We start from the raw sequence: 55559 nt of genomic DNA on the forward strand, positions 1-55559 counted from the left end.
CACCTCGCCCGCGGGCCGGTACTCCAGCCCGTACCGCGCGCGCTGGTGCTCGGCGACCGCCTCGCGCAGCGCCGGGAAGCCGGCCGCGGGCGGGTACTGGTTGCTGCCCGCGAGGACCGCCGCCGCGACGTCCTTCAGCAGGACGGCCGGGCTGTCCAGCTCGGGGACGCCCTGGCCGAGGTTGACCGCGCCCGTGGCCCGCGCCAGCTCGGTCATCTCCGTGAAGACCGACGTGCCCATGTCCCGCACCCGCGCCGCCGGGTTCCAGTCCGTATTCATGCGTTCCCGCTTTCCCGAGTCCGTCGATGGTCGTCCGAGGAGGCCGTCGTGCCGTCTGTTCCGTTGTGGCACCGCCCAGTTGGAGCCCGGGTGCCCGTGCCCGGGTGGTGCGGGGCTCACGATAGGCGGGGGCCCCGCGGGGCGCACCGGCGCCCAGCACAGGTCCCCTCCCGGCGCCGCGCCGACACGCAGCCGTGCCGCCGAGCGGGTGGAAGGCACACCGCGTACGGGCGTTCCGTCTCGCGCGCGCGAGACGCGAGCCGCATGGTCGGTATGCCGAGGCGCTTGCCGTCCGGCATGCTCACCCCCGCCGCGCCCGCACCGGAGGTGCCCCCGTGTCCGCCGACACCGCCGTGCCCGTACGCGGCCAGCAGCCGCGCCCCGCCGCCCGCGACAGCCGCACCCGCCTGCTGGAGCGGGTGCGGGCCGCGCTGCGCCGGGCGGCACCCGCGCTCGCGCTCTACACCGCCGCCCGGCTGACCGGGATGTCGGTGATGGCCGGCTGGGCCTGGTGGACGGGGCGGCATCCGCGGGGGCTGCTCGGCCACTCCTGGGACGGCATCTGGTACGCCGGCATCGCCCGCAACGGCTACGGCCTGTCCGTCCCCTCCTCCCACAGCCCCGGGGTGGTCTTCAACGACCTGGCGTTCTTCCCGCTCTTCCCCGGTCTCGTCCGGCTGGTGGCGGACCTGCTGCCGGTCGGGGTCGTCAGCGCCGGGCTGATCGTCGCCTGGGCCGCGGCCGGGTTCGCGGCCTGGGGCATCTACGCGGTCGGGGAGCGGCTGCACGGACAGCGGGTGGGCACGCTGCTCGTCCTGCTGTGGGGGCTGCTGCCGCACGCGATCGTGCAGTCGATGGCGTACACCGAGACGCTGATGACCGCGTTCGCCGCGTGGGCGCTGTTCGCGGCGATCACCGACCGGCCGCTGTGGGCCGGGGCACTCGCCCTGCTGGCCGGGCTGTCGCGGCCCAACGCCATCGCGGTGGCCGCCGCCGTCGCCCTGGCGGCGGTGCTCGCGGTGTGCCGGGACCCGCGGGCCCGTGCGGACTGGCGGGTGTGGGCGGGCGCGGGGCTCGCCCCGCTGGGCTGGTGCGGCTATGTCGCCTGGGCCGGGGCGCGCTTCGGGGGCGGGCCGTTCGGCTACTTCGAGGTGCAGCGGCTGTGGGGGTCGCGCTTCGACTTCGGGGCGGACGCGTGGCGGTTCACCCGGCACCTGTTCGTCGCCCGGGACTACATGGCGTACTACGTGACCGTGGCGGTCCTCGCGGTGGCCCTGATCGCGTTGGTCCTGCTCGCCCTGGACCGCCCGCCGACGGCGGTGCTCGTCTACGCGCTGGTGCTCGTCGTCATCGCGGTCGGCGGCTCCAGTTACTTCGCCTCCAAGCCGCGTTTCCTGCTGCCCGCGTTCCCGCTGCTGCTCCCGGCGGCGGTGGCGATGGCGAGAGCCCGGCCGCGCACCGTCGTCGTGACGGTCGGCGCGCTGGCCGGGCTCTCGTTCTTCTACGGGACGTATCTGCTGACGGTCGCCCGCATCCCCATGTGACGCGCGCCGGAGCCTCGAAGAGCGCGGCGCGCGCCGGGGTCAACGGTCGGGCTCAGGCCTCTTCGTCGCCCGGCTTCTCGTCACCGGACTCCGCGTCGGCCTCCAGGCCGAGCGCCTCGATGAGCCACTTGTCGAACTCGATCGAGGCCCGCACCCAGCTGACCGTGCTGGAGACGAAGTGCTCCAGCGACACACCGACGCCGATCAGCATCTGCGCCTCGCCGATGAGGCGGACGCCGCCGTCGTCGTTGGTGTGCGTGTACACCTTCGGCCACAGGGTGCGGCGGTTCCAGTCGTCGATGGCCTCGAGGAGCTGGTGCTTCTCCTCGATGCCGTGCGGCCGGTCGTAGAAGGTCCGGACCGAGAAGACCTGCTGCTCCTCCTCGCCGCGGAACATGAAGTACGTGCGGAACTGCTCCCACGGCGCGGCGAGGTCGCCCTCGTCGTCGACGACGTACTTCAGCTCCATCTGCTCGAGGAGCTGCTTGACCAGGTCCTGGTCGGGGATGACGGGGCCAGTCGGGCCCGCCTCCTGCGGTTCGGGCTGGCCCCCGAAATTCGGAATCGAGGACGGGTCGATGCTCACCGTGAATTTCCCTTCGTACGGTTCTTGCCATCCTCCCCCACACCCGCCCCGTCACCGCAACCCCGTCAGCCCCCCGATCCTGTCGTGGCGGCCGAGGTGACGGTGAGCGCGGAGCCGTCCGGGGCGAGGTCGACACGGACGGTGTCGCCGTCGCGGACGTCCCCGGCGAGGATCGCCCGGGCGAGCCGGTCACCGATGGCGGTCTGGATCAGGCGCCGCAGCGGGCGGGCGCCGTAGCTCGGATCGGGCGCGGCGGCGTCCGGCGCGGCCGGGTCGTGCCCGAGGGCGGCGAGCCAGCGCAGCGCGGCGTCGGTCACGTCCAGGGTAAGTCGCCGGTCGGTGAGACGGCGCTGGAGACGGTCGATCTGGAGTCCTGCGATCCGCTCCAGCTCGTCCGTCCCCAGGGTGTGGAAGACCACCAGGTCGTCGAGGCGGTTCAGGAACTCCGGCCGGAAGGAGGACCGGACCGTCTCCAGGACCTTCGTCTTCTTCTGGTCGTCCTTGAGCAGCGGGTCCACCAGATAGGAGGAACCGAGGTTGGAGGTCAGGATCAGGATGGTGTTCCGGAAGTCGACCGTCCGGCCCTGTCCGTCGGTGAGCCGCCCGTCGTCGAGGACCTGGAGCAGGACGTCGAAGACCTCGTGGTGGGCCTTCTCCACCTCGTCCAGGAGCACGACCGTGTACGGGCGCCGGCGCACCGCCTCGGTGAGCTGGCCGCCTTCCTCGTAGCCCACGTAGCCGGGCGGCGCGCCGACCAGCCGGGCGACGGAGTGCTTCTCGCCGTACTCGCTCATGTCGATGCGGGTGATGGCCCGCTCGTCGTCGAAGAGGAAGTCCGCGAGCGCCTTGGCCAGCTCGGTCTTGCCGACGCCGGTCGGGCCGAGGAAGAGGAACGAGCCGGTCGGCCGGTCGGGGTCGGCGATGCCGGCCCGCGCGCGGCGCACGGCGTCCGAGACGGCCCGTACGGCCTCGCTCTGGCCGATCAGCCGACGGCCGAGCTCCTCCTCCATGCGCAGCAGCTTCTGTGTCTCGCCCTCCAGCAGGCGGCCGGCCGGAATGCCGGTCCAGGAGGCGACGACGTCGGCGATGTCGTCCGGGCCGACCTCCTCCTTGACCATGAGGTCCTTGGCGGCGGCTTCCTGTTCGGCCTCGGCTTCGGCCTCGGCGGCCGCCTCCAGCTCGCGCTCCACGGCCGGGATCTCGCCGTACAGCAGCTTGGACGCGGCGTCGAAGTCGCCGTCGCGCTGGGCGCGCTCGGCCTGGCCGCGCAGATCGTCGAGGCGCTCCTTGAGCTCACCGACGCGGTTGAGGGACTGCTTCTCCTTCTCCCAGCGCGCGGTGAGGCCGCGCAGCTCCTCCTCCTTGTCGGCGAGGTCGCGGCGCAGCTTCTCCAGCCGCTGCAGGGAGCCGGGGTCGGTCTCGTTGTCGATCGCCAGCTCCTCCATCTTCAGCCGGTCGACCGCGCGCTGCAGCTCGTCGATCTCGACGGGCGAGGAGTCGATCTCCATGCGCAGCCGGGACGCGGCCTCGTCGACGAGGTCGATGGCCTTGTCGGGCAGGAAGCGGGAGGTGATGTAGCGGTCGGAGAGGGTGGCCGCGGCGACCAGGGCGGAGTCCGCGATCTGCACCTTGTGGTGCGCCTCGTACCGGCCCTTGAGCCCGCGCAGGATCGCGATGGAGTCCTCGACGGACGGCTCGGCGACCAGCACCTGCTGGAAGCGGCGCTCCAGCGCCGCGTCCTTCTCGATGCGCTCGCGGTACTCGTCGAGCGTCGTCGCGCCGACCATCCGCAGCTCGCCGCGGGCCAGCATGGGCTTGAGCATGTTGCCCGCGTCCATGGCGGAGTCCCCGCCGGCGCCCGCGCCGACGACGGTGTGCAGCTCGTCGATGAAGGTGATGATCTGGCCGTCGCTGGACTTGATCTCGGCGAGGACGGTCTTCAGCCGCTCCTCGAACTCGCCGCGGTACTTCGCGCCCGCGACCATCGCGCCGAGGTCGAGCGAGACGAGCCGCTTGTTCTTCAGCGACTCGGGCACGTCGCCCTTCACTATCCGCTGCGCGAGGCCCTCCACGACGGCGGTCTTGCCGACGCCGGGCTCGCCGATGAGCACCGGGTTGTTCTTCGTCCGGCGCGAGAGCACCTGGACCACGCGGCGGATCTCCTGGTCCCGGCCGATGACCGGGTCGAGCTTGCCCTCGCGCGCGGCCGCCGTGAAGTCCGTACCGAACTTCTCCAGTGCCTTGTACGTGCCCTCCGGATCCGGAGTCGTCACTCGCTGCCCGCCCCTCGCGGTCTCGAACGCGTCCAGCAGCCTCTTGGCCGTGGCGCCCTGCTGTTCCAGCAGCTCACCGGTCCGGCCGCCCTTGGCGGCGAGCCCGATGAGCAGGTGTTCGGTGGAGATGAAGGCGTCGCCCAGCTCGCGGGCGCGCTGCGAGGCGTCCGCGATCGCGGCCATCAGCTCCCGGTCGGGCTGCGGCGGCGCCACGGTGGACCCCTGCACGCTCGGCAGTGCGCCGAGCTGCCGCTCCGCCCCGGAGCGCAGCGCCGCGGCGTCGGCCTCGACGGCGACGAGCAGGTCCATGATGTTCTCGTTGTCCTCGCCCGCGAGCAGCGCGAGCAGCAGGTGCGCGGGCGTCATGTCCGCGTGGCCGGCGGTCACGGCCCGCTCATGGGCGCGGCTGAGCGCCTCCTGGCTCCTGTTGGTCAGCTCGGCATCCACGACTCGGGCTCCTCCTCTGGCTCGCCGACAATCCTTGCTGAGATCAACATGCGATAAGTTGAGTCTATTCCACTCAACCTTGTTCTGCCAGCGAGCCCCTCGAAAAGGGCCGCCCCAAAATCGGGGTTCCACGCCGGGGGCCGGTGATGCAGGATCTTGCACAGGCGTTCCCCCCACTCCTTGCGCCACCGCCTGACTGCGAGGACTTTTCCCATGCTCCGACCCCTGGGGGCGGCCGGCCCCTTCAGCCGCGTGACCACCGGCGCGGCCTTACTGACGATCGCCACGGCGGTGGCTCTGTCACTGCCGACGGCATCGGCAGCGCCCGGCCCCGCCCCCTGCGGCCCGACGGCCGGACCCACGTCCGTGCCGACGACGGCCCCGAGACCGACCCCGACGACCGGCCCGACATCGCGGGCGACACCACGACCGACGTTCATGGCCGTATCGGCGACGTCATGGCCGGACCCGACGGTGGCGCCTACAACCCGCCCGACGCCACGCCCCACAACCGGCCCGACAGTGGCACCCACGGTCCGTCCGACGCCCGGCCCCACCACCGGCCCGACGGTGGCACCCACGACCCGCCCGACGTCCGTACCGACCGCAGTACCTACGGTCGCGCCCACAGCCGTACCGACGTGCCGGCCGACGGGCGGCCCGGTACCGAGCAGCGTCCCGACCCCGTCACCGACGAAGGCCCCGACGCCCTCGCCGACGAAGGCTCCGACGACAAGGCCGACGCCGGGCCCGACCCCCACCGGAACGCTCCCGTCCGGGGCCCCTACGGCCACGCCCGAAGCACCGTCGGGGAACTGACGAACCTCGCACGCCCTTCTGAGTGAACCCTCCCCGGCCCGCCACCCGCCCACGCGGCGGCGGGCCGCACTGGCCTCCGACCGCAAAGGGGGTGCAGCATGACGGCTATGGCACACGAGCCGACGCCCACGCAGGAAGAGCTCCTCCTGGAGAGCTTTCTGGCCCTGGAGACCCCTGAAGGCTTCAAGGCCGAGCTCATCGAGGGGGAGATCATCGTGTCACCAGCTCCGGACGGAGATCACGAGGATGTGATCGAACTGATCGTGGCGCAGATGTACGACCATTCGAAGGTCCGCATGCAGTACTCGGGCAACAAGGGTTTACGCCTGCCCAGCGGCGGCCGCTGTCCCAGGAACCACGTCGTGCCCGATGGCACGTTCGCCCCCCGTGAGCTGCGGCTCTTCCGGGGCGCCCCCTCCTGGATGACGCCCGACGGTATCGCCCTCGTCATCGAGGTAACGAGCACCGGGCCGGACGGTGATCGCGTCGCCAAGCGCCACTGCTATGCCCGCGCGGGCATTCCGCTCTACCTCCTCGTGGACCGCAGCCGTGGCATGGTCACCCTGCACAGCGACCGGGTGGGCGAGGATTACGGCGACGCCCACAGCACCGCCTTCGGCAAGGAGGTACCCCTCCCCGCCCCCTTCTCCTTCGTTCTGGAGACGGCCGACTTCACCTGAGGTCCACGAACTACGCTTCCCGCATGGCCCACGACCTCCGCAACCTCGCCCCCGCCTACCTCGACTTCTGGCGCGAGTACCACCTCTGCACCCTCACCACCCACCGCACGGACGGCACCCCGCACGTCGTCCCGGTCGGCGTCACGTACGACCCCGAGGCCGGCGTGGCCCGTGTCATCACCCGCAAGACCAGCACCAAGGTCGCCAACGTCCAGGCCTGCGGCCCCGACGGCGCGTACGTCGCGGTCTGCCAGCTGGACCGGGGGCGCTGGGCGACGCTGGAGGGACGCGCGGTGGTGCGGACCGAGGCCGAGGTCGTCGCCGACGCCGTCGCCCGCTACGCCGAGCGCTACGGCCGCACGCCGAGCCCGAACCCCGACCGCGTCGTCATCGAGATCACGGTCACCCGGGCGATGGGCCGGGCCTGACCCCGCGGTCGCACCGGAAATGGCGGTCGCACCGGATATGCGCGAGGGCCGACGGAACAGATCGTTCCGTCGGCCCTCGCGCGTATTCGCCCGGTGTCCCGGGGATGCCGCTAGTCCGAGCCCTGCCGCCGCGGCCGCCAGACGACCAGCGCGCTGGTCTGCTGCACGTCCTGGTACGGGACCAGGTCACGGCGGTAGGAGGCGTGCACCGCGGCCTCGCGCTGCTGCATGGCCGTGGCCGCGCCCTCGACCATCGCCTGGAGCTCGGCGGCGCGCGCCTTGAGCGCGGCCACCTGGTTCTCCAGCTCGATGATGCGCTTGATGCCGGCCAGGTTGATGCCCTCGTCCTGGCTGAGCTGCTGCACCTGGCGCAGCAGCTCGATGTCGCGCGCCGAATAGCGCCGGCCGCGCCCGGCCGTGCGGTCCGGGGAGACCAGGCCGAGGCGGTCGTACTGGCGCAGCGTCTGCGGATGGAGGCCCGAGAGCTGAGCCGCGACGGAGATGACGTAGACCGGCGACTCGTCGGTCAGCTGATACGGCTGTGCTGGTTCGAAACGTCGTCGTCGGCCGTCCATCTCAAGCTCCCTTCGCGGCCTGGAACAGCTCCGCCCGAGGGTCCTCGTCCGCCGTCGCGTCGCGGTAGGCCTCGAGGGCCTCCCGCGCCTTGTCGTCGAGGTCCTTGGGCACGGCGACCTCGACGGTGACCAGCAGGTCGCCGCGGGTGCCGTCCTTGCGCACCGCGCCCTTGCCACGGGCGCGCATCGTCCGGCCGTTGGGTGTGCCGGCCGGCAGCTTGAGGGTGACCGGAGGGCCGCCGAGGGTGGGGACCTTCACCTCGCCGCCGAGCGTCGCCTCCACGTAGGAGATCGGCACGGTGACGGTGAGGTTGTCGTCCTTGCGCCCGAAGACCGGGTGCGTGCCGACGTGCACCACGACGTACAGATCGCCGCCCGGTCCGCCGCGCTCGCCCGGGGCGCCCTTGCCGCGCAGCCGGATCCGCTGCCCGTCGGAGACCCCCGACGGGATGCGGACCTGCATCGTGCGGGAGGACGTGGCCCGCCCGCTGCCCTTGCACACGTCGCAGGGGTTCTCGGGGATCAGCCCGCGGCCCTTGCAGTCGGGGCAGGGGTCGGTCAGTGAGAAGCCGCCGCCCGCGCCGTGGGAGACCTGCCCGGTGCCGACGCAGGTCGGGCAGACCCGCGGCGTACCGTTCTTGTCGCCCGTGCCGGAGCACGCCTTGCACGCAGCCGAGGAGGACATCCGCAGCGGGACCGTGGCCCCGTCCACCGCCTCGGTGAAGCTGAGCGTCACCTCGGACTCGATGTCCTGACCGCGCCGCGGCTGGGTACGGGTGCCCGTACCGCCGCGGTTGAAGAGGCCGCCGAAGACGTCCCCGAGACCACCGCCGCCGCCGAAGCCGCCGGCGCCCGCTCCGCCCTGGGCGCCCCCGAAGAGGTCGCCCAGGTCGAAGTTGAAGGAGCCGCCGCCCGCGCCGCCCGGACCCGGGCGGTAGCCGCCGTTGCCGAACAGGGCGCGGGCCTCGTCGTACTCCTTGCGGCGCTTGGGGTCGGCGAGGACGTCGTTCGCCTCGGAGATCTCCTTGAAGCGCTCCTCGGCCTTGGCGTCGCCCTTGTTGGCGTCCGGGTGGTACTCGCGGGCGAGCTTCCGGTACGCCTTCTTGATCTCGGCCTCGGTGGCGTCCTTGGGCACGCCGAGGACCTTGTAGTAGTCCTTCTCGACGAAGTCCTTCGTGCTCATCCTCGGCGTCCCTCCTTCCGGTCCCCGCTGTCCGTCGTCACGTCAGGCACGTCAGCCCTTGTCAGGGCCACCGCTCTCCTCGGCCGAATCCTCGTCGCCCTCGCCCTTCTGGGCGCCGGGCTGCGGCTCGGCCACGGCGACCCGCGCGGGGCGGATCGTCCGCTCGCCGATCCGATACCCCGGCTGCAGGATCTGCACGCACGTGGTCTCGGTGACGTCCGGCGCGTAGCTGTGCATCAGGGCCTCGTGCACCAGCGGGTCGAAGGGCTCGCCCTCCTTGCCGAACTGCTGCAGGCCCATCTTGGCGACGACCGTCTCCAGCGATTCGGCGACGGACTTGAAGCCGCCGACCAGCTCGCCGTGGTCACGGGCGCGGCCGATGTCGTCGAGCGTGGGAAGGAGCTCGGACAGGAGGTTCGCGACGGCGATCTCCTTGACCGTGACCCGGTCCCGCTCCACCCGGCGACGGTAGTTCTGGTACTCGGCCTGGAGCCGCTGGAGGTCCGCGGTGCGCTCGGCGAGCGCGGAACGGGCCTGGTCCAGCTGAGCCGTCAGCGCTGCGGCCGCGCCCTCCTGGGCGGCCTGAGCATCCGGTCCTTCGGTCGGTGCGTCCCCAGCCGGGGCCTCCGGGCCCGCCTTGTCGGCGGACCCGGCGGCCTGTGCCGCATCGTCGGGGGCTGCGGCGTCGGAGGGGACGTCGGGCTTCTCCTCGAAGCCCGGGGTCTCCTCCGTCACGCGGCACCGTCCTTCTTGGGCTTCTCGTCGTCCACGATCTCGGCGTCGACGACGTCGTCCTCGGCCTTGGGCTGACCGGCGCCCGCGGCACCCTCGGCGCCACCCGCGGCCTGGGCGTCGGCGTACATGGCCTGGCCCAGCTTCTGGCTGACCGCGGCGACCTTCTCGGTCGCGGTGCGGATCTCGGCCGTGTCCTCGCCCTTGAGCTTCTCCTTCAGCTCGCCGACGGCGGTCTCGACCTCGGTCTTGACCTCGGCCGGGACCTTCTCCTCGTTGTCCTTGAGGAACTTCTCGGTCTGGTAGACGAGCTGCTCGGCCTGGTTGCGGGTCTCGGCGGCCTCGCGGCGGCGGTGGTCCTCCTCCGCGTACTGCTCGGCCTCCTGGCGCATCCGGTCGACCTCGTCCTTGGCGAGCGAGGAGCCGCCGGTGACGGTCATCTTCTGCTCCTTGCCCGTGCCCAGGTCCTTCGCGGTCACGTGCATGATGCCGTTGGCGTCGATGTCGAAGGTGACCTCGATCTGCGGGACGCCACGCGGGGCCGGCGGCAGGCCGGTGAGCTCGAACATGCCGAGCTTCTTGTTGTACGCCGCGATCTCGCGCTCGCCCTGGTAGACCTGGATCTGCACGGACGGCTGGTTGTCCTCGGCCGTCGTGAAGATCTCGGAGCGCTTGGTCGGGATCGTGGTGTTGCGCTCGATGAGCTTCGTCATGATGCCGCCCTTGGTCTCGATACCAAGCGACAGCGGGGTGACGTCGAGCAGCAGGACGTCCTTGACCTCGCCCTTGAGGACACCGGCCTGGAGGGCCGCGCCGATGGCGACGACCTCGTCCGGGTTGACGCCCTTGTTGGCGTCCTGACCGCCGGTCAGCTCCTTGACGAGCTCGGCGACGGCCGGCATACGGGTCGAGCCACCGACGAGGACCACGTGGTCGATCTCGGACAGCGCGATGCCGGCGTCCTTGATGACGTTGTGGAACGGGGTCTTGCAGCGGTCGAGCAGGTCCGCGGTCAGCTGCTGGAACTGGGCGCGGGTGAGCTTCTCGTCCAGGTGCAGCGGGCCCTCGGCGGACGCCGTGATGTAGGGCAGGTTGATCGAGGTCTCGGTGGACGAGGAGAGCTCGATCTTCGCCTTCTCAGCGGCCTCGCGGAGGCGCTGGAGGGCCATCTTGTCCTTGGACAGGTCGACGCCGTGGCCGTTGGCGAACTGCTTGACCAGGTAGTCGACGACGCGCTGGTCCCAGTCGTCACCACCGAGGTGGTTGTCACCGTTGGTGGCCTTCACCTCGACGACGCCGTCGCCGATCTCGAGCAGCGAGACGTCGAAGGTGCCGCCACCGAGGTCGAAGACCAGAATGGTCTGGTCGTCCTTGTCGAGGCCGTAGGCCAGGGCGGCGGCGGTCGGCTCGTTGACGATGCGCAGGACGTTGAGGCCCGCGATCTCACCGGCCTCCTTGGTCGCCTGACGCTCGGAGTCGTTGAAGTACGCCGGGACGGTGATGACCGCGTCGACGACCTTCTCACCCAGGTAAGCCTCGGCGTCACGCTTCAGCTTCTGCAGGATGAAGGCGCTCATCTGCTGCGGGTTGAAGTCCTTGCCGTCGATGTTGATCTTCCAGTCGGTGCCCATGTGGCGCTTGACCGACCGGATGGTCCTGTCGACGTTGGTGACGGCCTGGCGCTTGGCGACCTCGCCGACCAGCACCTCACCGTTCTTCGCGAAGGCGACGACGGACGGCGTGGTCCTGGCGCCCTCGGCGTTGGTGATGACGGTGGGCTCACCGCCTTCGAGAACACTGACGACGGAGTTCGTCGTACCCAGGTCGATGCCGACCGCACGTGCCATGTCATTCCTCCAGCTGACTTGAGTGGAACAGACTCAAGAGTGCAACACGACGGCAAACCTGTCAACGGACCTGAGTCGAGCCCGCTCAACTTTTATGTCAGCCTTACCGTCACTCGCGGGCGGCGGAGAGACGCGGCGGGGCGGGAAAGGGTTGCCTGCGCGATACAGATCACCGGCAGGTCGGGTTCATGGGCCCGGGAATCCTGGGTAATCTCGGCGGAGACTGAATAAGTTACTGCTTAGTAGTCCGCTCGCTTCAGCAGATTCGTCCGCTTCAGCAGATTCGTCCGCTTCGCTAGTTCGTTCGCTCTCGCAGGTTCGAGGAGCCCCACCATGCAACTCGCCGCGATCATCGTGTCGCTGGTCCTCACGGCAGTCGGCGTGGCGCTCGTCGGCCGCGCCGCCGCCCAGTTCGTCCGGTTCTTCAGGCTCGGGGCACCCGTCCCGGCCGGTACCCGTACGGACGATCCCACAACGCGCACGGTCACCCTGGGCAAGGAGTTCGTCGGCCATACGCGCATGAACAAGTGGGGCGTCGTCGGCGTCGCCCACTGGTTCGTCGCGGTCGGCTTCCTGACCCTCGGGCTGACGATCGTCACCGCCTACGGCCAGCTGTTCAAGGCCGACTGGGTACTGCCGATCATCGGCGAATGGCTGCCGTACGAGCTCTACACCGAGTTCATCGGCACGGCCACGACCGTGGGCATCCTCGTCCTGATCGGGATCCGGCTGGCGAACCTGCCCTCACGGGCCGGCCGCAAGTCGCGCTTCGCCGGCTCGACCGCCTGGCAGGCGTACTTCGTCGAGTACGTCATCCTCGTCATCGGCCTCGCCATCATGACGCTGCGCGGCCTCGAGGGCGCCCTGCACGGCGTGGACGGCTACACGGCCTCGTACTTCGCCTCGTACCCGCTGGTCGCCGCCTTCAAGGGCCTCAGCGTCGGCACGCTCCAGAACCTCGTCTACCTCGCCGCGATGATCAAGCTCGGCGTGACCATGACCTGGGCGATCACGGTCGGTCTCAACACCGACATGAGCGTGGCCTGGCACCGCTTCCTCGCCTTCCCCAACATCTGGTTCAAGCGCGAGGCGAGCGGCGACGTCGCCCTCGGCGCGCTCCTGCCGATGGTCAGCGACGGCAAGCCGATCGACTTCGAGGACCCGGGCGAGGACGACCAGTTCGGCGTCTCCCAGATCGAGCACTTCTCCTGGAAGGGCCTCCTCGACTTCTCCACCTGCACCGAGTGCGGCCGCTGCCAGTCGCAGTGCCCCGCCTGGAACACCGGCAAGCCGCTGTCGCCGAAGCTGCTGATCATGGCGCTGCGCGACCACTCGCACGCCAAGGCGCCGTACCTGCTCGCGGGCGGCGGCAAGACCGCCGAGGGCGAGGAGAAGGCCACCGAGGAGCAGCTGAAGGACGTCCCGGCCGCCGCGCTGGCGGAGGCCGAGCGCCCGCTGATCGGGACGCTGGAGGAGAACGGCGTCATCGACCCGGACGTCCTGTGGTCCTGCACCACCTGCGGCGCCTGTGTCGAGCAGTGCCCGGTCGACATCGAGCACGTCGACCACATCGTCGACATGCGCCGCTACCAGGTGATGATCGAGAGCTCCTTCCCGTCCGAGGCGGGCACGATGCTCAAGAACCTGGAGAAGAAGGGCAACCCCTGGGGCCTGGCCAAGAAGCAGCGACTGGCCTGGACGAAGGAGGTCGACTTCGAGGTCCCGGTCGTCGGCAAGGACATCGAGGACCTCACCGAGGTCGACTACCTCTACTGGGTCGGCTGCGCCGGCGCCCTGGAGGACCGCGCCAAGAAGACCACCAAGGCCTTCGCGGAGCTGCTGCACATCGCGGGCGTGAAGTTCGCGATCATGGGCGGCGACGAGGCGTGCACCGGTGACTCGGCCCGCCGCCTGGGCAACGAGTTCCTCTTCCAGCAGCTCGGCCAGCAGAACGTCGAGATGCTGAACATGGCGTTCGGCGAGGACGGCGACGACGAGTCGACGAAGAAGCCGAAGTCCAAGAAGCGGATCGTCGCGACCTGCCCGCACTGCTTCAACACGATCGCGAACGAGTACCCCCAGCTGGGCGGCGAGTTCGAGGTCATCCACCACACGCAGCTGCTCCAGCACCTCATCGACGAGGGCAAGCTCGTCCCGGTCACCCCGGTCGAGGGTCTGATCACCTACCACGACCCCTGCTACCTGGGCCGGCACAACAAGGTCTACACACCGCCGCGCGAGATCATCGCGAAGGTGCCGGGCCTGCGCAACGAGGAGATGCACCGCCACAAGGAGCGCGGCTTCTGCTGTGGCGCCGGTGGTGCGCGCATGTGGATGGAAGAGCGCATCGGCAAGCGCATCAACAACGAGCGCGTCGACGAGGCGCTGTCCCTCAACCCGGACATCGTCTCCACCGCCTGCCCCTTCTGCCTCGTCATGCTGACCGACTCGGTCAACGGCAAGAAGAACGACGGCAAGGCGAAGGAGTCGATCCAGGTCGTCGACGTCGCCCAGCTGCTGCTGGAGTCGGTGAAGACCCCGGAGGAGCCGGCCGACGACGGCGAGCCGGTCTCCGAGCCGGAGCCGGAACCGGCGAAGTAGCCGCCCGGTCCTTGTGCGAACGGCCGGTCCCCCGCGAGGTGTGCGGGGGACCGGCCGTTGCCGCGTACAGCTCCTGACGCCCCGTCCGACCCCCGCCCGGCCAGCGTCCGACCGCCGTACACGCAGCCCTCGAAGTCCTCGCGACGTAGGCCACAAGTACCGCGCCGGGCACCGAAACCCTCCCGCCGTCCCGCCCGCCCCTAAGCTTTCCCCTAAGGGATGTCACAGCTCGGCCGCAAAGACCGCCCTGTTCACCCGGGCCCGGCTCCGCGAGCTCTCCGGAGCGGGTACGTTCGAAGCGTGGCTGGATTCAGGATGGGACGCGGACGGGACGCGCACGGCACCCGCCCCGCGCAGCAAGGACAGCGCCCCGGGCAGCAGGCCCCGTACGGCGCCCCCGGCGGCATGCCCGGGGGCAGCGCGGGCGCGCCCGGCGGGCAGCAGTGGCAGCAGCACGGCGGGCACGGTGAGCCGGAGTACTTCGGGGGCGGTGGTGGACAGCCGGGCGGCCCGTACGGTCAGTACGACCCGTACGGCCAGGCTCCCCAGGACCCGTACTACGGGCAGCACGCCCCCCAGCCGGGCCCGACGGCCGACAATCCGGGCCACACCCAGCAGTTCAGCCTCGGCGAGGCGGACGCGTACGGCCGTCAGGCCCCGTACAGCCCGTACGGCGACGACGGCTACGGCAGCGGCTCGTACGACGACGGCTCCTACGACGACGGCGCGACCTACCGCGCCGGTCAGGCGCCCGCCCCGCCCGTCGGCCCGCGGCTGCACTGGAAGGAGCTGCTGACGGGCATAGTCCTGCGCCCGTCCGCCACCTTCTGGCAGATGCGCGACCACGCCATGTGGGCCCCGGCCCTGATCGTCACGTTCGTCTACGGCCTGCTCGCGGTCTTCGGCTTCGACAAGGCCCGCGCGGACGTGTTGAACGCCACACTCTCCAACAGCATCCCGTGGGTCCTGGTCACCGGCGTCGTCGTGGTGGTCTCCGGCCTGATCCTCGGCGCGGTCACCCACACCCTGGCCCGCCAGCTCGGCGGCGACGGCGAGTGGCAGCCGACGATCGGCCTGTCGATGCTGCTCATGTCGGTCACGGACGCGCCGCGGCTGCTCTTCGCGATGTTCCTCGGCGGCGACAGCCCCTTCGTCCAGGTGGTCGGCTGGGCGACCTGGCTGGTGGCGGGCGCGCTGTTCACCTCGATGGTGAGCAAGTCCCACGACCTGCCGTGGCCGAAGGCGCTGGGCGCGTCGGCGATCCAGCTGATCGCACTGCTTTCGATCATCAAGCTGGGCACGCTGTAGCCCGGCCGCGTAACCGCGTACGACAAAGGGCCCCGGCCGCGCTCGAAGCGCGGCCGGGGCCCTTGCCGTAGCTGTGTCTCCGCGTCCTCGCCGCTTACGCGTCGAGGACCTGGCCCTCACGGCGGACCACCGGGGGCTCGACGCTCCACGGGAAGTTGATCCACTCGTCGGTGCGCTTCCACACGTACTCGCACTTCACCAGCGAGTGCGCCTTCTCGTAGATCACGGCGCTGCGGACCTCGGCGACGTGGTCGAGGCAGAAGTCGTGCACCAGCTTCAGCGTCTTGCCGGTGTCGGCGACGTCGTCCGCGATCAGGACCTTCTTGTTGGAGAAGTCGATCGCGTTGGGCACCGGGGCGAGCATGACCGGCATCTCGAGCGTGGCACCCACACCGGTGTAGAACTCGACGTTCACCAGGTGGATGTTCTTGCAGTCCAGCGCGTACGCCAGCCCACCCGCGACGAAGACGCCGCCGCGCGCGATGGAGAGGATTATGTCCGGCTCGTAGCCGTCGTCCGCGATGGTCTGCGCCAGCTCACGGATGGCCTCCCCGAAGATCGGGTAGGTCAGGTTCTCGCGGATGTCACTCACTGTTTGCTCTTCGCCTTGTTCTGCGTCAGACCTGGGTGCGATGGAAGTTCTGGAAGGACCGCGAGGGCGTCGGCCCGCGCTGGCCCTGGTAGCGGGAGCCGTGCTTGGCGGACCCGTACGGGTGCTCCACGGGTGAGGTCAGCCGGAACATGCACAGCTGCCCGATCTTCATCCCCGGCCACAGCTTGATCGGCAGTGTGGCCATGTTCGACAGCTCCAGCGTCACGTGCCCGGAGAAACCGGGGTCGATGAAGCCGGCCGTGGAGTGCGTCAGCAGGCCGAGCCGGCCGAGGCTGGACTTGCCCTCCAGCCGCGAGGCCACGTCGTCGGGGAGCGTGATGACCTCGTACGTCGAGGCGAGCACGAACTCACCCGGGTGCAGGATGAAGGCCTCGTCGCCCTCCGGCACCACTTCGCGCGTGAGGTCCGCCTGCTCGACGGCGGGGTCGATGTGCGGGTACCGGTGGTTCTCGAACACCCGGAAGTAGCGGTCCAGACGCACGTCGATGCTCGACGGCTGCACCATCGATTCGTCGAATGGGTCGATCCGCACCCGGCCAGCGTCGATCTCGGTCCGGATGTCCTTGTCTGAGAGAAGCACGGGTCGAGGATACGCGGAGAAGCCGGGCAACGCGGGCCCGGTCCGATCCGGACCGGGCCCGCGCGCCGCCTCACCCCTTCTGGACTCCCACCGGTACGGAATGCCGGAGCCGGGCACAGCGCGGGCAGCGCAGCAGCCGCGCGGGGCCGAGCCGGCCGGGACCGAGGTTCTGCATCGGGAACGAAGCGGTGCTGAACACGTGCCCTTCGGCACAACGAACGACGGTGCGCTCCATCGAGCTCCCTTTCCCCATTGGCGGCACTGACTGCGTGCCCCCGCCACAACACGAAAGACAAAAGCCACATTAGGGGATCTAAGGTGCGGGCTCGTACGCGGCACTCCCGTACCCGCGCCACGTCTTCCGGCGCCCCCACGGTACGCCCCAACTCCCGTCCCCCGCGCCCGCATCCCCACCCTCGACGGCCGGCGCCACCGGGGACCCGCCCACAGCGAGAAGACCCCACGGTCTATGCACCGGGGGGTCTCGATGGGGTAGAGTGTGCGACGATGCGACGCCCTGAAACGGGCGCCCTCGCGGGTGTAGTTTAATGGTAGAACATGAGCTTCCCAAGCTCAGAGCGCGAGTTCGATTCTCGTCACCCGCTCCATCGATAAGCCCCAGGCCACCGGCCCGGGGCTTCTTTGTTGTCCGGGCCTCTCAGAGCCTGCGTGCCATTCGCGTGCCATAAGTGCCCTCACCACACCTCGGATTGGGGCCTGAGGCGCCATCCACCGTGACAAGGCACCGGGAGGTCCCCCACCGGTGCCTCGCCCCGGTCGGCGCGCCGGCGGGGCGCGCGAAGGGTCAGCGGGTGGCCCGGGTGATCCAGTCCAGGTACTCGGCGCGGCCGGCGTCGATCGTGATCGCTATGGCCTCCGGGGAGTCGTAGGGGTGGTTGTCCACCAGGTGCTTCTCCAGGGCCTCGCGCCGGTCGCCGGTCGTGCGGAACGTCACCTGGTATTCGATGCCCTCGGAGACCTCGCCGAGGTGCCGGTACGTCGTCTCGACGGGGCCGGTCACCTGCCCGGAGGCGGCCAGGTTCGCCTCCACCGCCGAGCGCGACAGCTTTCGCGCGGCGTTCTGGTTGTCCACGGTCGTCATTACGATCAAGAAGTCAGCCATGGAGGCAACGTATCCGGCCCGAGGCGGGCTATGGCTCTGTGGAGCGGGGCTGGGCCGTCGGGATCCGTGAGGTGAAGAACATCGCGAGAAGGGCGGCGAGGGCGAGGACGGCGAGTGCGGCGCGCAGGCCGTCGAGCCTGGCGGCGGCGTTCGCGTCCAGCGCGTCCTGGGACACCTCGCTGCTGGTGCCGGCTTCGTCGAGGGCCGTCTCGAGTTGGGCGTCCGACAGGAAGGGCGCACCGCTCTGGAGCTGGACGGTCGCCTGGCTCTTGACTCCGGCCGGGACCTCCGGATTCTGCTCCACGCTGGCCAGGAACGAGGAGGTGAGCGCGGCGATCATGATCGACCCGGCGAGTGCCGTGCCGATCGAGGCGCCCAGGTTGGTGACCGCGTTCTGGACGCCGCCGACTTCCGCGCTCTGTGCCTCCGGCACCGCGGACACGGTGACCGCCCCGAGCTGGGACGCCAGCGCGCCCATGCCGAGCCCGATCAACAGGAGGGGGATCGTGACGATTTCCGCACCGGCGTCCGCGTCGAGGGCGGCCATCAGGACCACCGCGCCCGCGAGAAGGGCGAGGATCCCGAGCCGTACCACCCGCCGCGGCGAGACGTCCGGGAGGAAACGGGGGATCAGGACGGCGGCTGCCAGCAGCGTCACCGACAGCGGCAGAAGGCGGGCGCCGGTCGCCAGCGCCGACAGGCCCAGGGCGACCGACAGATAGAGCGGTACGACGAAGAACACGCCCATCTGCACGAGGTACTGGAAGAAGAACATGGTCAGCCCGCCGGTGAGCTGCTTGTTCTGCAGCATGGCCGGGTCGACGAGCGGGTCCCGGCGCTGCTCCACAAGGCGGGCCTCCCAGTGGAGGAAGAGCCGGATCAGCAGCAGGCCCACCAGCATCAGCCACACCACCAGCGAGACCCCGAGCCACGAAGGAGCGTCGGGCTTCGGCTGGAACCAGCCCCATTCGTCCGAGCGGAGTACCCCGTAGACGAAGATCCCGAGCCCGAGCGCGGACAGCACGGCGCCGACGAGATCGATGCGCCGGCGTTCGCCGGTCGGGGCGTCGGCGATGCGGCGGGCCAGGACCAGGATGCCGAGCACCACCAGCACCTCACCGGCGAACACCCACCGCCAGGAGAAGTACGTCGTCGCGACACCCCCGATGAGCGGACCGAGGGCGATCGCCACGGCCCCTGCCGCCGCGACGAGTCCGTAGGCGGCGGGACGGCGTTCAGCGGCGAAGTTTCCGGCCACCAGGGCCACGATCGCGGGCAGGATGAGCGCCGCCCCGAGGCCTTCGAGGAGCGCCCAGCCGAGCAGAAGGACCGGCAGATTCGGTGCGAGCGCCGTGGTCAGGGAGCCGCAGCCGTAGATGCAGCACCCGATCATGAACGCGCGTTTGCGCCCGATCAGCGCCCCGACCTTGCCGCCCGGAATCATGAACATCGCCATCACGAGGGTGTAGGCCGTGATGGCGCCTTGGATCCCCGTCACCGTCGTGCCGACGTCCTCGGCCACCGTCGCGATCGAGACGTTCATGACCGAGCTGTCGAGCGCCATCAGGAACTGACCGGCCGAGAGCGTCAGCAAGACGACGCGCGCTGTTGCCGAACTCTCGGCGGTGTCTGTCCTCGGTGCCATGGGCGGGATCGTCCCAGCAGCCCCGGAGAGCGGATCCGCGACCCGCCACGCAGATCGACCGATGGGCGGACTGCGCTACTCCATGCACCGCGTCCGTGGTCAGGTGAGTGCGTCCGCGGCCGTGGCCAGCCAGTACGTGACGCGCAGCGAGTCGTCCACGTGCACGCCCTTGGCCTGGAGGGCGGCCTCGGCCATCTTGTCGCTGCCCTGGAAGCCGATCTCCAGGCTTTGCGCCGTGCGTCCCTCGCCGCCGCTGCCGTCACCGGCGGACAGGATCACGGCCGCGTAGCCCTTCTTGCCCGGCGCGAGCGAGGTGACCGCCTGCGGCTTGCTCGCCTCGATGACCGGCGGGACGGACTGGGCGCCCTCGAACTTCACGATCGGGTAGCCCTTCAGATCACACATCTTGGAACCCGTGTTGGTGATGGTGAGCAGCATGTGGTTGAGCGGGCGGGAGACCGGCGTGGCGACGACCTCGGTGTTGTCGGCGGTGCAGGGCACGCGGTTCGCCGGGGCGTTCGGGTCGGCGTCCGCGGCCGGCGCCGACGCGCGGCCCCCTCCCTTGCCGGTGCTCGTACCGCTCGTACCGCTCGTCCCCTTCTCACCGGGGGCCTTGGGGCCGGCCGTCCCGTCGGGCTTCGGGGCCGGCGAACCCGGGGCCGTCGGCTGCGAGGGCTCCGAAGGCTGCGCGGGCTGGGAGGCGGCGCCCTCCTCGCGGACTCCTCCTCCGTTCTCGCACGCCGTCAGGGCGAGCGCGGCGATCGCGACGGAGACGGCGGCGAGCAGACGGGGTCGGCGGACGGAGGCGCGCATGGCGGATCTCTTTCTTCACGGGAGGGCAGCGGAGCGCCGCTCGACCGGATCCGGGAGCGGCGTGCTTGGATGACGAAAGCTTGTGCGACGCCGCGTCCCGGGCGCCAGCACAACTGGCCACTTAGGGATGCTGGAACGCTCGCACCAGCCCTGACCTGGGGGAATGGATGTTCTCTGGAACGAGGACATGGGACGGAGGAGTGGCGTGGGGGCAAGCGGTCTCGCGGAGTTGCTGCGATCGCTGAAGGAGCGGTCGGGCCTGAGTTACGGCGTGCTGGCCAAGAGACTGCACGTCAGTACGTCGACCTTGCACCGGTACTGCAACGGGTCCACGGTGCCGACGGAGTTCGCTCCGGTGGAGCGGCTGGCCCGCCTGTGCAAGGCCACTCCGGAAGAGCTGATGCAGGTCCACCGGCAGTGGATCATCGCGGACGCGGCGCGCGGCCGTAAGGCGCAGGAGCCCGGGGCATCACCCGACGCCACTGAGCCGGACACCACGGCTCCGGCAGAGGTCACGGCTCCGGCAGAGGTGGCGACGACGACACCGGCACCCGATGACGCGCCCGCCCCTCCCGGTTCCGCCGGCACGCGATCGAGCGAGCCGGTGGTCCCGGCCTCGTCGGACGGCCGCCCACAGCGCGAACGGCGGTCTCGGAAAGCCGTGCTGGCCGCCGTGGCCGTCGCCTGCGTGATGGGCTCGGCCGCGCTCACCGTCAGCCTCGTCGGCAGCGGTTCCGACGACGACGGGAAGAAGCAGCCCGCCGGAGCCTCCTCTTCGAGCAAGGCCGAGGGGGCCGCGCCCCGGAAGCCCGGACAGCGCCCGTCCGACAGCCCGTCCTCCTCCGCGAAGGAGGAGAAGGAGGAGCACGGCAAGCCTTCCGGGCCCGCGGGGCCGGACGGCACCGCGTCCCCTTCGTCCCCCGGCGAGCAGGACAGCGGCAACGACAAGGGCGACAGCGACGGCAAGGGTGCCGACGACGGGGGCGACGTTCCCGTGACCGCCCACACCCGGCCCTACGCCTACGAGAGCCCCTGCTCCCAGCGCTTCCTGGTCAACCGGGGCCCCGGTGAGATGCCGAAACCCCCCATCGAGCAGGACGCGCCCGCCTGGGCGTCCGAGCTCGGCGCCGTCAGCGCCGACAACCAGTTCATCAAGCTCACCTTGCAGGGCACCGGTAAGGACACGGTCGTCCTCGAAGGCCTGCACGTCCGGGTGGACGGCGCGAAGGCACCGCTGGCCTGGAACGCCTACGCCACGGGTGTCGGCTGCGGCGGTGACGTGGCGACGCGGGCCTTCGGCGTCGACCTCGACGCCGGGTCGCCCGCGCTCACCCCGATGGCCGGTCAGCGCGACTTCCCGTACAAGGTGAGCCGGACCGACCCCGAGGTCTTCTACGTCAAGGCCGACGCCAAGCAGCACGACGTGCGGTGGCACCTGGAACTGCAGTGGTCCAGCGGCGGCCGGCGCGGGGTCCTCCGGATCGACGACCAGGGCAGGCCCTTCCACACCAGCGGTGCCGCGGGCAGGCCCTCGTACCAGCAGCCGCCGGGGGACACCCGGTGGTCGCCCGCGCCCCAGGACTGACCTTCCGCGTTCCACCGAAGCGTTCCACGGTCTGACATTTCCGCAGGTCAGAGGGCGTGTAACCGTTCCGGTGTCCCGGAAGGGCCGGCGGGCCTTGAGGCCGGGACGGGCGGCGCCGCAAGCTGATCAGGCCTCGGGGAACTCCGGGGCGACCAGCACTCACTGACATCCCATCAGGAGCAACGCCATGCGCTTCGCACGTCTCATCGCCACCGCCGCCCTGTCCGGTGCCGCCGTTCTGGCGACGGCGGCCGTTCCCGCCCAGGCCGCCCCGCAGGCGGACCGTGGCCCGGTCCGGGCGCTCTGCTCCACCACCTCCGCCGACTTCACCGTGCGGAACGTGAGCCGCCCGATCAACCACCAGCTGCTGACCGTCACCAACACCGGCTCCGAGCCCTGCGTCCTCGTCAAGGCCCCGCTCCTGGGCTTCGACAACGACACGTACGTCGGCGCCCAGCCGATCGAGGAGTCGGCACCGCAGGCGGTCGTGACGCTCGAGCCGGGCCAAGCCGCCTACGCCGGCATCCGGCTGTCGTCCGCCGACGGATCCGGGGAGAACGGGCGTAACGTCCGCACCCTGCACGTCTTCCTCGACAGCGGTGAGGGCTCCGAGGGCGGGCCCGACTCGATCGCCCTCCCGAAGGGCACGTGGATCGACGACAGCGCGGCCGTCACCTACTGGCAGTCGAACGCCGCCGACGCCCTGGTCTGGTGACCGTGGCGCTCGGCGCCCGCGCCTGTCGGCGACTCCGGCCGGCACCGGCCGGAGTCGTCCTTGCGGGGAAGGCCGAACAGGGCGAGGGCCATGACGAGGACCCACGCGTCCAACGCGAAGGCCGCGATCCGTTCCAGGCTGCCCAGTCCCGTTCCGGGGTCGTACTGGCCGAAGAACATCCATGCGGCGGCCACCGCGGCGGCGGCCACCGAGAGGGTCATGGCACGCAGTCTGCCGAACAGGGAGGACCGCGGGGCGAATCCGGCGCAGACGAGTCCGATGTTCCCCAGCCCCATGATGATGAACGCGCCCAATACGTGAAGGTCCTCGTTGACGTCCGCCGGAGCGAGGCCGACCACTACCCATGCCCCGGCATTGACGGCGAACAGTGTCCGGGCGGTCGCCGACAACCGGCCGCGGCCCCAGCCGGCACCGGTCAGCAGCGTGCCGACGAGCAGCAGTACCCCGTGGACGACGAACGAGGTGTTCATGGCGGCGTGCAGGGGTGAGCACACATAGCGCGGGCGGGAGACGTCCCATGTCCGGCATTGGACGTTGCCGAGATCGCTGATGTTGTAGTCCGCCCAGCTGTAGGGCGTGTGCCAGGCGGACTGCACGACCAGTTGGACGACGAAGAACTGCACGGCGGCGACGATCCATACGGCCGCACCGATCTTTGCGGCCACGGAGACGCGGTTTTCGGAATGCGACGCGGGTTTCGGTTTCACGGCTGCCTTTCGGCCCTCGAATGGAGTCGATCTCGTCCACACGACGTTCGCAGTCGGCGGCGGGCCGCCACATCGCTGCGACGGGGGAAAACGGGATCCCCCTGCCGAGGGGTCCCGTCGGTGGCTCTTTCGGGGGAGGTGCACCGCGCTGCGCGTCGGTACTGTCCGGGCTGTGAAGACAATGATCCGGCCGCTCTTCAGCGGGTCCCCGTACCGGAGTTGGGCATACGCCCTTCTCGGCGCGGCCATGAGCCTGCCGCCGCTGATCGTGGCGCTCTTCGCCACGCCTTCGCAGTGGGCGGCGGGACCTCGTGCCGTGGCATTCGGTCTCCTGCTGTGCGCGGTGCTCGTCGTCATGGGCGCTCCGCGTGCGGCGCGCCGGGGGTGTGTCCGGCTGGCCAACCGGCTCCTCGGCACCGGACTCCCCACCCCGCCGGCCGACCCGTCGAAGCCGTCGGCGGCCCGGTGGGTGGACCGGCTCCGGACGTCGGCCTATCTCGCCGCGCACCTGGCGGTCGGTGCGGCGGTGACCGCGGTGGCCTGCCTGTCGGTCTTCGCGGCCGTCGTGTTCCCCTCGGTCTGGCTGAGCGGTGGTGGTCAGGTGGCGAGCTTCGGGTGGACCGTCCCCGTGGAGCGCGGGTGGCAGGGCCTGTGGACGGCGGTCGTCTGCGCCGGGTGCCTCGTGCTCAGCGGATACGTGGCCTTCGGCGGCGCGGCGGCCCTGCGCCTGCTCGGCGCACCGCTCCTCGGGCACCGGCCCGCCGAGCGGCTGGCCGCCGCGGAGGAGCGGCTGGACCTCCTGGCCCGGCGCAACCGGCTGGCCCAGGAGCTGCACGACTCGATAGGGCACACCCTGACGGCGTCGACCATCCAGGCCGCCGTCGCCGGGGAACTGATGGACCGTGACCCGCAAGCGGCCCGGCGAGCCCTCAGCAGCATCGAGGAGACGTCCCGTGCCGCGATGGACGACCTCGACCACGTGCTCGGTGTCCTGCGGGAAGGGAAGTCGCCCACCGCGCCGCAGCGCACCCTCGCCGACCTCGGCCCCTTGACCGAAGGGGTCCGGCGGACCGGTGCCGGGCTGCGCGTGGAGACCTCCGGGGACCTCGCGCAGGTGCCCGCCAGCGTGTCGCGGGAGGCGTACCGGATCGTCCAGGAGGGTCTGACCAACGCCCTGCGGCACAGCGGCACGGCCGGGATCAGCCTGCGGGTCGCCGCACGGGACGGCTGGCTGGAGGTGGAGCTCGTCAACCCGCTCGACTCCACGGTGCCCGGCCGCCCGTTCCGCCCCGCCGGGGAGCGGGGGCACGGGCTAACCGGAATCACCGAGCGGGTGCGCCTGCTGCGCGGCGAGGTTTCCGCGGGACGTACGGACGGGCAGGAAGGCACGCACTGGCGGCTGGCGGCACGGATACCCCTACGGTCGGCGCCGTGAACGCGCACGGCGGACCGGCCGATCACCCCGACCCGCCGGTCACCGTCCTCGTCGTCGACGACGAGGAGCTCACGCGGACCGGACTGCGGGCGCTGCTGTCGGCCAGGACCGGCCTCGCCGTCGTCGGCGAGGCCGCCGACGGCGCCGAGGTGCTTCCCCTGGTCGAGCGGCTGCGCCCCGATGTCGTGCTGATGGACGTGCGCATGCCGTGTGTGGACGGCATCGAGGCGACCCGGCGGCTGCGGGCCGCGCTGCCCGATCCGCCGAAGGTCATCGTCATCACGACGTTCGAGAACGACGAGCACGTCTTTGACGCCCTGCGGGCCGGCGCCAGCGGGTTCATCCGGAAGCGGGCGCCGGCCCGGCAGATCGCGCACGCCATCCGGCTGGTGGCCGACGGGGACTCCGTGCTGTTCCCGGAGGCCGTTCGCCGCCTGGCCGCCGCCAGGCCCGTACGCCGGGATGCCGCGGCCGGCGGGGTGGCAGCGCTCACCGGCCGCGAGATCGAGATCCTGCGGCTCATGGCGAAGGGGCTCTCCAATCAAGAGGCCGCCACCGACCTGCGGGTGAGCCTGGAGACCGTCAAGACGCACGTGGGCAATGTGCTGGCCAAGCTGTGCGCCGGCAACCGCACCCAGGCGGTCGTCATGGCGTACGAGGCAGGGCTGTTGAGCCCCGGTCCGGACGACCGGTAGCGCGCGGCGAAGCACGTCCGCCGCGCGCGGGGCCACCGCCCTGCGCGGCGTACCGGGCCCTTTACTCTTGGGCCGCCCAGGTGCGAACGGCGAACAGTGACGGAACGGAGCGTGCGGTGACGGCGGGGGAAGCGAACGGCGACGAGCTGATAGGCAAGGTACTCGGAGGGCGCTACCGGGTGACCGCGATGATCGGGCGCGGCGGCATGGGCGTGGTCGCCCGGGCGGTCGACGAACTGCTGAACCGCGAGGTCGCCGTCAAGGTCCTACGGGCCTTCACCGACGCCTCCGCACCCGAACTGGCCGACCTGCGGACCCGGATGCAGCGGGAGGCGCAGGCCGCCGCCCGGATCCGGCACGGCGGCGTGGTCACCGTGCACGACGTGACCGAGGAGCAGGGCCTGCCGGTCATCGTCATGGAACTCGTCGGCGGGCCCTCGCTCGACGACGTGCTGGTGGAGCGCGGCACGCTGGAGCCGCACGAGGCCGCGGCGATCGGCGCCGAGCTGATGGCCGCGCTCGACGCCGCGCACCGGGTCGGCGTACTGCACCGGGACGTCAAGCCGGGGAACGTCCTGCTGGAGCACGGCGAACGAAGCGAGATGGGGGTCCCCCCGGCCGGAGGCTGGGGGAGGGTCGTGCTCACCGATTTCGGCATCGCCACCATGGAGGCCTCCGGTGACGAGGCCATGGCCAAGCTGACCCAGAGCGGTCAGCTCGTCGGCTCCATCGACTATCTGCCGCCGGAGCGCGCGCAGGGCAGGGAGCCGGGGCCCGCGTCGGACATCTGGTCGCTCGGCATGACGCTGTACGCGGCGGTGGAAGGCACGGCGCCGTTCCGCCGTACGTCCGTGTGGTCCACCTTGTCGGCGATCGTCACCGAGCCCCTGCCGGAGCCCCAGAGGGCGGGAGCGCTCGCGCCGGTGCTGCGGGCTCTGATGGCGAAGGAGCCGGAGAACCGGCCGACCGCCGACCAGGCGCGCGAGATGCTGGAGCGGGTGGCCGCGGGCGGGACGGCGAGCCTCGCGCCGCCGGCTCCCGTGCCGACGCCGACGCAGGCCGTCACGCCGACGCCACCGCCCGGCTTCGGTGCCGCGCCGCCGTTCCACCAGGCAGCCCCGCAGGCCCCGCACGTCCCGCAGGCCCCGTACACCGGATACCCGCCGCCCGGCGGCCCGCCGCACCCGGTGCCGCAGGCCGGTGCACCGGTCGCGGGCCACGCGCCCGGTGCCGGGCGCTCCGCGGACGGCCGCGGCCGACGCCGCAGCCGGACCCTCGTCGCCGCGGCGGCGGCCGCCGTCGTGCTCGCCGGAGGCGGCGTCACCTATGCCTTGGTCGGCAACGGTGACGACGCACAGGCGGCGGCGCCCGGGGCCGGCTCCCCGGCAGGCAGTGGCCGGCCGAGCGGGAGCGGACCCAGCGGCGCGAACCCCCCGAGCGCCTCGCCGCCCAAGGGACCCCACGGGAAGCCGTCCGGCGCGGTCTCGCACGCGTCGGCCTCCCCTAAGGCCAAGCCCACTCCCACTGCCAAGCCAGGTGCTCCGGCGGCCAAGCCCAGTGCCGTGTCGAAGAGTTGCAGCGGCTGGAGCCACCGGGACGCGAAGCCGGGCAGCTACGGTTACCTGTCCGGCGACTTCCACGTGGTGACGGGGCCGTACCAGACGTGCTCCTCCGTGACCCGGGCCAAGTCCGGCACGAAGCTCCGCTACCAGTGCTACGTGACCAACGCCTATGACAACAAGTGGATTTACGTCCGCGTGGACGGTGCGAGCACCTCGGGCTGGATGTCCGCCGACAACCTCACCCGCCAGAGCGGCCAGCCGGTCCGCTGTTAGCTCCACCCGCTCCGACGGACAGCTCGTCGGCTGCCGGCCGGGGACCGGTGACGGTGATGGCTCCGGAGGGACAGATGTAGGCGGCCTTGCGGGCCGCGGGGGCCTGGGTGGGGGACGGCACGGCGTTCAGGAGGAGCACCCGGCCGCTCTCGGTGTCCTGGTCGAACACCTCGGGGGCGGTCAGTGCGCACATCCCGGCACCCAGGCAGCGCTCGCGGTCGACACTGATCTCCATCGGCCTACTCCTCGCCCCAGGTGACGGGGAGCCGGTGCACCCCGTAGATGTTCATGTCGGTGCGCAGCGGCACGTCCTCGGGCGGGACCGCGAGGCGCAGCGTGGGGAAGCGGGTGAGCAGGGCCGGGAAGGCGACCCGCATTTCGACGCGGGCCAGTTGCTGGCCCAGGCACTGGTGGATGCCGTGGCCGAAGGCGAGATGACCGGTGGCCTTCCGGTGGATGTCGAGGGTGGCGGGGTCGTCGAACCGGGCGGGGTCGCGGTTGGCGGCCTGGAGGGAGAGGGTGACCGACTCACCGAGCTTGATCAGCTGTCCGTCGAGCTCGACGTCCTCGAGCGCGGATTTGAGGCCGGTGTGGGTGATGGTCAGGTAGCGGAGGAGTTCCTCGACCGCCTGGTCGGCGAGGCCGGGGTCGGCGCGCAGGGCGGCGGCCTGGTCGGGGTGGGTCAGCAGGGCGAAGGTGCCGAGGCCGATCATGTTGGCCGTGGTGTCGAGGCCGGCGGCGAGCAGGAAGCCCGCGATTCCGGCGAGCTCCTCGTCGGTGAGGTCGCTGGTGGTCAGATCGCTGAGCACGTCGTCGGTGGGGTGGGCGCGCTTGGCCGCGACCAGGTCCCGGAAGAATTCCCCGAGCCCGGTGAGGGCGGCGACCTGCTCGTCCAGGGTCGACCCCGGGGCGGTGATCGCCGCTGCGCGTGCCTTGAAGGCCTCGCGTTCGGCTTCGGGCACGCCGAGGAGTTCGCAGATCATCAGCGCCGGCACGGGGTGGGCGAAGGCTTGGACCAGGTCCACCGTCGGCCCTTGGCTCTCCATGGCGTCCAGGTGCTCGGCGGTGATCTGCTCGACGCGTTCGGTGAGTGCGCGCATCCGGCGGACCGTGAACTTGCCCGCGAGCAGCCGCCGGTAGCGGGTGTGCTCGGGCTGGTCCATCCCGGTGAGGTCGCCGACCGTGGCCGGGGGGATCTCCACGCCTTCCGTGCCCGGGAAGGGGAAGTGCATGAGCTCGTAGCGTGAGCTGAAGCGGGTGTCGGCGGCTATCGCCCGGACCGTGGAGTGGCCGGTGGCCAGCCAGCCCAGATGGCCGTCGGGGTAGCGCATCCGGGTGAGCGGCTGCCGCTCGCGCAGTTCCGCCAGCTCGGTGGGCGGGTCGAAGGGGCAGCCCTGGGGGCGCCGGGTCGGTAACGTCACGGCCTCTTGGGAGTCCTGCTCCGGGGAGTTCGTCGACGGTTCGTGCTGCACGGTGTTCTCCAGACGGATCGAAGGTACGGATCGAAGCGCGGGCCGAGGTACGGGTCGAAGTGCGGGCCGAGGTACGGGTCGAAGTGGGTGGTGCAGTGGCCGCTCAGCTCTTGGCGCCGCGGTTGAAGGCCGACCGGGCCCACAGGCAGCCGACCAGGGAGAGGCCGACGCACCAGGCCAGGGCGACGAGGGCGCTGTTGCCGATCTCCGTGTCCATCAGCAGGCCCATGACGCCATCATGGCACCACGATGATGCCATCGCAAGAAGATGTGGCACCGAGGTGGCACTCATGGCGCCACGGTGGCGCTAGGCAGGTGCCAGCGGGTCGGCCATGCGCAGGGCGGAGACGGGGCGGGCGGCTTCCCCCAAGGGCACCCGGGCAACACGAAAAGCCCCAGGCCATCGGCCTGGGGCTGTCCTCGTCTCCACCGGCCCGCGGGCCCGGCGTCAGGCGCGGTCGTCCGTGCCCGGGATCTTCGCCGTGGCGATCGCGATGCGGTTCCAGGTGTTGATGGCGAAGATCAGGGCCAGCAGCCTGCCCAGTTCCTCGGCATCGAAGTGGGAGGCCGCCTCGGCGTAGACGTCGTCCGGGACGCCGCCGGCCGGGAGCAGGGTGACGGACTCGGCCAGGGCGAGGGCCGCGCGTTCGCGGGCGGTGAAGAACTGCGACGCGTCGCGCCAGACGGCGACCATGTGGAGGCGCTCCTCGCTCTCGCCCGCCTTGCGGGCGTCCGAGGTGTGCATGTGCAGGCAGTACGCGCAGCCGTTGAGCTGCGAGGAGCGGATCTGGACCAGCTCGACCAGGGCCGGGTCCATGCCCTCGCGGGCGGCGGCGTCGAAGCCGATCAGGGACTTGAACGCCTTCGGGGCCGAACGCGCGAAGTCGATGCGGGCGGGCCGGGAAGGGGCGGGGGTGCTGGCATCCGTCGTCATGATCATGAATGTACGTGCTTGATCGACCGGCGGTAAGGTGCATTTCCATGTCGGAGAACTGGGTCAATTGGGCGGAGCGGATCGGCCGCGACCTGCATCTGGAGCTGTCCGGGCCGGGTAGTCGCCGCGCGGTGCTCATCCGGGCGCTGCGCGATGCCGTCCGCTCGGGGCAGTTGGCGCCCGACACCCGCTTGCCGCCCTACCGTTCGCTCGCCGCCGACCTCGGGCTCGCCCGCAACACCGTCGCCGACGCCTACGCCGAGCTGGTTGCCGAGGGCTGGCTCACCGCCCGTCAGGGTTCCGGCACCCGGGTGGCCCGGCGGGCCGCGCCCCTCAAGCCCGTACGGGTGCCGAAGAAGGCCCCGACGGGCCCGCCGGGGCCCACGCACAATCTGCGGCAGGGGCAGCCCGACGCCGCTTCCTTCCCCCGTGGCGCCTGGCTCACCGCCGGCCGCCGTGCGCTGAACGCCGCACCCAACGACGCCTTCGGGCCCGGCGATCCGCGCGGCCGGCACGAACTTCGGCGGGCCCTGGCCGACTATCTGGCGCGCTCCCGCGGCGTGCGGACCGACCCCGGACGGATCGTGGTCTGCTCGGGCTTCGCGCCCGCGCTGCGGCTGCTGTTCGGGGGTGTGCTGCGCGGTCCGCTGGCCGTCGAGTCCTACGGGCTCGGCTTCCACCGCCAACTGCTGTCCGCCGCCTCGGTGCGCACGGTGCCCATCGGGGTCGACGAACACGGGGCGCGCACCGCGGAGTTGGCCGCGCACAAGCAGGTTCGGACCGCGCTGCTCACGCCCGCCCACCAGTTCCCGACCGGCGGTCCGCTGCACCCCGAGCGGCGCGCGGAGGTCGTCGACTGGGCGCGCGCCCGGGGCGGGCTGGTGCTGGAGGACGACTACGACGGCGAGTTCCGTTACGACCGGCAGCCCGTCGGCGCCGTGCAGGGGCTGGATCCCGAGCGGGTCGTCTACATCGGGTCGGTCAGCAAGAGCCTGTCCCCCGCGATCCGGCTCGGCTGGATGGTGCTCCCGGACCATCTCGTCGACCCGGTGCTCGCCGTCAAGGGCGAGCGGGAGGCGTGGGCCGGGGTCCTGGACCAGCTCACCCTCGCGGACTTCGTCGACTCCGGCGCGTACGACCGTCACCTGCGCCGGATGCGGCAGCGCTACCGCGACCGCCGTGACCGGCTCGTCGCCACCCTCGCCGAGCGGGCTCCGCACGTCCGGGCCACCGGTGTCGCGGCCGGTCTGCACGCCGTGCTGGAACTGCCGTCCGGCACCGAGCAGTCCACCCTCAAGGCGGCCACCTGGCAGGGACTCGCCGTGGACGGCCTGGCCGAATTCCGGCACCCCGAGGCCACGACACCCCGGGCCGACGGCCTGGTCGTCGGTTTCGGCACCCCGCCCGACCACGCCTACGGCGCCGCGCTGGACGCCCTGTGCCGGGCGCTCCCACCGGGCTGACGGGGCTGACGGGGCCGAGCGGCTAGAGCTCGTCCTCCACCGGGGCTTCCTCCATGAGCCGCTCGGCGATGTCGTCGGCCCACAGCTGGGCCCAGCGGCGCAGCGCGGCCGTGGCGACCTCGTCGAGCCCGTACCCGGCGAACTCCCGGTCGTCGATCCACTCCGACCGTTCGAGCCGGGCCTGGAGATCGGCCGGGTCGAACGCGTCCCGCCCGTGGCGCCGGCCCCACTCCTCCAGTTCGGCGTGGGTCCAGCGGTCGGACGCGGCCCACACGTCGACGAGGTCCCGGGCGAGCCCCAGGTCCGTCAGGGCCCGCACCTTCAGACCGACCGCGTCCGGGGCGGCGAGGACGGGCCCGTACTCGCCCGGCACCGGAGGCCGCCACAGCGTCTCCTTCACGACGTCCACCACGCACGCGTCACTCGGCTCGTCCAGGGCACCGGACATGGCACCGGACCCGGGGCCCCGCACCGCGAGGCGGGCCGACAGCGGCTCGGCCGTCGTCCCTTCCACCCGCCAGCCCCTCGCCTCAAGGCCCGCGCGCAGGGCCGACGCGACGTCGGCCATCGGTGTCGGCGTCTCGGTGACGAGGTCCAGGGTGCGGCTGGGGCGGTCCACTAGTCCGTGCGCCTGTATGGCGTAACCGCCGCCGAGGACGAGCGCGTACGGGGCGCCCACCTCCAGCACATCGGGCAGCAGCAGCCGGTGCGGCCCGGAGAGCCTCACGCGGCGGGCTCGGTGCGCGGGCGGGCGTGGGGGCGGGCCGCCTCCGCGGGGCCGAGGTGCCCACAGGAGCCGAGGTCATCCGAGAATGTGAGGTCAGACGGCATGTGCGGGATTATTCCGCACGACCTCGCCCGGGAGCGGGAGCCGGCGTGCTCACCAACCGGTCGCCCCCGTCAGGCCGCGCAGCTCCTGCAGCAGCCGCTCCGCGTCCTCCGCGCTGATCTCGACCAGGTGCGGGGGATCGTCGTCCCGCGCGTCGCGGGACCTGGACATGGCTCTGCTGACCGACCAGAAGCCGTGGGGCGAGAATTCCGTGTCGTCCTGGTGTTCCGGGGTCCGGCGCCGCCGGAAGACCGTCCTGGGGAGCCTGCCCCTGCTCCAGGCGTGGTCGTTGGTGTACAGCGCCCAGAAGCGCACGGCCTCGTCGGCCCCGGGGGGTTCCGGTTTCCGCTCCGGCGGGACCTCCGACTCCAGGTCCCGCACAGGGATGCCGTGGTACCGCTCGCTCTGGAGGACCACGGCCCGTTCTTCCTGGCGGCTCGGCAGGTCCCGGCCGTCCGCGCCGATCCGCCGGTATCGGCTGGACCGGTACCTCACGTAGTCGTCGTGGTTCTTGGACCTGGCCCAGTAGCTCCCGGGCGTGTGGAACTGGATCTCGAACTTCCGCGGGGAGCCCTCGTCGCCCCACTGCCAGGCCGTGTGCAGCGCCTTGTGGAGCGGGTCGGCCCAGGTGTCCCGCTCCGAGCCGGGGACGAGCTCGAAGCCCTTCTCCCGCAGCAGCGCGTACGCCCGCTCGACGCCCTCGGTGAGGTGTTCTTCCCGGAAGGTCAGCGTGTAGCGGTTGAGGTCGACGACCCGCTCCGTGATCTTTCCCAGCGGCACCCGCGAGGCCAGTTGCCCGGCGCTGCGGACGCGGAAGGCCTGGAGCGCCTTGAGGCGGTGCTCCGGCTCCCGCGACGTGCCGCCGAATTCGGCGGTCTGCCGCAGGACGTCCGCCATGACGTCGTCGAGGAGTCCCAGGTCCGAACGGGCCTGTTCCCAGCGGGCGCTGAGGGCCGCGTTCTGGTCCGCGGTCAGCTCCAGGTGCTCCCCGAAGTCCGATGGCCGGCATCGCCAGGCCCCGGTACCGGTGAGGGTGGGGTTGTTCGTCCCGGTCGTCACAGCTCGGTCGCCCCCAGCACGCCGCACACGCTGTACAACAGCCGCTCGGCCTCGTCGCGGTCGATCTCCACGAGGTGCGGAGGGTTGGACGGGCGCGGGTCGAAGAAGTCGAAGACCGCCGTGGTCGGGGCCCAGACGTTGCCGACGGTGAACGCCTCGTCGTAGGTACGCTCCGGGCTGCGGCGGCGCCGCACCACCGTCGTGGGCTCCTCGCCCGCCCGGTGGGCGGCCTCGTCCACGTATAGCGCCCAGTACCGCACCCACTTCTGCCGGTCCGCCTCCAGCTCCACGGCCCGCTCGCCGGTCACCGGGTGCAGGTCCTCCGGCTTCGGCGGGTGGACGGTGCCGTTCTCCTCGACGCGGTGCCACTGCCAGTCCAGCAGCGACAGGTACTCCCAGTCCTCACCCAGTCGCCGCCACAGGGCGCCCGGCCGCCCGGGGGTGTACGGGGCGTCGGCCTCCAGGCCGTAGGTGAAGCGCCGGCTCTCCCACCGGCGTCGCCCGGCCGCCGCCTCGGCCATGACGGTGGTGAGCGCGTCGATGTCCGTGGGCTGGGCCGGGGGGTCGGGTATGTGGTCCGCTTCGCACTCGGCGATGGGGTAGTTCAGGCGGATCCGCTCGATCGTCGGCCAGAGCAGGTTCTGGTGCCAGTGAGCGAGGTCGCTCCCCACACGTGCCGGGTCGGTGTCCCGCTGTGTCGCCGCGCGCCACGAGGACCGGAGGGCGGCGAGCTCTTCCACGACCCCGCCATGGGCGGGCCAGCACGGGGCGATGTGGAGCTGGGGCTGGGTGACGTAGTGCGTCCGGAGCCAGTCGACCCATGCGGTCAGGTCCTGCCAGTCGCGCTCGGACGCCCGTAGGGACCAGGGGAGTTGACCTCCCTGGTCGGCGATCGCACCGCTCTCCAGGCTGTTCAGCCGGTCGACGACGCCGATCAGTGCCCCTTCGACCTCGCCGTAGTCGTGCTTCATGGCGAGCGCGAACTTCTTGATCTCCTCGACCACGCTCTCCTGCCACGGACGGAGACGGGCGACCTCCTGGCGCAGCCGGTCCACCTCCTCGTGGAGCGACTCCTGGCTGTCTTCCACCTGTTCCCCCATCCGCTGCCGTCCTGCCCGGCCGGCGGACCGAGGCCCCTCGCACGCAGCCTGTGCAGCATGCGAGGCAGTCCCCCGCCGGACCGCTGCGACGGTAACACCCCAGGTAGGAAAGGCTTCCGAGCACCTCGGCGACGGTTGCCGAGGGGCCTAGCGGGTAGCCGCGGCGCGGGTCTCGCGCCAGAGGGGGCTGTCCACGTAGTGGTTGTCGAAACGCTCCGACGACGCCTTGATCTCCTCGACGCCCGCCTGGCCCTTGTTGACCCGGTCGAGCAGGCGGTAGTAGTCGAAGCGGTCCATGCCCGGGGTGAAGACGAGCAGGGCGTCGGCGAAGGAGCCGGGGGCGGGGGCGAAGGCGTGGTGCGTGCCCGGGGGGACGGCGAGGAAGTCGTTCTTCTCCAGGACCACGACGCGGTCGTCGACGAGGACCTGGAGCGCGCCGTCGAGGACGAAGAACATCTCGGTGGCCCGGGTGTGGAAGTGCGGGGGCGCGCCGGCGACGCCCTCGTCGAGGATGGTGCGGTTGGTGGTCACCGCGCCGCCCGTGCGGTCGGAGTCGGCGATGAGGGTGATCAGGCTGCCGGGGGCGTCGGCGGTGATCTCCGCGTCGGCCTCCCGGACGAGGACGACGTCGTCGGGGCGGGGGAACTCGGTGCCGCTCATGGGGTGCTCCTTGATGTCCGAAACGTGCGTGGGGCTCGCCGCTCGCTTGCTGTCCGCGGCTTCACGACTACGAATCTAGGACGCCAGGCGACCGGCTCCGTGGTTCATTTCAGCGCGGGAATCATGGGTCAATTACTTGGCCGTCCACGCGCCGCATAATGGCCCCATGCACGATCAGGCAGGGCGGTACGTGGGGGAATGCTGCGACGGGACGGCCCCGGAGGGCGGGGCCGACACCCTGTGCGGCGAGGGGCTGACCCGCTACCGGCAGGCCGTGGTCAAGGGGTGCACACCGAGGGCGGGGGCCCCGGGGTGTCTGCTGCGGATGGGGCTGCTGGTGCCACCGCCGGACGATCCGAGCGTGCTGGTGCCGGTCGCGCCGGACGTCGCGCTGGCCGAACTCGTGCGCCCCATCGAGGAGTCGCTCGAACGGCAGCGGACGGACGCGCGGGCCATCGCCGGCACCTTCTCCCCGGTGCGGGCGATCTACACCGCCGCCCAGCGGGAGCACCGGGGCTGGGCCACGGCCATGCACGGTGAGCGGGTCATCGGCTCCACCCTCGCGCACGCGGTCCGGGCCTGCCGGGCGGAGCTGATGACGGTGCGGCCCGGGGGCGAGGGTCTCCCCCGTGACGAGGAGCCCGCGCCCGTCGGCGTACGGCACCGTGCGCTCCACGGGCACGCGGTGCGCACCCACTCGGCGCGGCTGCCGCACCTCGAGCGGATCGTGGCGGCCGGCGGTGAAGTGCGCACGCTGGACCACGTCTTCGACCGGCTCGTCATCGTCGACCGGGAGGTGGCGTACGTACCGGGCGACAGCGAACTCGTGGCCTCCGCCCTGGAGATACGGCAGCCCGCCATCGTCTCGTTCCTCGTCCACGTCTTCGAGGACGCGTGGGAGCGGGCCGCTCCGCTGGTGCCGACGGCCGGGCGGACGCCGGAGCCGGAGGTCGCCGACGAGACGCAGCGCGCGATCGCCCGGCTGCTGGTCGCCGGGTACACCGACGAGGCGATCGCCCGGCGGCTGGGGACCAGCCGCCGGACCGTGGCGGGTCGGGTGAGCCGGCTCTCCGCGTCGCTCGGCAGCCGCAGCCGGGCTCAGCTCGGGTACCTCATCGCGACGAGCGGGCTGCTGCCTGAAGGGGATCGCTCACCGTGACCGACGCGAGCTTCGGGGCCGTCCGCCGCGCCCCCGCGTAGAGCAGCCCCAGCCCGATCAGCGACCAGACGGCGAGGACGAGCACGGGCCCGCCCGCGCCCGCGCCGTCGAAGGAGCCCACCGAGCGGAAGAGGGTGGCCGCCGCGCCCGGGGGCAGGAACTGTCCTACGGTGCCGAGCGGTTGGGGCAGCATCTCGGGGGCGGAGGCCATGCCGGAGAGCGGGTTGCCCACGACGAACATCAGCACCGCCCCCACCGCGACACCGGGCGGGCCGATCAGCGACCCCAGGCCGGTGATGACGCCCGCCATGGCGAGCTCCAGCAGTGCGACGATCGCGGCGTTGGCCAGGTAGCCGCCCGGCAGAACGCCGCTGACGTGCGTCAGGCCGAGCGAGCTGACCAGGCCGGAGGCGACCGCGAAGCCGACCACGCCGAGCAGCCGGGCCCGGCCGCCCGCCACCTTGAGCACGAACAGCAGGGCCGCGATGACCGCCGTGATCAGCAGCGGCAGGAAGCCCATCGCCGCGCCCGCGCCGTGGCGGTCGTCCGCATCGGCCGGGACGACGTCGGTGACCCGGACCGGCTTGCCCGTGAGCTCCCCCGCCTGCCGGATCAGCGTCTGCGCGACGACGGGCGAGGCGGCGGAGGCGATCCGCAGGTCCAGCTCCCCTCCGGACCGGGGCACGAAGGCGCCGTAGGCCTCGCGGTGCCGCAGGGCCCGGTCGGCGGCGTCCTCGTCGGCGGCTTCCTTGATCTCGTACGCCCCGGGCGCGGCCTCCCGCAACGCGTCCACGACGGCCGGCGTGCCCGCGACGACCAGGACGGGCAGGTCGCGTGGCGCGGCCCGGGAGGCCGACCAGGAGAACCAGCCGCCGATCACGAACTGCACGATCGCGACGATGATCAGGATGTTGCGCGCTTCCGCGCGCGGTGATGCGGACGCAGCCATCAGCTTTATCTCTCGATTTCCCCGGGTGTTCCGTCAGATGCCTCCGCATCCTGTACCGGCGAAACCGTGATTTTCGGCCCGGAACGACTCTTCTCCCTTGCACGAAGCGGCGTTTCATCTATGCGCAGGGTCCGCAAATCCGGGCATAGGGCGCAGCTCGTGCGTGCCGTCGGGCCCACACACGCGGCGGAGCCGCCCCCGGGGATGAACCCGGGGACGGCTCCGCGGTGGGCCGGTGACGTCAGTGGTGGCCGTGCTCGTCGGGGTGGGGGTTGCCGCGGTGCCGGCCGTGGCCCTCGTGGTCGCCGCGGTTCCCGGAACCGTTGCCGGACAGGATCGGGATCTCGTCCAGGAGGTGCGACAGCGGGCCGTCGCCGGCGCTGATCGTCGAGTTCTCGGTGCACTGCTGTTGCTGCTGCTGCGACAGGATCGGGATGTCCTGCAGGGCGGCCCCGGTGAGCCCCTGGATCCCCAGCTTCCCGATGGCGATGCACGGCTTGTTGAAGGAGCCGTTGATCAGGCCCATCTGGGGGCTCATGTAGCCGCCCGTGTAGGTGTTGCCGTACATCTGCGCGGCGCCGTTGGCGTTGGCGACATCGTGGCCGTCGTTGCCGATCGCCATCGCAGGGCCGGCCATGGTACCGACCGCCGAAACCGACAGCGCGGCCGTGGCCACTACCTTCTTGATCACGTCTAATTCCTTCGCTCTGGATCCACGAATGACGACAGCTGCCTGTGCAACTCGCGAAAAGGCGGGAAGGTTATTCCGCTTCACCCATTCGGCCGAGCCCCGACCCGGCGCAGGAAAAGCCCCCCACGGCGGGGCCCGCACACCCGCCGCAGGGGGATTTCACCACACTCGGTACTTCGGTCAGTGACCGTTCCCCGAGCCGTTCCCGGAGATGATCGGGATCTCGTCCAGGATGTGCGACAGCGGGGCGTCGCCGGCGCTGATCGTCGAGTTGTCGGTGCACTGCTGTTGCTGCTGCTGCGACAGGATCGGGACGTCCTGCACGGCGGCCAGGTTGAGCGCCTGGACGTCGATCTTGCCGATACCGAGGCACGGCTTGTTGAGCGTGCCCTGGATCAGGCTCATCTGCGGGCTTTCCTTGCCCCCGGTCTTGGTGTTGCCGTAACCGGTCTTCGCAGCGTTGCCGTTGGCGACGTCTCCACCGTCGTTGCCGATCGCCAAAGCGGGGCTGGTCATGGCGCCGACGGCGGAAGCCGTCATCGCGGCCGTGGCGAGAACCTTCTTGAGCACGTCTATGCCTTTCGATCGTGTGGCGCCCTCACTGGGAAAGCGTTCTGAATAACTCCGCCCTTTAACAGAGGTTCCGGGCTTTCACTCATTCGCGCCATTCAGATCACCACAGATCGCACCGCCGGCCGATCGAATATCGGCTCGACGGCGAAAAACCAGGCCCGGAATTATCGGTCTTACCGACTTATCGGGCCCGGCGAATCATCGGGTACGCCGACGATAGGCAAATATGCTGGACAGCGTGACATAGCGGTACTGCCCGCCGCGCTCGCTGCCCAGCTCGCCCCGGTCGACCAGGTGCGAGACCGTCCACGGGGAGAGGCCGAGCATGGACGCGGCGGTCCGTACGGGGACGCTCAAACCGTCGAAGACGTGGGGGACGGGCTCGTCCAGGGCGTAGTCGTACCGGCTGTAGTCGTACTGTGCGGCGGCAAGGTGTCCTGCCATGCGGACTCGCACCGTCCCCTCGGTCAGAAGTGTCGTTCTCAGATGCCGTACGACTCGGGTGTGTACGGGCTCGTGCAGGTACGGGCTCGGTACCGCGGTCCGTGCGCGGGCGCGTAGGGAGTACGGGCCCGGCCGCCGCGGTGACTCAGATGTCGTACGGGCGCTTGGACTTGGCATGCCGCAACGCATGCGCCCACCAGGTCAGTTGGTCGAGCAACGTCGTGGCCGCGGCGTTGGGGCCGTCGGGGTCCTTGAGGCGGCCGTTGTCGTCGAAGCGGTCCCACGCGTTGTGGAAGCTGACCGTGTCGCGGGTGGTGACCGCGTGCAACTCGGCGAAGACCAGCCGCAGATGCTCCACCGCGCGCAGACCGCCCGACAGGCCGCCGTAGGAGACGAAGGCGACCGGTTTCGCGTGGAACTGGGGGTTGTGCCAGTCGATCGCGTTCTTCAGGGCCGCGGGGTAACTGTGGTTGTACTCGGGCGTCACGACGACGAAGGCGTCCGCCGCGTCCAGCCGCGGGGTCAGCGTGCCGAGTGCCTGGACGATGTCCGGCGGCGGGCTCGTGGACGGGGCCACCGAGCCCAGCGCCACCTCCGCGAGGTCGATCACATCGACGTCGAACTCGGGCCGCCGGCGCGCCCGGTCGGCGAACCAGCCGGCGATCGTCGGGCCGAACCGGCCCTCGCGCACGCTGCCGATGATGACGGCTAACCGCAGTGGGCCATCGGTCGGGCTACCGGACACGGGCGTCTCCTCGCATGAGTACGCATGGGTGATGAGTGAGCGAGCCAACCGCGCCGGCCGATCCGCCGACGCCCCCCTTCGCACCGACTCCTGGCTTACCTGCCGCCGGGTTGGTGCGCATATTCGGAAGATTAGACAGCCACTAACCGGGCGTCAAGTACGTTATTCTGCTCGCCTTGTGGATCAGCGCGATCGCGGTCCCCGGACCCGTCCGAGCGAAGGGAGCAGCCGATGAGGAGCACACCACGACCTCGCCGGAGCAACACCCGCCAGCAGATCCAGGAGGTGGCACGCGACTTCTTCATGGAGCGGGGGTACGAGAAGACCTCTCTGCGGGAGATCGCGGACGAGCTGGGCGTCACCAAGGCCGCGCTGTACTACCACTTCCGAACCAAGGAAGACATACTCGTCAGTCTGTTTTCCGATGTCGGTATCGCGCTCGACGAGCTGATCTTCTGGGGGCGGCAGCAGCACCGGTCGCTCGCCGTCAAGAGGGAGTTGCTGGCTCGCAGCAGCGTGATCTTCAGCGGTGCCGCACCCCTGTTCAACGTCCTCAACGCGAACCAGGCGACGCTCAGCGACCTGAGCGTCGGCCAGGACTTCAAGGACCGGGTGACCGCGCTCTCCGAGCTGCTCCAGGAGCCGGACGCGAGCGTCGCCGCCAAGGTCCGCTGCGTCACCGCGCTGCTCAGCCTGCTCTACGGCACGTTCGCCATCGAGCACATCGAGGGCGACGCCGAGGAGAAACGGCTGGCACTGCTCGCCGGCGCCACCGAACTGCTCACCTCCGCCTACCCCACGGACGATTCGGATCCCAGGGCGTCAACACTCGACGCGCCGTCAGCCACCGCACCGAAAGCGGAGCCGACCGCTTCATAGGTACCCCGGGACGGTGGTGGTGAGCTCCGCGCCTCCGCGGGGGCCGGTTCCTGCGACATGATCTCTCCTCAGCACGCATGCCAAGCGCCCGGCCCGGTTACTTGCTGGCCGACGGGCTAGATAGGTCCGACGAACGCAGGAGAGAGAGCCCATGGGCAGCACCCCCCAGGCGCGCAGGAGCGACACCCGAGAGCGCATCCAGAGCACGGCCCTGGAACTCTTCGTTTCGCAGGGGTACGAGAAGACCTCGCTACGCGAGATCGCCGAGGCGCTCGGCGTCACCAAGGCCGCGCTGTACTACCACTTCAAGACGAAGGAGGACATCCTCACCGCGATCTCCGACGAGCTCGGCCGCCCGGTCGACGAGCTCATCGCCTGGGGCAAGGCCCAGCCCCCCACCCTGGAGACCAAGCGGGAGCTGCTCGCCCGCTACAGCTCGGCCCTGCGCGAGGCCGCACCGCTCTACAGCATCCTGCAGGAGAACCAGGCGGCGCTGCGCGAACTGGGCGTGGGGCAGAAGCTCACCGACCGGGTGATCACGATCTCCCAATTGATGCACGCGGGTGACGCCCCCCTCGCTCATCAGGTGCGCCTTTCCAGCGCGCTGTTGACGGTCCACTTCGGGGCGTTCACCACGGCCCGGCTGGAGGGCGACGCCGAGACCAAGCGCAAGGCCCTGCTGGACGTCGGCCTGGAGATCCTGGACTCAACCCGCGACGACGGCTGACGCGCGGATCGCACCCAGCAGCGCGGCCTGTGCCCGGCACTCACGGTCCGGTCCGAGGCTCCCCGTCCGCACCGCCGAGACGAACGCGGCCAGTGTGCCCGCGACTTGGTCGTCCGGTTCCAGTCGGTGCTCCTCGGTCCCCGCGGCCCGCTCGATGCGCAGCACGGGACGGTGGTCGGCGGGCGGCGTGAAGGCCCGGTCGACGGTGATCCGGCCCTCGCTGCCCGCCAGCTCGTAGGTGTTGCGGTAGGAGTGGTCCATGCCGAAGGTCAGCTGCGCGGCGACCCCCTCCGGGGTGGCCAGCAGCGCGGCTCCGGCGGTGTCCACCTCGCGCCCGGCTCCCGTGGTGAGCTGGGCGCCGATCAGCTCGAGGCCGTCGCCCAGGAGGTGCAGGGCCGCGCGCACCGGGTAGATCCCGATGTCCCACAGGGCCCCGCCGCCGAGGTCGCGGCGGTGGCGGATGTCGTCCTCGGGCAGCCGGGGCACGGTGAACGTGGCGTGCAGGGCCCGCAGTTCCCCGATCGCGCCGTCGCGCACCAGCCGTGCCACGACCGTGTGCTGGGAGTGGTGGACGAACATGACGTTCTCCATCAGCACCAGCCCACGGTCACGGGCGAGGTCGAACAGCTCCCCGGTCCGGACCGCGTCGGTGGTCAGCGGCTTCTCCGCGAGCACGTGCTTGCCCGCGAGCAGCGCCTTCTCCGTCCACTCGGCGTGCAGGGCGGGCGGCAGCGGTACGTACACGGCGTCGACGTCGTCGCGTTCGAGGAGCTCCGCGTAGCCGTGCACGGCGGTGCCGCCGAACCGGGCGGCCGTCTCCGCCGCCTTGGCCGCGTCGCGGCTGGCGACCGCGGCCACCTCGGTGTCCGGGCCGGCGGCCATGGCGGGCAGCATCCTGCGGCGGGCGAATGAGGCGCAGCCCAGGGTTCCGAAGCGCAGCGGGGGCATCAGACGCGCACCGCCGTCGACAGGGCGCCCGCGTTGAGGCAGGCGAGCAGGGTGCGGGCCTGGACGTTCACGTAGTGGCCGTGCCGGACGAGCGAGGTGAGCTGGCCCGGGGTGACCCAGATGTAGCCCGGCGGGGCCTGCCGCGGCGCCTGTCGCTCGTCGGCCTCGACGAGGAGGTAGCGGCTCTCGGCGTTGAGGAAGCGCCCGCCCTCCTCGGAGTGGACGGCCTCGTAGCGGATCCGGGCGGGGTCGGCGTTCAGGACGAGGTCGAGGAAGGGAGGCCGGTCCTTCTCCGCGAGGTGCGCGTAGTTGCCGGGGGTGTGCTGAACGGTCGGGGCGAGTTCGACGGTGTCGAGGAAACCGCCCTCCACGCGCGCGTGGGCCAGCACGTGCGGCACCCCGCCGAACGTGCGGGTCACGAAGGCCGTCACGCCGAGCCCGACCGGCTCGAACAGGGGTTGCGTCCAGCGGCTCACCTCACGGCTGCCCGCCTGGACGGACACGGCGACGGCGCGGAAGAAGCGCCCTTCGTCGTGCTCGATGGCACTCTCGCCCCGCTTCCAGCCGGGGACGCTGTTCAGCGGCACGGTCTCGGCGGCGACGTCGTACCGGGAGCGCTCGGCGGTGAACCAGGACAGCAGCTCGGTGTCGGAGTGCAGGGCCCCGGCGTGCGGGTCGGCGAAGGGCAGGCAGGCGAGGACCGTGCGGGAGTCCATGTTGACGACGTTGTCCCGGTGGAGCAGCTCGGCGATCTGGCCGAGGGTGAGCCAGCAGAAGTCGTCCAGCAGCTCCACCTCGCCGACCGCCTCGACGATCAGGTTGCGGTTGGACTTCCGGAAGAACCACGCGCCGTGCTCGGACTGGAGGGCGTCGGCCAGCACCCGGCCCCGGCCCGGTCTGACGAAGTAGTCGATGTACTTCACGTCCGCGCCCTGGTGGGCCTTGGTGTAGTTGCTGCGGGTCGCCTGCACGGTCGGCGAGAGCTGGAGCAGATCGCGGTTGCCCGGCTCCATCTTGGCCTGCATCAGGAAGTGCAGGACCCCGTCGAACTCCTTGGCGAGGATGCCCAGGATCCCCACCTCGGGCTGTCTGATGACCGGCTGCTGCCAGCTCTCGTACGGGCCCGGGCCGCCGGTGACCTTCAGCCCCTCGACGGTGAAGAACCGACCGCTGCGGTGGGTCAGGTTTCCGGTGCCGTCCTCGAACGACCAGCCGTCCAGGTCCGCGAAGGGGATCAGGTCGACCTGGAAGTCGTGGGCCCGGCCGCGTTCGGCGAGCCAGCCGGCGAAGTCCTCGGTGCGCAGGTGCGCGCCCTCAGTCGTCGCGGCCGAGTGGGCGAGCCGGGCCGGCAGCGCGGAATCCCGCCGCGGCCGCAGCCGGAAGAGGTCGGTGGGCGGCTCGGCGGGGTTGGACGGCATGCGGTCGACTCCCTGATACCTCGTACGGGCCTCTGCTCCCCGGCACCGGGGCGCCACACGGCGGACGCTAACAAACCGCCACATGCTCGCCGGGCACCTCTGGGGGCACGCCCGTAAAAGCGAGGGAAACCCCTCAACTTGCCGCACTGCCAGGGGTGTCGGCTTGCCTTCGCGCCGACCTCGGAGCCAGGGACGCTTCACCGGTGATCGATCCGGCGGTACAATACCGACAGGTTGGTTTTATAGTTCACTGTTCGTGGCCGGACCGTGCCTTCGTCGTCCGGCCATCCCTGACGACCCGGCAGAGGAAGCACGTGGCTAAGCAGGAGAGGGCCGAACGAACCCGCAGCGCGTTACTGACCGCGGCGGCGGATGTGTTCGATCACGTCGGATACGAGCGCGCCTCGCTCAACGCGATCAGCGAGGCGGCGGGGGTGACCAAGGGAGCGCTGTCCTTCCACTTCGCGACCAAGGCGGACCTGGCCCGCGCGGTGCAGTCGACGGCCTGTTCCTCGTCCCGCACGGCGCTGACCGCCCTGGACCACACGCGCCCGCCGACGCTCCAGACCGTGATCGACATGACGCACGTGCTGGCCCATCTGCTCGAACACCATGTGGTCGTCCGGGCCGGCATCCGGCTCTCCCGCGAGCTCGACCACGCGCCGGATGCCGCCTACGACTGCACCGTGCTGTGGCGGGAGTTGCTGGAGGACGTGCTGCGCCGGGCCGAGGACGACCACGGCCTGGCCCCGGGCCACGACCCGCGCACCCTCACGGCCCTGGCCCTGACCATGGCCACCGGCACCGAACTGCTGGTCCGCACGCCGCCCGGCCCGGAGGCCCACTGCTCGGTGGACGGCCCCCGCGACACCGGCCGCGACTGGCTCGCGCAGTTCTGGCAGCTCGTGCTCCCCGGCGTGGCCGCGCCCGGCCGGCTCCGCCCGACGGGCACGCTGGGCCCCTGCCGGGTCCCGGCGTCGCTCTACGACCTGCCGCGCTCACCGCGGGACGCGGTCCAGCCACGGGAATGACGCCGGACACCCGGCGGGCGGATCCCCGGCGGGTTCGGCCGGTCCCGGTCTTTGCCCCCGGGGCGATCCGAGCCGGACGCGGCCGACCTCCGCGCGGGCACCCCGGACGGACAGGCGCGCGACGCCCCCGGCCGGGGCGTCGCTCAGGCGACCCCGACCGGGGTCCCCGCCCGCTCGGCCTCGGCGGCCTCCGCGGCGGCCTCCCGCACCGTGGCCTCGCGCAGCCGCTCGGCCTCGGCCAGGGCGCGGGCGCCGCGCCCCGGGGCCATGTCGAGCCGGGCCAGCACCGAGGGCACCACCACGCTGGGCATCACGTGCTCGTAGAGCACGCTGGCCCGGCGCTCGAGGTCGGCGCGGTTGTTGATCGCCTGCGACATCGTGTTTATGCCGGCGTACGCCCCGACGAGCAGCTCCGCGGTGTCGGCGGGCACCACGTGCGGCAGCACCTCGCCGCGCTCCAGGCCCTCGGCCAGGACCTGGGTGTGCAGCTGGCTCCAGCCGTTGAACGGGCCGCTGCGGTTCAGGCTCGTCGAGCCGTGCTCGAGGGTGAGCCGGACGCTGCCGCGCAGCAGCGCGTCGTCGGCCAGCCGGTGGGCGAAGAGCATGCCCATGTCCACCAGCTCCTGCATCTTGGACTTGGTGGGCATGTAGGGCATGGGCGGGGCCTGGGTCACCTGCGCGTCGATGACGGCGAGAGCCAGCTCTTCCTTCGAGGTGAAGTGGAAGTACAGCGCGCCCTTGGTGACCTCGGCCCGCGCCAGGATCTCGGTGATCGTGGCTGCGTCGTAGCCCTTCTGGTCGAACACCACCGCGGCCGCTTCCAGGATGTTCTGCCGAGTCCTGATCGCACGGTCCTGCTTTGCCACGGTGTGCCTCCGAATCAGTAAGTCGCCCGCACCGCGTCCCGGCGGTGTGGGGCGAGACGCGTGTCCCGCATGCCGCTCATCGCCCCCCTGAAAACCAAACCGGCAAGTACGTAATGTTACCAACTCCGGCGCCACGACCGGGCCGAGCGAGCGAGTGGGGACGCACCAGAGTCACACCATTGTGAAGCCCCCGTCCACCGGCATGGTCGCACCGGTCACGAAAGAGGCCCGGTCGCTGAGGAGCCAGGCGGCCGCCTCGGCGATCTCCTCGGGCGCGGCGGTCCGGGGCTGCGGCGTCGCCGCGTGCAGCGCCTCCTCCATCCCCGGGTTCTTCGCGAACCAATCCTCGACCACCTCGCTGCGCGTGGTGCCCGGGGCCACCGCGTTCACCCGGATGCCGGAGGCCGCGTACTCCGCGGCGGCGGCCTTGGTCAGACCGATCACGGCGTGCTTGGAGGCCACGTACGGGGCGGCCACCGGGGTGGCCAGCAGACCCCCGACGCTGCTGGTGTTGACGATGGCGCCCTTGGTGCCGCCGTCGAGCATCACGGCGATCTCGTCCCGGAGGAAGTTCCAGACACCGCGCACGTTGATGTCCATGATGCGGTCGTAGACGTCGTCGTCCATGAGGTGCAGGGGCGTGCGCCCCTCGCCGTAGCCGGCGTTGTTGAAGGCCACGTCCAGCCGTCCGTAGCGCTCGACGGTGAACGCGACGGCCCGCGAGGTCTCCTCGCGGCGGGTGACGTCCGCCGCCACGTGGGCGGCCTCGGCGCCCTGCTCGCGCAGCTCGGCCGCGAGGTCGCGGAGCCGCTCCTCGCGGCGGGCGGTCAGCACGACCGTGGCACCCTCCCGGGCGAACACCCGCGCGGCCGCGGCCCCGATGCCGCTGCTGGCACCGGTGATCAGTGCGATCTTGCCGCGAAGAAGCCCGTGGCCTCCGTCGGTGGCGGCGGTCGCGTCGGTCCTGTGGTCACCGGTCATCGCGGGGACCCTCCGTTTCGTGTGTGGTGGTGGGCGAAGCCCAGAGCGTCCCGGCGGCGGCTTCGGCGTCGAGGGTGCGCAGCAGCGGCTCGTCGATGGCCGGGAGGGAGTCGACGATGTGCCGCACGCCCGCCTCGCGCATCAACTCGCCCTGGAATCCGTGGGCGAAGTGGGGCGGGTGACCGATGAAGGCCGTGCCGAGCGACCGTGCCGCCTCCGCGACGCGGGCCACGTCGTCGATGAACAACGCCTGGTCGTGGTCGAGGCCGAAGACATCGGTGACGATCTCGTGGACGCCGGGCCGGAAGTCGTTCGTACAGACATAGCCGGGGCCGTCGAACAGATCGGCGAACTCCCCGAGATGGCGCCGGAAATGGGTGGCGTCGAGACCGCCGTAGCAGACGGTGCGCAGCCCCAGGGCGCGCAGCCGCCGCAGCAACGCCACAGCCCCGTCGAGGAGGTGCAGCGGATGGTGTTCGAGGTAGGCGGCGCGCTCCTCGAAATAGACCTCCAGGACCTTCTCCGGGGTCCACGGCACACCCGCCATCGCGCCCAACGCCCGCGCGGCGACGAGACGGGGCTGGGAGAACACGGCACTCTCGACATCGGCGGTGTAGCGCCCGCCCCGGCTGGTGACGAATTGATGGATCACCGGGCTGAAGGTGTCGTTGAGCAGGACTCCGTCGATGTTGACGGCGGCCAGCCTTAATCGGCGCAGCGGCTCTGCTGAACCGGTCATGGGGTCCTCCAAAAGTGGACGGCGAGAGGGCTGACAGCCCGAATAAAACCGTCCAGTACGAACGTAAACAAGCGAGAGCTAGGTCACACGAGAGCTGAGGGATCCTCAACTACCTCGTATGGTAAAGAAGCGAGCAGGTGGAAATAAAACCGGCTAGTACGTATCTTCCCATCCCTTCCGTTCCCGTTTCCGAGGCCACCCGGCCGCGCAGCACTTGATCCAGGGGGAGCCATGTCCCAGACCTCCGTACCCGCACCGATCACGCCGGGCGAGCCGCGGTTGACCACCACGGTGCCACGGGAGTTCGTCCACCGGGCGGCCGTCGCCGAGGTACTGCTGACCGGGTGGCGCAGGCTGGACGAGCTGCGGTTCCAGGTCTCGGCCCAATGGCCGCGCGGACACAGCTTCTTCACCCCCGTCCACGACTCCCGGCACGGCACGCGGCACGACCCGATGCTCATCGCGGAGACCGTCCGGCAGATCGGATCACTGCTCGCGCACGCGGAGTTCGACGTCCCCCTCGGCCACCAGTTCCTCATGTGGAGCCTGGACTACACGGCGCGTCCCGAGCAGCTCGCGGTCGGCTTCGCCCCCGCCGAGCTGGAGTTGGAAGTGACGTGCTCACAAGTGCGGCGCCGGGGCGGCTCGTTCGCCGGGATGCGCTACGACGTGGTCTTACGTCGTGACGGCCTGCTCGCCGCGACCGGCTGCGCCGGTTTCACCTGCACCTCGCCCGAGGTCTACCGCAGACTGCGGGGGCCCCTGCTGACCGGGCCCCCCGCCACCCTGGGCTCCCCCGTCTTCCCCCAGCACGTCGGCCGCGCATCGGCGTTCGACGTCGTCCTCTCGGCGGCGCCCCCGGGCAGCTGCGGAAACTGCGGACGGCCCGTCGAGCCCCGGCGCGCGGGGCCGCGCCGCTCAGGCCGCTGGCAGCTGCGCGCGGACATGCGGCATCCGATCCTCTTCGACCACCCCGTCGACCACATCCCGGGCATGGTCCTGCTGGAAGCGGCCCGCCAGGCGGCCATGGCCCTCGATCCCGGCTCCACCGTCAGCCCTACGGCCCTCACCAGCGCCTTCCACCGCTACGCCGAGCTGAGCAGCCCCTGCTGGATCGCGGCCGAGCGCGGCGAGCCGGACGCCGCCGGCTCCACCGTCACCCACGTCAGCGGCCACCAGGACGACGAGCTGCTGTTCACCTGCGCCATCACGACGGCGGCAGCGGCGCAGGCGGCGATACCTCAGGAGGACGCGAGACCCGAGGCGCCGATACCGCAGACCGTGTCACTGGGCTGAGCGCCGCCTCCCCCTGTCACCTGTCACTCCTCCTGCTCGGCCCCGGCGGGCTCGTCCCCGTCCTGGGCGTCTGCGGCCTGCCCGTTCGCGGCCCGGCCGTTCTCCGCCTGCTCGTTCCTCTTGGCGTCGTCCTGCGTGACCGACACCGGGTCCTTCTTCTCCGAGCGACCGTCCGAACCGCTCTCCGCCTTCTTGTCGGAGTCCTTCTTGCCGGCGTCCTTCTTCGAGGGGTCGTGCCGGTCCGACGGCTTGCGGTTGTCGACGACGTCCTGCGGGAAGGTCAGCTGTTCGCCCATCCACTTCATCGCCGGCATGATCTCCCGCCGCCAGGTCGTGAAGTGATGGCTGCCCTCCGGCAGGATGATGCTCGCCTTGGTCATGGGCGGCTTGACCGCGTCGAGGAACTTCTTGGTGTCCCCGAAGTTCTTCTCGCCCTTCTCGCTGCTGGCCACGAGCACCGAGGCACGCGGGACGGGCATGTTCTCCAGCCGCCAGATCAGGTCGTGCTCGCGCTGGCGCTGCTTCCCCTTCTCACCGCTGCCGAAGAGGTTGCCGGTGGTGGGGTCGTTCTTGATCCTGTAGTCGGGGGAGAGGGCCGCCGCCGTCGGATAGACGTCGGGCGCGCGCATCGCCAGCTCCAGGGCGCAGGTGCCGCCCGAGGAGTAGCCGAGCGCACCCCAGGCGCTGGCGTCACGGCCGACCCGGTAGCTGCTGCGCAGCGCCTCGGGCAGGTCCTTGGTGAAGAACGTCTCGGCCTGCGGGCCGTCCGGCACGTCCACGCACTCGGTGTCGCGCGGCGGCGCGATGGTCGGCGAGATCATCACGATCACGGTCGGCTGGAGCTGCTTCTCGGCCTGGAGCTTGGCCGCCGTCTGCGGCACCTGGAGGTGCTGGGCGAGGCTCACGGTGCCGCCCGGATAGCCGCTGATGGCCACCATCACGGGGAAGCGCTGGCGTTCGTACTGCTTCTGGAAGTACTGCGGCGGCAGATAGACGAAGGCCGGGTTGATCACGTTCGAGCGGCGGCCGACGATGCGTACGGACTGCACCTTGCCGACCTGGTCCTCGGGTCCCTTGGGGAGCCCGTGCACCTTGTCCAGCCCGTTCGGACCGGCGGGCTGCACCAGCCCGCCCTTGGTGGCCCCGATCGTGCCGTATCCGCCGTTCCTGCTGAAGCCGGTGACGTTGACGGGCGACTTGTCGACCCGGCCGAGCAGCTGGTTCCACGAGGAGTAGAAGGGCCCCATGCTGATGTTCACCGCGAGGGCCAGCACGGCCGTGAGGGTCAGCTGCGTCAGCGCGATGGCGCCGAGCCGCCCCAGCACGGGCAGCGGTCCGCGCCCGGAGAGCCGCGGCCACAACCAGACCATGAGCCCCACGCACAACACGGCCGCGAATGCCACCGCATACAAGAGCGACCGACTGGTCAGGCCCATGTGCCCCTCAACTCCCTGCCCCCGTGGTGGGTACTCATGTTCGGTCGAGCCATATTCACCGAAGAAGAGGCGGGAACGGGTGGATAAGGTTGCCCTGCACCCATTTCTTACCCAGCTCTTGTCCTGCCCGTGGTGTGCCCGACCCATGCTGTTCCCGGTGCCGCCACGGAAAACGACAGCCCGCCGGGCCGGTTACCCCGTCCCCCACGCGGGTGGCCGTGGGCCGCATTGGGCAGGAAGGTCGCATGGGCGACGTCTTCTTGCGCAGGTTGAGCCGCTGGCAGGCAGATCAGTACCGCGAGCAGCTCGCGGATCTTCACGGGTCGGCTTACGAGGACCCCCCGGGCGAGGCGTTCGACGGCCGCGCCCGGTTCATCGACCGGCTGGCGGAGCACGCCGCGCTGCCGGGCTTCGACCTCGTCGTCGCCGACGACGGCGGACCGGTGGGCTGCGCGTACGGGTTCCCGGTGACGCGGGACGGGGTCCACTGGCGGGGTTTCGTGGGACCGGTCCCCGACGAGCTGGAGGAGCTGACGGCCGCCGGCCGGGTCTTCGCCGTCGCCGAGCTGATGGTCCTGCCCCGGCGCCGCCGCCTCGGCATCGGCAAGCGGCTGCACGACCGCTTGCTGTCGGGGACGGGCGCGACGCTGGCGGCCGGGTTCCTCGCGCCGGGCGCGGTGGCGGCGCAGTCCGCCTGCCGGGCCTGGGGCTGGCAGGCCGTCGGGCGGATCCGGCCGCCCGCGCCGGAGCCCGAGCGGTGGGTGTTCACGCGCCCTCTGCGCCGGTGACACCGTATGGCAGCAGATGAAAATGCATGACCGCCGATAGCGTCAGATGACGGGATCAGGGTGAGGAGACTGGCCGAACCGGCCCTTCCGCTGGATGGTGGAAGAACGGCCGCGCGGGGGCGGGCCGTTGGAGGGCGGCATGACCGACGAGCGCGAGGCCGAGGGCCGTAAGGGCACAGCACGCAGGGGCGGGGGCGGCACGGGGAGCGCCGCGGACGGCGCCAGGGGAAGTTCCTTACGAAGGGTCGCCGGGGACGCCCTCGGCAACCCCTATCTCAGCGGCCACTTCGCACCCGTCCACGACGAGATCATCGCCGTCGACCTCCCGGTGACCGGCCGCGTCCCGGAGTCCCTGCGCGGCCGCTATCTCCGCAACGGCCCCAATCCGCTGACCGTCGACCGGCCGGCCGCCCACTACTGGTTCAGCGGCGAGGGCATGGTGCACGGTGTGCGGCTGCGCGACGGCCGCGCCGAGTGGTACCGCAACCGCTGGGTGCGCTCCGACGCGGTCGCCGGGCGGCTCGGCGAGAAGCTGCTGCACGGGCCGCGCCATCTGGACATGGACTTCGCGCCCAACACCCACATCCTGAACTTCGCCGGGCACTACCTCGCGCTCGTCGAGGGCGGCGCGCTGCCGTACGAGCTGGACGACGAGCTGTTCACGATCGGCCCGTTCGACTTCCACGGCACCCTGCCCGGCGGCCTCGCCGCGCACGCCGTCGTCGACCCGGCCACCGGCGAGCTGCACGCGGTCGCGTACTGCTGGGCCTGGCCGTACGTGCAGTACCTCGTGGCCGGGGTCGACGGCTGCGTCCGCCGCCGGGTCGACATCCCGGTCCCGGGCCGCCCGATGATGCACGACTTCTCCCTCACCGAACGGCATGTCGTGCTGTACGACCTGCCGGTCGTCTTCACCCCCCACACGGGCCGCCCGGTCGCCGGCTTCCCCTACGCGTGGGCCCCCGGCCGCGCCGCCCGGCTGGGCGTGCTCCCCCGCGACGGCGGGCCGGCGGACGTGCGCTGGCTGGAGATCGACCCCTGCTTCGTCCTGCACCCCATGAACGCCTACGAGCACGACGGCCTCATCACCCTCCACCTCGTCCGCTACGACCGCCTCTTCGACGGCCCCCGGCCGGGCCCGGGCGAGCGGCCCGCGTACCTGGAGCGCTGGACCGTCGACCCGGTGGCCGGCCGGGTCTGGCGCCAGCGGCTCGACGACCGCGCGGTGGAGTTCCCGCGCGTCGACCCGCGTCGTCTCACCGCCCGCCATCGCTTCGGCTACGCCGTGGCGGAGGCGGCCGGGTACGGCGTACCGGCCGGGCTGGTCAAGTACGACCTGGAGCGCGGCACGAGCGAGGAGTACCGGGTCGCCGCGGGCGGCGACATCGGCGAGGCCGTGTTCGTACCGTCGCGGCCGGGGGCGGCGGAGGACGACGGCTGGCTGATGTCCTACGCCTTCGACGCGGAGCGCGGCGCCACGGACCTGGTCGTGCTGGCCGCCCAGGACATCGCGGCGGGGCCGGTGGCCCGGATCCATCTGCCGGTGCGGGTGCCGCTGGGACTGCACGGCAGCTGGATCCCGGACGCGGTGTGATGGCGGATGGTGCGATGGCCTGATGGTGCGGTGGCCGGACTGCCTGACGGTGTGAGTGCTAAAGCGACGGGTAGCGACCTTTGAGGCCCCTGAGACGTAGCAGATGCGCTCCCTGTGGGTGGCGCACGAAACGGCTCGCGAGGGTCGAACACGCCGGGCAGGGCTTGACGGCTAGCCTTACGTAGCCGTCCCGCCCTGGGACTTATCACCCCACTACGGACATTTCATCGCACCCGAGACACGTGAAGGACTTCTCCACATGGGCATTCGGAGTCTGCTGAGGAACGCGTTCGGCCGGTCCAGGAAGGCCGATCGCGACGAACCGAGCCTGCCCCAGCAGAACGCGGGGCCGGACACCGCCGACAGTGCCGGGGCCGCCGAGTCCGTATCCGCGACCGTGCCCGCACCGGCGACAGAGGTGAACCCGGCGCCGGTGGCGGAGACGATCGCGAAGCCGCGGGTCTCCACGGAAGCGATCGGGGAGACCGGGGAGACCGAGGACTTCCGCCCGGCGGTCACGACCCCGGTGCTGCCCGCGCAGCCGCTTCCGTCGGAGCCGGTCGCCGCCGAGCCGGTCGCCGCCGAGCCGGTCGCCGCCGAGCCGGTGGCCGCGGAGACGATTGCGGCCGAGACGATTGCGGCCGAGCCGGTCGTCGCGGAGCCGGTGACGGCGGAGACGGTCGTAGCCGAGCCGGTCGCCGCGGAGACGACTGCGGCTGAGCCCGTCGTCGCAGAGACGGTCGTCGCAGAGACGGTCGCCGCCGAGCCCGTCGTCGCGGAGACGGTCGCCGCCGAGACGGTCGCCGCGGAGACGATTGCGGCTGAGCCCGTCGTCGCGGAGACGGTCGTCGCCGAGACGGTCGTGCCCGGCACGGCCGAGCGCGTCCCCGACCCGGGGCCGCTCGACCCGATCCCGGGCCCGGTCCCCACCCCCGACCCGCGCCCGCAGCCGGAGCCCGAACCGACTCCGATGCCGTCCCCCAAGCCGATCCCCCAGCCGGAGCCGGTCCCGACCCCGGAGCCCAACCCGGTGCCCGAGCCGGCCCCGGGCCCGGAGCCGACGCCCAACCCGGAACCGGCCCCCGGCCCGACGCCGGAGCCGGCACCGGCGATGACGACGGCTGAGACGGCTGCGACGGCTGCGACGGCTCTGACCGATGGGGCCACGGCGCCGGCCGCCGCCCCGGCCATCTCCCTGGAGAAGATCCAGCAGTCCGCACCCGAGCTGGTCAGCCTCTACAAGGCGGCGTCGGTCTCCCTGGAGAAGCAGGGCCTCACCGGCCAGCGGGCGGCCGTCTACCTGGTCCTCGACCGCTCCGGCTCCATGCGGAACTACTACAAGGACGGCACGGTCCAGCACCTCGCCGAGCAGGCCCTCGGCCTGTCCGCGAACCTCGACGACGACGGCACGGTCCCGGTCGTCTTCTTCTCGACCGACGTCGACGGCACGGCCGATCTCGACCTCACCAACTACACGGGCCGCGTGCAGGAGTTGCACGAGGGCCTCGGCCACATGGGCCGTACGAACTACCACTGGGCGATCGAGGCCGTGGTCAAGCACTACGAGGAGTCCGGCGCCAAGGACCCCGCCTTCGTCATCTTCCAGACGGACGGAGCCCCCACCAGCAAGGCCGCCGCCGAACGCGCCCTGTGCGCGGCGGCGAAGCTCCCGATCTTCTGGCAGTTCGTCGGCTTCGGCGACCCCGAAGCCCGTGGCTTCGACTTCCTCCGCAAGCTGGACGACCTGGCGGTCCCGGAGAAGCGCGTCGTCGACAACGCGGGCTTCTTCCACGCGGGCCGCGACCCCCGCGCCCTGACGGACGCCGGTCTCTACAAGGAGCTCATGGTCGAGTTCCCGGAGTGGCTGATCGAGGCCCGGGCGGCGGGAATCGTCGACTAGTCGCCGGTCCGCTACCGCGTTCGGAAAGGCCGCCCTCGTGTGTGAGGGCGGCCTTTGCCGTACCGACCGCGTCCCCCATGAGGGCGGTGTCAAGGCTGCGTCCGACCAGGGCTTCCCGGACTACGCCGATCGGGAACCAGCCCGGGCGTCGCGGAGATCCACCGTCACCCGCAGGCCGCCCCCGGGCCGGGCCACCGCCGTCGCCGTACCCCCGTGCGCGCGGGCGATCGAGCGTACGATCGACAGCCCCAACCCCACACCCCCGCCCAGCCGTTCCCGCCCCGCTCCCCGCCGGAAGGGTTCGAAGAGGCCCTCGACCTCGTCCTCCGCCACCACCGGTCCGGTGTTCGACACGGTCAGCCGCCCCGGGCGCACCCGCACCTCCACGGTCCCGCCCGGGTGGTTGTAACTCACCGCGTTGCGCAGCAGGTTGCCGGTCAGCTGGGCCAGCAGCACGCGGTTGCCGGTCAGGGGCGACGCCGCCGTGCGGACGTCGATGCGGACGCCCGCCTCCGCCGCCCGCTCCGCGAGGGCCTCGGCCTCCTCCGCCACGACGAACGCGAGGTCGAGCGGGTCCCGGCGCTCGAGCCCGCGCTCGCTGCGCGCGAGCACCAGCAGGCCGTCGATGAGCCGCTCCGAGTGCCGGTTGGTCTCCAGCAGCAGCGTCTTCGTACGGGCCAGCTCCTCCGGCGACGGGTCGCCGTCCAGACCGACCTGGATCGCCGCGCGCTGTGTGGCCAGTGGGGTGCGCAGTTCGTGCGAGGCGTTGGAGACGAAGCGGCGCTGGCTGTCGAAGGCGCCCTCCAGCCGCCCCAGCAGCGCGTCGATGGTGTCGGCCAGTTCCTTCAACTCGTCTTCCGGGCCCCGCTGCCCGATCCGCTCGTGCAGATTGCGCTCCGAGATCCGACGGGCGGCCGCCGTCATCGCGTGGACGGGCCGTAGCACCCGGCCCGCCGTCCACCAGCCCACGCCGACCGCCAGCAGGGCCGTGACCAGCAGCGCGATCACCGACCAGAGGACGAGCTGCTGGGAGGCGGCATCGGTGACGTCGCCGGAGACCCGGTAGGCCGTGGCGATGGTCGTGCGCTGCGCGTCCCGCACGGGGATGCGGCCGTACGGCTCCCCCGGCACGGCGGTGCGGGCGATCACCGTCGCCCGCTCCCGCGTCCCCGCGCCGGACAGGACGTTGACCGTCACCAGCAGCACCGCCCCGAGCACCAGGAACACCGCGCCGTACGCCACGGCGATCCGCGTACGGGCGGTGAGCGCGGGCCATCGCATCCGGGTGCGGCTCACAGCGCGTACCCGACGCCCTGCACGGTACGGATCAACGGCGGGTCCCCGAGCTTGCCGCGCAGTTTGCTCATCGCCACCCGCACGGCCCCCGTGAACGGATCCGCGTGCGCGTCCCAGGCCCGTTCCAGCAGCTCTTCCGCGCTGACGACCGCGCCGTCGGCTTCGAGGAGGATCTGGAGCACGGCGAACTCCTTCGGCGAGAGGTCCAGCTCCCGCCCGTCACGGATCGCGATCCGCCGCACGGTGTCCAGCTCCAGCCCGTGCCGCTCCAGCAACGGAGGCGCGGGGCGGGCGCTACGACGGCGCAGTGCCCGTACGCGCGAGATCAGCTCGGGAAACTCGAACGGCTTCGGCAGATAGTCGTCCGCCCCGAGATCCAGCCCGGCGACCCGGTCCTCCATGCCGGCGGCGGCGGTGAGCATCAGGATCCGGGTCCGGGAGCCCTCGGCGACGAGCGTGCGGGCCACGTCGTCACCATGCACGCGCGGCAGGTCGCGGTCGAGGACGACGACG

The 55559-nt window shown here is 71.3% G+C and carries 54 protein-coding genes and 1 tRNA gene (2 of these 55 cut by a window edge); 21 read left to right on the top strand and 34 right to left on the bottom strand.

What is annotated here, in order from left to right; all coding sequences use genetic code 11:
- Positions 1 to 279 carry the 5' portion of an aminotransferase class I/II-fold pyridoxal phosphate-dependent enzyme gene (locus tag FHS38_RS17970; protein ID WP_184734586.1) on the bottom strand. The gene continues 891 nt to the left of window position 1, outside the view, so only the first 279 of its 1170 coding nucleotides appear in the window; it begins with the start codon at positions 277 to 279; the stop codon falls past the left edge of the window.
- 335 nt (positions 280 to 614) lie between these two features.
- Here FHS38_RS17970 and FHS38_RS17975 point away from each other — a divergent pair, with 335 nt between their 5' ends.
- Positions 615 to 1823 (top strand): hypothetical protein, encoded by a 1209-nt coding sequence (locus FHS38_RS17975; protein ID WP_184734587.1) that lies wholly within the window; start codon positions 615 to 617, stop codon positions 1821 to 1823.
- Between the two features lie 52 nt (positions 1824 to 1875).
- Here the strand turns inward: FHS38_RS17975 and FHS38_RS17980 are convergent, their stop codons facing one another.
- Together FHS38_RS17980 and clpB are read right to left on the bottom strand one after the other, a co-directional pair.
- A complete protein-coding gene (locus FHS38_RS17980; protein WP_184734588.1) occupies positions 1876 to 2409 on the bottom strand; it encodes a YbjN domain-containing protein in 534 nt (177 codons plus the stop codon).
- Between the two features lie 65 nt (positions 2410 to 2474).
- A complete protein-coding gene (clpB, locus tag FHS38_RS17985) occupies positions 2475 to 5129 on the bottom strand; it encodes an ATP-dependent chaperone ClpB (RefSeq protein WP_184734589.1) in 2655 nt (884 codons plus the stop codon).
- Between the two features lie 458 nt (positions 5130 to 5587).
- On the opposite strand from clpB, the gene FHS38_RS17990 reads away from it, so the two are divergent.
- The 3 genes from FHS38_RS17990 (at position 5588) to FHS38_RS18000 (ending at position 7056) form a co-directional block, all read left to right on the top strand.
- Positions 5588 to 5974 carry a hypothetical protein gene (locus FHS38_RS17990; protein WP_184734590.1) on the top strand — a complete coding sequence of 129 codons (387 nt, stop codon included), beginning with the start codon at positions 5588 to 5590 and terminating at the stop codon, positions 5972 to 5974.
- Between the two features lie 72 nt (positions 5975 to 6046).
- Positions 6047 to 6628, top strand: coding sequence for a Uma2 family endonuclease (locus FHS38_RS17995; protein ID WP_184734591.1), 582 nt, complete (start codon positions 6047 to 6049; stop codon positions 6626 to 6628).
- Between the two features lie 23 nt (positions 6629 to 6651).
- The gene (locus tag FHS38_RS18000; RefSeq protein WP_184734592.1) at positions 6652 to 7056 is read left to right on the top strand and encodes a pyridoxamine 5'-phosphate oxidase family protein; all 405 of its coding nucleotides are present in this window, start codon (positions 6652 to 6654) and stop codon (positions 7054 to 7056) included.
- 110 nt (positions 7057 to 7166) lie between these two features.
- Here FHS38_RS18000 and FHS38_RS18005 read toward each other — a convergent pair whose 3' ends face one another.
- Genes FHS38_RS18005 through dnaK form a run of 4 tightly spaced genes read right to left on the bottom strand, consistent with a single transcriptional unit; the run spans position 7167 to position 11393 of the window.
- A complete protein-coding gene (locus tag FHS38_RS18005; protein WP_184734593.1) occupies positions 7167 to 7631 on the bottom strand; it encodes a heat shock protein transcriptional repressor HspR in 465 nt (154 codons plus the stop codon).
- Position 7632: 1 nt separating this feature from the next.
- Positions 7633 to 8814 (bottom strand): molecular chaperone DnaJ, encoded by a 1182-nt coding sequence (gene dnaJ, locus FHS38_RS18010; RefSeq protein WP_184734594.1) that lies wholly within the window; start codon positions 8812 to 8814, stop codon positions 7633 to 7635.
- 51 nt (positions 8815 to 8865) lie between these two features.
- Entirely contained in the window at positions 8866 to 9549 is a 684-nt protein-coding gene (gene grpE, locus FHS38_RS18015) for a nucleotide exchange factor GrpE (RefSeq protein WP_184734595.1), read from the bottom strand.
- On the bottom strand, positions 9546 to 11393 hold the full coding sequence (gene dnaK / locus FHS38_RS18020; RefSeq protein WP_184734596.1) for a molecular chaperone DnaK: 1848 nt from the start codon (positions 11391 to 11393) through the stop codon (positions 9546 to 9548). The genes grpE and dnaK overlap by 4 nt, the downstream gene beginning before the upstream one ends.
- A gap of 333 nt (positions 11394 to 11726) precedes the next feature.
- Here dnaK and FHS38_RS18025 point away from each other — a divergent pair, with 333 nt between their 5' ends.
- Both FHS38_RS18025 and FHS38_RS18030 read left to right on the top strand, forming a co-directional pair.
- A complete protein-coding gene (locus tag FHS38_RS18025; RefSeq protein WP_184734597.1) occupies positions 11727 to 13994 on the top strand; it encodes a (Fe-S)-binding protein in 2268 nt (755 codons plus the stop codon).
- A gap of 219 nt (positions 13995 to 14213) precedes the next feature.
- Positions 14214 to 15302, top strand: a complete 1089-nt coding sequence (locus tag FHS38_RS18030) for a Yip1 family protein (protein WP_184734598.1) — start codon at positions 14214 to 14216, stop codon at positions 15300 to 15302.
- 94 nt (positions 15303 to 15396) lie between these two features.
- On the opposite strand, the gene FHS38_RS18035 is transcribed toward FHS38_RS18030, so the two are convergent.
- Both FHS38_RS18035 and dcd read right to left on the bottom strand, forming a co-directional pair.
- Positions 15397 to 15894 carry a phosphoribosyltransferase gene (locus tag FHS38_RS18035; RefSeq protein ID WP_130878710.1) on the bottom strand — a complete coding sequence of 166 codons (498 nt, stop codon included), beginning with the start codon at positions 15892 to 15894 and terminating at the stop codon, positions 15397 to 15399.
- Positions 15895 to 15919: 25 nt separating this feature from the next.
- Complete coding sequence (dcd, locus tag FHS38_RS18040; protein ID WP_030366976.1) at positions 15920 to 16495, bottom strand: dCTP deaminase; 576 nt, start codon at positions 16493 to 16495, stop codon at positions 15920 to 15922.
- 534 nt (positions 16496 to 17029) lie between these two features.
- On the opposite strand from dcd, the gene FHS38_RS18045 reads away from it, so the two are divergent.
- A tRNA-Gly gene (locus FHS38_RS18045) sits at positions 17030 to 17103 on the top strand.
- A gap of 197 nt (positions 17104 to 17300) precedes the next feature.
- Here FHS38_RS18045 and cutA read toward each other — a convergent pair.
- The 3 genes from cutA to FHS38_RS18060 all read right to left on the bottom strand — a co-directional run bounded on the left by cutA (position 17301) and on the right by FHS38_RS18060 (position 20076).
- Positions 17301 to 17618: a divalent-cation tolerance protein CutA gene (cutA, locus tag FHS38_RS18050; RefSeq protein ID WP_184734599.1), complete on the bottom strand. Its 318-nt coding sequence runs from the start codon at positions 17616 to 17618 to the stop codon at positions 17301 to 17303.
- Between the two features lie 28 nt (positions 17619 to 17646).
- On the bottom strand, positions 17647 to 19263 hold the full coding sequence (locus FHS38_RS18055; protein ID WP_184734600.1) for an MFS transporter: 1617 nt from the start codon (positions 19261 to 19263) through the stop codon (positions 17647 to 17649).
- Between the two features lie 99 nt (positions 19264 to 19362).
- A complete protein-coding gene (locus FHS38_RS18060; protein WP_184734601.1) occupies positions 19363 to 20076 on the bottom strand; it encodes a DUF4232 domain-containing protein in 714 nt (237 codons plus the stop codon).
- Between the two features lie 205 nt (positions 20077 to 20281).
- Between FHS38_RS18060 and FHS38_RS18065 the strand changes: the two genes are divergently transcribed.
- Entirely contained in the window at positions 20282 to 21661 is a 1380-nt protein-coding gene (locus tag FHS38_RS18065) for a helix-turn-helix domain-containing protein (protein WP_229822679.1), read from the top strand.
- Positions 21662 to 21848: 187 nt separating this feature from the next.
- Positions 21849 to 22376 (top strand): DUF4232 domain-containing protein, encoded by a 528-nt coding sequence (locus tag FHS38_RS18070; RefSeq protein WP_184734603.1) that lies wholly within the window; start codon positions 21849 to 21851, stop codon positions 22374 to 22376.
- Here FHS38_RS18070 and FHS38_RS18075 read toward each other — a convergent pair.
- A complete protein-coding gene (locus FHS38_RS18075) occupies positions 22337 to 23062 on the bottom strand; it encodes a DUF998 domain-containing protein (protein WP_184734604.1) in 726 nt (241 codons plus the stop codon). The two genes, FHS38_RS18070 and FHS38_RS18075, sit on opposite strands and share 40 nt — an antisense overlap.
- Before the next feature lie 223 nt (positions 23063 to 23285).
- Here FHS38_RS18075 and FHS38_RS18080 point away from each other — a divergent pair, with 223 nt between their 5' ends.
- From FHS38_RS18080 to FHS38_RS18090, 3 genes are all read left to right on the top strand, one after another.
- Positions 23286 to 24539, top strand: coding sequence for a sensor histidine kinase (locus FHS38_RS18080; RefSeq protein ID WP_184735042.1), 1254 nt, complete (start codon positions 23286 to 23288; stop codon positions 24537 to 24539).
- Positions 24536 to 25234 (top strand): response regulator transcription factor, encoded by a 699-nt coding sequence (locus FHS38_RS18085; protein WP_184734605.1) that lies wholly within the window; start codon positions 24536 to 24538, stop codon positions 25232 to 25234. Before FHS38_RS18080 ends, FHS38_RS18085 begins: the two co-directional genes overlap by 4 nt.
- Before the next feature lie 116 nt (positions 25235 to 25350).
- Positions 25351 to 27069 (top strand): serine/threonine-protein kinase, encoded by a 1719-nt coding sequence (locus FHS38_RS18090; RefSeq protein ID WP_311775276.1) that lies wholly within the window; start codon positions 25351 to 25353, stop codon positions 27067 to 27069.
- Here the strand turns inward: FHS38_RS18090 and FHS38_RS18095 are convergent.
- The 4 genes from FHS38_RS18095 to FHS38_RS18110 form a co-directional block, all read right to left on the bottom strand.
- On the bottom strand, positions 27035 to 27304 hold the full coding sequence (locus tag FHS38_RS18095) for a ferredoxin (protein WP_184734606.1): 270 nt from the start codon (positions 27302 to 27304) through the stop codon (positions 27035 to 27037). The two genes, FHS38_RS18090 and FHS38_RS18095, sit on opposite strands and share 35 nt — an antisense overlap.
- 4 nt (positions 27305 to 27308) lie before the next feature.
- A complete protein-coding gene (locus FHS38_RS18100; protein ID WP_229822676.1) occupies positions 27309 to 28541 on the bottom strand; it encodes a cytochrome P450 in 1233 nt (410 codons plus the stop codon).
- 103 nt (positions 28542 to 28644) lie between these two features.
- Positions 28645 to 28770, bottom strand: a complete 126-nt coding sequence (locus FHS38_RS18105) for a hypothetical protein (protein ID WP_260420798.1) — start codon at positions 28768 to 28770, stop codon at positions 28645 to 28647.
- A 219-nt stretch (positions 28771 to 28989) separates the two neighbouring features.
- Positions 28990 to 29475: a carboxymuconolactone decarboxylase family protein gene (locus FHS38_RS18110; protein WP_184734608.1), complete on the bottom strand. Its 486-nt coding sequence runs from the start codon at positions 29473 to 29475 to the stop codon at positions 28990 to 28992.
- Positions 29476 to 29522: 47 nt separating this feature from the next.
- Here FHS38_RS18110 and pdxR point away from each other — a divergent pair, with 47 nt between their 5' ends.
- The gene (gene pdxR, locus FHS38_RS18115) at positions 29523 to 30938 is read left to right on the top strand and encodes a MocR-like pyridoxine biosynthesis transcription factor PdxR (protein WP_184734609.1); all 1416 of its coding nucleotides are present in this window, start codon (positions 29523 to 29525) and stop codon (positions 30936 to 30938) included.
- Positions 30939 to 30960: 22 nt separating this feature from the next.
- On the opposite strand, the gene FHS38_RS18120 is transcribed toward pdxR, so the two are convergent.
- The 4 genes from FHS38_RS18120 to FHS38_RS18135 all read right to left on the bottom strand — a co-directional run bounded on the left by FHS38_RS18120 (position 30961) and on the right by FHS38_RS18135 (position 34586).
- On the bottom strand, positions 30961 to 31665 hold the full coding sequence (locus FHS38_RS18120) for a nucleotidyl transferase AbiEii/AbiGii toxin family protein (RefSeq protein ID WP_184734610.1): 705 nt from the start codon (positions 31663 to 31665) through the stop codon (positions 30961 to 30963).
- 153 nt (positions 31666 to 31818) lie between these two features.
- The gene (locus FHS38_RS18125) at positions 31819 to 32826 is read right to left on the bottom strand and encodes a hypothetical protein (protein WP_184734611.1); all 1008 of its coding nucleotides are present in this window, start codon (positions 32824 to 32826) and stop codon (positions 31819 to 31821) included.
- Positions 32823 to 33926 carry a hypothetical protein gene (locus tag FHS38_RS18130; RefSeq protein ID WP_184734612.1) on the bottom strand — a complete coding sequence of 368 codons (1104 nt, stop codon included), beginning with the start codon at positions 33924 to 33926 and terminating at the stop codon, positions 32823 to 32825. The genes FHS38_RS18125 and FHS38_RS18130 overlap by 4 nt, the downstream gene beginning before the upstream one ends.
- Positions 33927 to 34073: 147 nt before the next feature.
- A complete protein-coding gene (locus FHS38_RS18135; protein WP_184734613.1) occupies positions 34074 to 34586 on the bottom strand; it encodes a cupin domain-containing protein in 513 nt (170 codons plus the stop codon).
- Positions 34587 to 34752: 166 nt separating this feature from the next.
- Here FHS38_RS18135 and FHS38_RS18140 point away from each other — a divergent pair, with 166 nt between their 5' ends.
- Positions 34753 to 35745 (top strand): helix-turn-helix transcriptional regulator, encoded by a 993-nt coding sequence (locus FHS38_RS18140; protein WP_184734614.1) that lies wholly within the window; start codon positions 34753 to 34755, stop codon positions 35743 to 35745.
- Here the strand turns inward: FHS38_RS18140 and FHS38_RS18145 are convergent.
- From FHS38_RS18145 to FHS38_RS18165, 5 genes are all read right to left on the bottom strand, one after another.
- Positions 35699 to 36694, bottom strand: a complete 996-nt coding sequence (locus FHS38_RS18145) for an ABC transporter permease (protein ID WP_184734615.1) — start codon at positions 36692 to 36694, stop codon at positions 35699 to 35701. The two genes, FHS38_RS18140 and FHS38_RS18145, sit on opposite strands and share 47 nt — an antisense overlap.
- A gap of 241 nt (positions 36695 to 36935) precedes the next feature.
- Entirely contained in the window at positions 36936 to 37385 is a 450-nt protein-coding gene (locus tag FHS38_RS18150) for a rodlin (RefSeq protein ID WP_229822674.1), read from the bottom strand.
- Positions 37386 to 37565: 180 nt separating this feature from the next.
- Positions 37566 to 37955 (bottom strand): rodlin, encoded by a 390-nt coding sequence (locus tag FHS38_RS18155; protein WP_184734616.1) that lies wholly within the window; start codon positions 37953 to 37955, stop codon positions 37566 to 37568.
- Between the two features lie 201 nt (positions 37956 to 38156).
- Positions 38157 to 38402, bottom strand: coding sequence for a helix-turn-helix domain-containing protein (locus tag FHS38_RS18160; protein ID WP_184734617.1), 246 nt, complete (start codon positions 38400 to 38402; stop codon positions 38157 to 38159).
- A 145-nt stretch (positions 38403 to 38547) separates the two neighbouring features.
- Positions 38548 to 39147, bottom strand: coding sequence for an NADPH-dependent FMN reductase (locus tag FHS38_RS18165; protein WP_184734618.1), 600 nt, complete (start codon positions 39145 to 39147; stop codon positions 38548 to 38550).
- 231 nt (positions 39148 to 39378) lie between these two features.
- On the opposite strand from FHS38_RS18165, the gene FHS38_RS18170 reads away from it, so the two are divergent.
- Together FHS38_RS18170 and FHS38_RS18175 are read left to right on the top strand one after the other, a co-directional pair.
- The gene (locus FHS38_RS18170; RefSeq protein ID WP_184734619.1) at positions 39379 to 40026 is read left to right on the top strand and encodes a TetR/AcrR family transcriptional regulator; all 648 of its coding nucleotides are present in this window, start codon (positions 39379 to 39381) and stop codon (positions 40024 to 40026) included.
- A gap of 151 nt (positions 40027 to 40177) precedes the next feature.
- On the top strand, positions 40178 to 40753 hold the full coding sequence (locus tag FHS38_RS18175) for a TetR/AcrR family transcriptional regulator (RefSeq protein ID WP_184734620.1): 576 nt from the start codon (positions 40178 to 40180) through the stop codon (positions 40751 to 40753).
- On the opposite strand, the gene FHS38_RS18180 is transcribed toward FHS38_RS18175, so the two are convergent.
- On the bottom strand, positions 40733 to 41701 hold the full coding sequence (locus FHS38_RS18180) for a Gfo/Idh/MocA family protein (protein WP_184734621.1): 969 nt from the start codon (positions 41699 to 41701) through the stop codon (positions 40733 to 40735). The genes FHS38_RS18175 and FHS38_RS18180 overlap by 21 nt on opposite strands.
- Positions 41701 to 43119, bottom strand: a complete 1419-nt coding sequence (locus FHS38_RS18185) for an NDP-hexose 2,3-dehydratase family protein (RefSeq protein ID WP_184734622.1) — start codon at positions 43117 to 43119, stop codon at positions 41701 to 41703. Before FHS38_RS18185 ends, FHS38_RS18180 begins: the two co-directional genes overlap by 1 nt.
- A gap of 314 nt (positions 43120 to 43433) precedes the next feature.
- Here FHS38_RS18185 and FHS38_RS18190 point away from each other — a divergent pair, with 314 nt between their 5' ends.
- Positions 43434 to 44150, top strand: coding sequence for a ScbR family autoregulator-binding transcription factor (locus FHS38_RS18190; RefSeq protein ID WP_184734623.1), 717 nt, complete (start codon positions 43434 to 43436; stop codon positions 44148 to 44150).
- A gap of 143 nt (positions 44151 to 44293) precedes the next feature.
- Here the strand turns inward: FHS38_RS18190 and FHS38_RS18195 are convergent, their stop codons facing one another.
- The 3 genes from FHS38_RS18195 to FHS38_RS18205 all read right to left on the bottom strand — a co-directional run bounded on the left by FHS38_RS18195 (position 44294) and on the right by FHS38_RS18205 (position 46736).
- Complete coding sequence (locus FHS38_RS18195) at positions 44294 to 45016, bottom strand: ScbR family autoregulator-binding transcription factor (RefSeq protein WP_184734624.1); 723 nt, start codon at positions 45014 to 45016, stop codon at positions 44294 to 44296.
- Positions 45017 to 45187: 171 nt separating this feature from the next.
- A complete protein-coding gene (locus FHS38_RS18200) occupies positions 45188 to 45997 on the bottom strand; it encodes an SDR family NAD(P)-dependent oxidoreductase (RefSeq protein ID WP_184734625.1) in 810 nt (269 codons plus the stop codon).
- On the bottom strand, positions 45987 to 46736 hold the full coding sequence (locus FHS38_RS18205) for an HAD family hydrolase (RefSeq protein ID WP_184734626.1): 750 nt from the start codon (positions 46734 to 46736) through the stop codon (positions 45987 to 45989). The genes FHS38_RS18200 and FHS38_RS18205 overlap by 11 nt, the downstream gene beginning before the upstream one ends.
- A 231-nt stretch (positions 46737 to 46967) precedes the next feature.
- Here FHS38_RS18205 and FHS38_RS18210 point away from each other — a divergent pair, with 231 nt between their 5' ends.
- Positions 46968 to 48032, top strand: a complete 1065-nt coding sequence (locus FHS38_RS18210; protein WP_184734627.1) for a ScbA/BarX family gamma-butyrolactone biosynthesis protein — start codon at positions 46968 to 46970, stop codon at positions 48030 to 48032.
- A gap of 23 nt (positions 48033 to 48055) precedes the next feature.
- On the opposite strand, the gene FHS38_RS18215 is transcribed toward FHS38_RS18210, so the two are convergent.
- The gene (locus tag FHS38_RS18215) at positions 48056 to 49468 is read right to left on the bottom strand and encodes an alpha/beta hydrolase (protein WP_184734628.1); all 1413 of its coding nucleotides are present in this window, start codon (positions 49466 to 49468) and stop codon (positions 48056 to 48058) included.
- A 245-nt stretch (positions 49469 to 49713) separates the two neighbouring features.
- Between FHS38_RS18215 and FHS38_RS18220 the strand changes: the two genes are divergently transcribed.
- The 3 genes from FHS38_RS18220 to FHS38_RS18230 all read left to right on the top strand — a co-directional run bounded on the left by FHS38_RS18220 (position 49714) and on the right by FHS38_RS18230 (position 53750).
- On the top strand, positions 49714 to 50256 hold the full coding sequence (locus FHS38_RS18220; RefSeq protein ID WP_184734629.1) for a GNAT family N-acetyltransferase: 543 nt from the start codon (positions 49714 to 49716) through the stop codon (positions 50254 to 50256).
- 139 nt (positions 50257 to 50395) lie between these two features.
- Positions 50396 to 51850 carry a carotenoid oxygenase family protein gene (locus FHS38_RS18225; RefSeq protein ID WP_184734630.1) on the top strand — a complete coding sequence of 485 codons (1455 nt, stop codon included), beginning with the start codon at positions 50396 to 50398 and terminating at the stop codon, positions 51848 to 51850.
- A 259-nt stretch (positions 51851 to 52109) separates the two neighbouring features.
- Positions 52110 to 53750 carry a VWA domain-containing protein gene (locus FHS38_RS18230; RefSeq protein WP_184734632.1) on the top strand — a complete coding sequence of 547 codons (1641 nt, stop codon included), beginning with the start codon at positions 52110 to 52112 and terminating at the stop codon, positions 53748 to 53750.
- 120 nt (positions 53751 to 53870) lie between these two features.
- Here FHS38_RS18230 and FHS38_RS18235 read toward each other — a convergent pair whose 3' ends face one another.
- Both FHS38_RS18235 and FHS38_RS18240 read right to left on the bottom strand, forming a co-directional pair.
- Complete coding sequence (locus tag FHS38_RS18235; protein WP_184735047.1) at positions 53871 to 55031, bottom strand: sensor histidine kinase; 1161 nt, start codon at positions 55029 to 55031, stop codon at positions 53871 to 53873.
- A gap of 11 nt (positions 55032 to 55042) precedes the next feature.
- On the bottom strand, positions 55043 to 55559 hold the 3' portion of the coding sequence (locus FHS38_RS18240; protein ID WP_184734634.1) for a response regulator transcription factor. It continues 137 nt past the right edge of the window; the window shows 517 of its 654 coding nt (coding positions 138–654); the start codon falls outside the window, past its right edge; the stop codon is at positions 55043 to 55045.

The organism is Streptomyces netropsis (assembly GCF_014203545.1).
In the GTDB taxonomy this organism is placed as follows: domain Bacteria; phylum Actinomycetota; class Actinomycetes; order Streptomycetales; family Streptomycetaceae; genus Streptomyces; species Streptomyces netropsis.

Excerpts from the sequence above, each read along its gene's own strand:
- cutA (WP_184734599.1), bottom strand. The coding sequence starts at position 17,618 with ATGGCTGACTTCTTGATCGTAATGACGACCGTGGACAACCAGAACGCC.
- FHS38_RS18110 (WP_184734608.1), bottom strand. The coding sequence starts at position 29,475 with ATGACGACGGATGCCAGCACCCCCGCCCCTTCCCGGCCCGCCCGCATC.
- FHS38_RS18205 (WP_184734626.1), bottom strand. The coding sequence starts at position 46,736 with ATGACCGGTTCAGCAGAGCCGCTGCGCCGATTAAGGCTGGCCGCCGTC.
- FHS38_RS18215 (WP_184734628.1), bottom strand. The coding sequence starts at position 49,468 with ATGGGCCTGACCAGTCGGTCGCTCTTGTATGCGGTGGCATTCGCGGCC.
- FHS38_RS18170 (WP_184734619.1), top strand. The coding sequence starts at position 39,379 with ATGAGGAGCACACCACGACCTCGCCGGAGCAACACCCGCCAGCAGATC.
- dnaK (WP_184734596.1), bottom strand. The coding sequence starts at position 11,393 with ATGGCACGTGCGGTCGGCATCGACCTGGGTACGACGAACTCCGTCGTC.
- FHS38_RS17995 (WP_184734591.1), top strand. The coding sequence starts at position 6,047 with ATGACGGCTATGGCACACGAGCCGACGCCCACGCAGGAAGAGCTCCTC.
- FHS38_RS18105 (WP_260420798.1), bottom strand. The coding sequence starts at position 28,770 with ATGGGCCTGCTGATGGACACGGAGATCGGCAACAGCGCCCTCGTCGCC.
- FHS38_RS18235 (WP_184735047.1), bottom strand. The coding sequence starts at position 55,031 with ATGCGATGGCCCGCGCTCACCGCCCGTACGCGGATCGCCGTGGCGTAC.
- dnaJ (WP_184734594.1), bottom strand. The coding sequence starts at position 8,814 with ATGAGCACGAAGGACTTCGTCGAGAAGGACTACTACAAGGTCCTCGGC.
- FHS38_RS18185 (WP_184734622.1), bottom strand. The coding sequence starts at position 43,119 with ATGCCGTCCAACCCCGCCGAGCCGCCCACCGACCTCTTCCGGCTGCGG.
- pdxR (WP_184734609.1), top strand. The coding sequence starts at position 29,523 with ATGTCGGAGAACTGGGTCAATTGGGCGGAGCGGATCGGCCGCGACCTG.
- FHS38_RS18200 (WP_184734625.1), bottom strand. The coding sequence starts at position 45,997 with ATGACCGGTGACCACAGGACCGACGCGACCGCCGCCACCGACGGAGGC.
- FHS38_RS18140 (WP_184734614.1), top strand. The coding sequence starts at position 34,753 with ATGCACGATCAGGCAGGGCGGTACGTGGGGGAATGCTGCGACGGGACG.
- FHS38_RS18145 (WP_184734615.1), bottom strand. The coding sequence starts at position 36,694 with ATGGCTGCGTCCGCATCACCGCGCGCGGAAGCGCGCAACATCCTGATC.
- FHS38_RS18230 (WP_184734632.1), top strand. The coding sequence starts at position 52,110 with ATGGGCATTCGGAGTCTGCTGAGGAACGCGTTCGGCCGGTCCAGGAAG.
- FHS38_RS18080 (WP_184735042.1), top strand. The coding sequence starts at position 23,286 with ATGATCCGGCCGCTCTTCAGCGGGTCCCCGTACCGGAGTTGGGCATAC.
- FHS38_RS18210 (WP_184734627.1), top strand. The coding sequence starts at position 46,968 with ATGTCCCAGACCTCCGTACCCGCACCGATCACGCCGGGCGAGCCGCGG.
- FHS38_RS18000 (WP_184734592.1), top strand. The coding sequence starts at position 6,652 with ATGGCCCACGACCTCCGCAACCTCGCCCCCGCCTACCTCGACTTCTGG.
- FHS38_RS18025 (WP_184734597.1), top strand. The coding sequence starts at position 11,727 with ATGCAACTCGCCGCGATCATCGTGTCGCTGGTCCTCACGGCAGTCGGC.
- FHS38_RS18135 (WP_184734613.1), bottom strand. The coding sequence starts at position 34,586 with ATGAGCGGCACCGAGTTCCCCCGCCCCGACGACGTCGTCCTCGTCCGG.
- FHS38_RS18175 (WP_184734620.1), top strand. The coding sequence starts at position 40,178 with ATGGGCAGCACCCCCCAGGCGCGCAGGAGCGACACCCGAGAGCGCATC.
- FHS38_RS18070 (WP_184734603.1), top strand. The coding sequence starts at position 21,849 with ATGCGCTTCGCACGTCTCATCGCCACCGCCGCCCTGTCCGGTGCCGCC.
- FHS38_RS18160 (WP_184734617.1), bottom strand. The coding sequence starts at position 38,402 with ATGGCAGGACACCTTGCCGCCGCACAGTACGACTACAGCCGGTACGAC.
- FHS38_RS18180 (WP_184734621.1), bottom strand. The coding sequence starts at position 41,701 with ATGCCCCCGCTGCGCTTCGGAACCCTGGGCTGCGCCTCATTCGCCCGC.
- FHS38_RS17990 (WP_184734590.1), top strand. The coding sequence starts at position 5,588 with ATGGCCGGACCCGACGGTGGCGCCTACAACCCGCCCGACGCCACGCCC.
- FHS38_RS18005 (WP_184734593.1), bottom strand. The coding sequence starts at position 7,631 with ATGGACGGCCGACGACGACGTTTCGAACCAGCACAGCCGTATCAGCTG.
- FHS38_RS18220 (WP_184734629.1), top strand. The coding sequence starts at position 49,714 with ATGGGCGACGTCTTCTTGCGCAGGTTGAGCCGCTGGCAGGCAGATCAG.
- FHS38_RS18095 (WP_184734606.1), bottom strand. The coding sequence starts at position 27,304 with ATGGAGATCAGTGTCGACCGCGAGCGCTGCCTGGGTGCCGGGATGTGC.
- FHS38_RS18225 (WP_184734630.1), top strand. The coding sequence starts at position 50,396 with ATGACCGACGAGCGCGAGGCCGAGGGCCGTAAGGGCACAGCACGCAGG.
- FHS38_RS18060 (WP_184734601.1), bottom strand. The coding sequence starts at position 20,076 with ATGCGCGCCTCCGTCCGCCGACCCCGTCTGCTCGCCGCCGTCTCCGTC.
- FHS38_RS18130 (WP_184734612.1), bottom strand. The coding sequence starts at position 33,926 with ATGGGGGAACAGGTGGAAGACAGCCAGGAGTCGCTCCACGAGGAGGTG.
- FHS38_RS18055 (WP_184734600.1), bottom strand. The coding sequence starts at position 19,263 with ATGGCACCGAGGACAGACACCGCCGAGAGTTCGGCAACAGCGCGCGTC.
- FHS38_RS18030 (WP_184734598.1), top strand. The coding sequence starts at position 14,214 with ATGTCACAGCTCGGCCGCAAAGACCGCCCTGTTCACCCGGGCCCGGCT.